This is a genomic window from Streptomyces endophyticus (assembly GCF_035798155.1).
Taxonomy (GTDB): Bacteria; Actinomycetota; Actinomycetes; order Streptomycetales; family Streptomycetaceae; genus Streptomyces; species Streptomyces endophyticus.
This window is the reverse complement of sequence record NZ_JAOZYC010000155.1, coordinates 1-57,671: the sequence shown is the minus strand read 5'-3', so window position 1 is coordinate 57,671 and position 57,671 is coordinate 1. Positions and strand designations below refer to the sequence as shown.

The following is a 57,671-nucleotide window of genomic DNA, read 5'->3' as shown; positions in this document are numbered from 1 at the left end:
CGGCGATGAAGCCGATGTAGATCAACCAGACGTTCCGGTTGAGGAGTTGGGTGCTGCGGCCGGTGCGCACGATGCCGCGGATCACGATCGTCACCATGACGAGGAACAGCACCGCGGAGCCGATCGCGGTCAGCCAGTCCGGCCAGCTGAACTCGTCGGCGAGCAGGAACAGGACGAGGATCGCGACCGCCGCGGGGATCGAGTACGCGATCAGCCGCAGCGCGGGCGGGCCGATCCGCAACGGCTTGTCGCCGCGCCCCCGGAAGAACCTCCACGTCGCCGCGGCCACCAGCAGCGACACGACGCCGAACACGTACAGCGGCATGCTCCACGCCCGGCCGCCCATGCCCAGCGTGCCGCCCCAGTCGATGAGGTGCGGGGTGGCGACGATGCCGATGGTCAGGCCGATGGACAGGCCGGACAGGACGACGCCGAGGCCGATGGTGCGGCGGGCCGCGGGCGTGTGACTGATGACCAGGACACGGTCGTTGGAGTAGAAGACACCCTCGCCGAGCCCGGTGAGCACGCGCGCCACGACGAAGCCGATGAGCCCGCCGGTCAGGCCAGACACGAGCGTGAGCAGGCCCGCCCACAGCAGGGAGACGACGAGCATCTCGCGGTGGCCGTAGCGGTCGCCGAGCCGGCCGCCCGCGTACTGCGTGAGCATGTAGCCGGTGAAGAACATCGAGCCGATGAGCCCGCCGAGCGTCGCCGGGTTCGAGGCGTCACCGATGAAGCCGGCCTTGTTCTCGATCATCCAGGCGACGACGGGGCCGGTGACGGTGCGGTCCGCGTAGCTGATCAGCCAGCCCGCGAGCAGGAAACCCCACAAGTGGGTGTGGTGCCCCGAGAAGAGCGCGCGGCCCTTGGACTCGGTGACGGTACGTGGTGGAGCGCCTGACTCGGACATGGGTCCCCCTGGACACTGGGCAGCGGGAAAGCGCTTGCCAAGATCGCAGAGGCTCGACGGCGGGTCAACGGGTCAACAGGACCCAGTTGCGTTGCAGTTGTGTTCACCCCCTCGCGGCCAGCACGGCCGCGAGGCCCTCCCGCAGGTCCTTGACGAAATACTCGGGAACCTCAAGGGCCGGGAAATGTCCGCCCTTTTCGGGCTCGTTCCACCGGACGATCTGCCGGTACCGCTCCTGCGCCCAGGGACGCGGGCACTTCTCGACGTCGCGGGGGTAGGCGGTGATGGCCGCCGGGACGTCGACCCGGAGTTCGGGGTCCAGCGCGTTGTGGCTCTCGTAGTAGATGCGGGCCGCCGACGCACCGGTCCGCGTCAGCCAGTACAGGGTGACGTCGTCGAGGATTCTGTCCATGGGAATCGTCTCGAAGGGACTGTCCTCGGTGTCCGTCCACTCGGCGAACTTGTCGAGAATCCAGGCGAGCAGCCCGACCGGTGAGTCGACGAGCGCGTAGCCGATGGTCTGCGGCCGGGTCGCCTGCTGCTTCGCGTACGCCGCGCGGTGGCGCGTCGCGGTGCCCAGCCAGAAATCGCGGGTCTCCTCGGCCCACTCGCGCTCGGCCGCTGTCAGCCCGTCCGTCGTCAAGCCGGGCACGCCCTCCGCGAACGTCGTGTGGATGCCGAGGACGTGCGCCGGGAACCTGCCGCCGAGAACCGTGGTGATGTTGCCGCCCCAGTCGCCGCCGTGGGCCAGGAACGTGCCGTAGCCGAGCCTGCCCATCAGCTCCACCCAGGCGGCCGCGATCTTCTCGGTTCCCCACCCGGTGGTGGCCGGCCTGTCGCTGTAGCCGAAGCCCGGCAGCGAGGGGGCCACGACGTGGAAGGCCGGCGCGTCCGCGTCCTTCGGGTCCGCCAGGTCGTCGATGACATCAGTGAACCGGGCGACACTGTCCGGCCAGCCGTGCGTCATGAGCAGCGGAGTGGCGTCCGCGCGCGGGGACCGGCGGTGCAGGAAGTGAATGCCCAGACCGTCGATGGTCGTGCGGAACTGGCCGATCGCGTCGAGGCGCGCTTCGAACGCCCGCCAGTCGTACCCGGTGCGCCAGTGGTTCACGACCTCGACGAGGTCGGCGAGCGGAACGCCCTGTTCCCATCGGCGCGGGCCGGGCCCGGCGCCCCGGACCGTCTCGGCCTCCGGCAGCCGCGCCGCGGCCAGACGCGCGCGCAGATCGTCGAGGTCGGCGTCGGTCGCGCGGGCTTCAAAAGCTTGTACGTCGCTGGTGTGGCGGGGCATGAGACCTCCTGGCCATCGTGGAACCGGCTAAGACGGTTCTAGCAGTGGTCCGAACCGCGCTGCAACCGCCTAAGGTGGTTCCATGCGTTCTGGATTCCCTGACTTCCGCCTCGGCAGCGTGCTGGCGACCAGCTTCACGGGGACCCTGTCGGAGCGTCGGGGCAGCCCTGTGGAGCGGATTCCCACGCCGCAGCGGCTCATCGACTGGCTGGCGGTGTACGGCCTCGCCGTGGACTCGTGCAGCCTCGACCAACTCGACCTCGCCCGGGAGTTGAGGGAGTCGATCCACGCCGCCGCGACGGCGGCCGCGACCCAGGGCGCCCTCCCCGGAGCTGCTGTCCAGGTCATCAACGACCGCAGCGTTCAGGGCCGGGCCGCGGCCGTCCTGACGCCCGAGGGCGAGCGGCGCTGGCGGCTCGGCCCGGATTCCCGAGTGGAGGACGCCCTCAGTGTGATCGCCGCCGACGCGATCGGCGTCATCGCGGGTGAGCGGGACGGAAAGCTGGCCCTGTGTGGGTCACCCACCTGCCGGGCCGCCTTCTTCGACACCAGCCAGAGCCGCACCCGCAAATGGTGCGACATGAACACGTGCGGGAATCGCCAGAAGAAGGCGCGCTTCCACGCCAACCAGCGCAAGAACCCCGGCTCGGCGGAGTGAGGTCACCTCGCTGAACCGGGCGGTTCACGCCTCCAGTTGGCGGGCCCGCCCGGCGCCCACGCCCGCGAGCCCCATCGGCACGCACAGCACCGCGAGCATCACCAGCGGCACCGTCCATCCGTCCGTCGCGTCATGCAGCGCGCCGAGCAGGAACGGGCCCGCGGCGGCGAGCAGATAGCCCACGCTCTGCGCCATGCCGGACATCTCCGCGGCACGCGCCGCGTCGGGGGAGCGCAGCACGATCACGGCGAGCGCCGTGCTGATCAGCAGGCCGCAGCCGAAGCCCTGCATCAGCATCCACGCGTACGCCCCGCCGACCGGCGCCACCAGCAGGCCGAGCACGGAGCCGAGGACGAGCACCGAGCCGGCGAGGGAGAGGGCGACCTGGTTCGAGGACCTGCCGACGAGCGCCGTGAACGCGAGCGAACCGGCGATGCCCGCGAGGCTCATCACGGACAGCATCCACCCCGCCTGCGTACCGTCCATGCCCTGACTGGTGAGCATCGCCGGGATCCACGCGGCGCACGCGTAGTACTGCAACGACTGCAGCCCCATGAGGAGCGTGATCTTCCAGGCCAGTGGTGAACGGCGCAGCGGAGTACGGGAGTCGGCGGCGCCCGGGGCCATCGAGGGCGGCGCGTCCGAGCGGCGCAGCTGGGGCACCCACAGTGCGAGCGCGAGCGCGGAGAGCACCGCCCAGACGCCGATCGCGCCGCGCCAGCCGAGCCCGAGCGCGTCCCCGAGCGGCACGGTCACCCCGGCCGCGAGCGCGGCGCCGCAGAACAGGGCCACCGAGTACAGGCCCATCATCAGCCCGGTGCGGTGCTCGAAGTTGCGCTTGATGACACTCGGTACGAGGACGTTCGAGAGGGATATCGCCGCGCCGATCAGGACCGTTCCCGCGAACAGTGCGGGCAGGCCGGGTGCGAGCCGGAGCGCGATGCCGGCCGTGAGCAGCGCCATCATCGCGCCGAGCGCCCGCGTCATGCCGATGCGCCGCGAGAGCTTCGCCGCGAACGGGGCGAGGAGGCCGAAACAGAGGATCGGCAGCGTGGTGAGCAGCCCCGCGAGCGAGCCGCTGAGCCCCGTGGAGTGGCGGATCGTGTCGAGCTCCGGCGAGACGGATACGACGCCGGGCCGCAGGTTCATGGCGATGAGGAGGATGCCGGCGGCGAGGAGGGGGCCAGCGGCTGCCCCTCTCAGTCCCTCCGGCGTTTGAGGAGCGGGGTCTGGGGCGGAGCCCCGGGGCGTCACGTCAGGTGCGGGTGTGGATGCGGGATCACGCTGCGGCATGCGAGCCAACGTAACATCCCATGTTTCCGCCACGACATTGCGAAATTGGTGTGCATACTCACGCATAAGCCCCAGATGGGGCTGGCCGACCGCCCCATACATGGGATATTTTGGCCCGCGTACCCCGAGCAACAAGAAAGGCCACCCCGTGCCCGCACCCACCCTCGTCCAGCGCACCATCGGCCGGATCGAGCGGCGCATCGAGAGCGGGGAGTGGGCCGTGGGCGACCGCATCCCGGCGGAGGGGCAGCTCGTGGAGGACCTCGGCGTGGGCCGCAACACCGTGCGGGAGGCCGTCCGTGCCCTGTGCCACACCGGCCTCCTGGAGGCCCGCCGCGGCGACGGCACGTACGTGCGCGCGGCCAGCGACCTCAACGCCGCGCTCCAACGCCGCCTGCGCCGCGCCGAGTTGAAGCACATCCTCCAGATCCGCCTCGCCATCGAACGGGAGGCCGCCCCCGCCGCCGCGACCCACCGCGGCGAGGCCGACCTCGCCCGCATCCTGACCGCCCTGCTCGCCCGGCGCCGTGCCGAGGAGAGCGGGGACCTGGTCGCGTACGTCGAGAGGGACGTGGAGTTCCACCGCGCCGTGGTCGCCGCGAGCGGCAACCCGCTGATGACGGAGCTGTACGAGAGCATCGTCGAGTCGGTCCGCGACAGCATCGCCTCGCTGCTCCCGAGCTGGACGCCGGAGCCGCTCGGCGCGAGCTCCCACGACGACCTGGCCGACGCGATCGCGCGCCGCGACCCGGAGGCGGCGGCCGAGGCGGCGTGGGCGCACACGCGGACGGTGGAGACGGCGGTGGAGCGGATGACGGACGATCAATAACCGCTTCCATACGGCCAATTGACCGCACTTCGCCCTCTGTCGGCACCACCGCCGCGCGCTCTACCCTGACGAGAGCCTCAACGGCCCTGAGGGGGAGTCGCATGAGCGATGACAGCGAGCGCATCCCGGGTGACGGGCGCCGCCCTGACCCCCCGGGTTCCGGTGAACGCCTCGCCGACTGGGCGGACGGCCGGCTCGGGCTCTATCAACTCGCCAAGTCCCAGATGCGGAAGGTCTTTCCGGACCACTGGTCCTTCATGCTCGGCGAGATCTGCCTCTACAGCTTCATCATCCTCATCCTGACCGGCGTCTATCTGACCTTCTTCTTCGACCCCAGCACCCAGGAAGTCATCTACGACGGCGCGTACGTACCGCTCAAGGGCATCAGGATGACCCAGGCGTACGAGTCGACGGTGCACATCAGCTTCGAAGTGCGCGGCGGGCTCCTCATCCGCCAGATCCACCACTGGGCGGCGCTCGTCTTCGTCGCCGGCATGACGGTGCACATGATGCGCGTCTTCTTCACCGGCGCGTTCCGCAAGCCGCGCGAGCTCAACTGGGTGTTCGGCTGGACCCTGTTGTTCCTCGGCATCGTCACCGGCCTGACCGGTTACTCGCTCCCCGACGACCTGCTGTCCGGCACCGGCCTGAAGTTCGCGCAGGGCGCCGTGCTCTCGGTGCCGATCGTGGGCACGTACCTGGCGATGTTCCTGTTCGGCGGCGAGTTCCCCGGCGACGACTTCATCGCCCGGCTCTATCCGATCCACATCCTGCTGTTGCCGGGCATCATGCTGGGCCTGGTGGCGCTCCATCTGATCCTGGTCTTCTACCACAAGCACACCCAGTTCGCGGGCCCGGGACGCAGCGAGAAGAAGGTCATAGGGGCGCCCTTCTTCCCCATCTACGTGGCGAAGGCCGGCGGCTTCTTCTTCCTCGTCTTCGGGGTGCTCGCGATCCTCGGCGCGGTGGCGACCATCAACCCGGTGTGGGCCTTCGGGCCCTACAGAACGGATCTCGTCACGACGGGCGCGCAGCCCGACTGGTACCTCGGCTTCTCCGAGGGCCTGATCCGCGTGATGCCCGCGTGGGAGATCAACGCCTGGGGCCACACGCTGCAACTGGGCGTCTTCATCCCGTTCACGCTGTTCCCGCTGATCCTGTCCTTCATGGCGGTGTACCCGTTCCTGGAGTCCTGGATCACGGGCGACAAGCGCGAGCACCACGTGGCGGACCGCCCGCGCAACAAGCCGGTCAGGACCGGCATCGGCGTGGCCTGGCTGTCGCTGTACGCGGTGCTGCTGATCGGCGGCGGCAATGACATCGTCGCGACGAAACTGCACCTGTCGATCAACGCCATCACCTGGTTCGTGCGCATCAGCTTCTTCGTGGCACCCGTCCTCGCGTTCGTCGTCACCAAGCGGATCTGTCAGGGCCTGCAGCACCGCGACCGCGACAAAGCGCTGCACGGCCGCGAGTCCGGCACGATCAGGCGGCTGCCGCACGGCGAGTTCATCGAGGTCCACGAGCCGCTCACGCGCGCCGAGCTGTACACCCTCAACCAGCACGAGCAGCCCGCCGCCTACGAGTTGGGGCCGCGGGTCGACGCGAACGGGGTGGAACGGAAGTTCACCGTCCGGCAGCGGATGCGGGCGCGCCTCGCCAAGGCGATGTTCGGCCCGGGAACCTACGTGCCGAAGGTGACGCCGGAGGAGTACCGGGCGCTGCACTCGGGGTGGCACGAGTCGGAGCGGGTGGACTGACGTAGACAGGAGGGGAGTCGGGGCGGCTCCCGGCCAGGGAGCCGCCCCGGGCCGGACTCAGCCGACGTGCTGCGCGGGGCCGACCTCCAGGAAGGTTGTGCGTTCGTCGGGGCGCCCCTTCGTCCGGCTCGCGGACTCCAGGAGCTCGCCCGACTTCGGTGCGATCACGAGCCGGATCGTGGTCCGCTTGCCGGTGAACTCCGAAGGCGCGGTGGTGTATTCCACCGCCGTTCCCGCGCGGCCCTGACTGTCCTCGACCTGGCCGATCAGCTCGACGCCGTCCTGCGCGGCGAGGATCTCGAACAGGGCGGCCCGTACCGCCGGACGCACCGGAGCGCCCTCCAGGAGCACCACAGCCTGGTCGAACGCGTCCGGGCCCAGGCGGGCGGCCAGTGCGTCCGGGTCGGCGGGCAGCGTGCCCAACTGTGGCCATGTCAGCTGCCGTTCGCCCACGCGCCAGCGCATCAGCTTCGGTCCGGGCCGCTGGACGGAGCCGCCGGGCCCCACCGACCAGATCCGTCCGGCGCGATCGACGTACGTGGTGTTCTTGCGCCGCCCGTCGTCCTGGTTGACCACCTCCATGCGGACCTTCCAATACGGGGCCGTGGACGTGGGCCCGTGCGCAGCGGCTTCGGCGACGTCCGAGAGGAACGACGCGGCCGAGGCGTCGGCGGCCGGATCGCCCCCGAGTACCGGGTACGCGGCCCCGCCCACCGCCAGGGCGAGCACCGCCGCGGCCGTGACGAGCAGCCTGCGCCGACGCCAACGCGGCGCGGCGGCCTCGGACTCAGGGCCTGTGGCGAGCTCACGCAGATCCGGCCGGTCCGCCAGGGCGGCCTGCGCCACGGCCAGGCGCGCCGCCCGTACCGCGTCCGCTCCGGGCGGCGTGACCCGGCCCGCGGCGACCAGCGCATCGGCGCCGGGAAAGTCCAGCGCGTCGGCCGTCTCTCGCTTGCTGTCGGGGACGTTGTTCATGCCTGTTCTCCTGTCGGGTGTTCAGAAGATGATCGACCGGTCGGGCTGGTCGGGCTGGTCGGGCTGGTCGGGCTGGTCGGGCTGGTCGGGACGGTGGGGCCGCTGAGTCCGGGGGCGCCTGCCGAGGCGAGCGCCGCGCTTTCCCGGAGCCGGGCCCGCGCCCGGTGCAGTCGCGAGCGTGCCGTGCCTGCGGGGATCCCCAGCGCGCCGGCGGCCTCTGTCGGTGAGAGCTGCTCCCACGCCACCAGGAGCAGCAACTCGCGCTCCACCTCCGGTAGTTCGCTCAGGACCCGCCGCAACGCGGGAGCCAGCGCCGAGGCGTCCAGACGGTTGTCCACCGCCTCCCACGGATCACCGTGCGCGCCCTCACCCGGAGCGCCGCGCGACTCCTGCGCGAGGCGCCGCCAGTGCGCCGACAGCACGTTCCTGGCGACCCCGAACAGCCACGCCCTGACCGGCCCGCGTGCCGGGTCGTAGGCGTGCCGGGCCGTGTACGCCTGGAGCCATACCTCGGCCAGCAGATCGTCGGCCGCACGAGGCGCGCGGCGTGCGAAATAGCCGTGCAGTGCCGCCGCGTGGCGTCCCACCAAAGCCTCGAACCCACCCGAACCCCGCGCTGCTGCGGTGAGCAGCGCGGCATCGTCCTGCCCGTTCTCCACTTCCGTGGCCACGGCACCTCCCTGGCGACCACCGCTCGGCGGTCTCACCCCGTACTTGTCGCCACGCAGGGAAGGCGTTCGCGCATGCCCTGTCTTTGAGGGGTGGGCAGGGCGACAGGAGGCACCCCGCCCACCCCTCAGGGACAGACTCTCAACCGAGCCGCAGCTCGAACGCGCGCGACGTCGACAGCGATGGCGTGCGCACTGTCGTCACCCCCGTCTTCTCGTCGTACGACCACGAGGTCGCGGACAGGGCGCGCCCGTCCAGTGTCACCCGATCCGGGGCCGCGGCCCCGTGCACCGTGAAGGTGTACGCGCGCTCACTCGCCTTGCCCGCGTAACTGCCCTTGCTCGCACCGACGTTGATGACCGAGCCATGCTTGCCGGTGTCGACGGTCACGCGCTGCGTGGCCGACGCGCCCTCCTTGAACTTGCGGGTCACCCCGTCGTCCTCGTAGAGGGTGTACGCGTTGTGGCCCGGCTCCGACGCGTAGACGTCATAACCGAGTTGGCCCTTGTCGCGGTTCTTCCACGACGTGGTGCCCTTGGGCCACATCGGCACGATGGCGCCGGACTTCACGAAGAGCGGGAGGGTGTCGATCGGCGCGTGGTAGCCGTCGATGGTGGTCGGGCCCTTGTACTGCTTGCCCGTCCAGTAGTCCGTCCACGTGCCCTTCGGCAGATAGATGCCGTCACGGGTGTCCGAGTCCTTGTAGACCGGGGCAACGAGGAAGTCGTCGCCCGCCAGGTACTCGTACTTGGCCTGCGCGTCAAGGGTGTTGGCGTCCTTCGGGTACTCCAGCCACAGCGGCCGTACGCCGCCGACGCCGGTGTCCGAGGCCTGCTTGGCGAGCGTGTAGAGGTACGGCATGAGGCGCTCGCGCAGTTGCAGGTACTTGCGGTTGATGGAGGTGTACGGCTCGCCGTCCACCCACGGCTGCTGGTTGATCTTCTTGCCGGTGGTGATGTCCTTCGCCCAGCCGTCCATCGTCATGACGGCCGGAAGGAACGTCTTGGCCTGCAGATCACGCGCGTACATCTTCGCGTCGTGCGAGTAGATCGAGCCGATGTCACCGGTGTTGTACGCGATGCCGGACATCGTGGCGCCCGCGTACGTCGGGATCTGCCAGCGGATGAAGTCCCAGGACAGTTTCTGGTCGCCCGACCACAGGACGGCGCAGCGCTGGGCGCCCGCCCAGGACACCGGCATCCAGACGAAGCCTCGGGCGTCGCTGTTGTCCTCGATGCCGGCCTTGGCCTTGTCGCAGGCGTCGAGGGCCATGCCGTAGCCGTTGCCGACCCAGGCGACGTCCAGCTTGGCGACGCGCTGGCCGGCCTTCACCTGTTCGGCGAGCTTGTCGATGCCGTCCTGCGTCCACAGGCCGAGTTCGGCGCCGTGGTCCTGGAGGCCCTTGGCGGTCTCGGCGAGGTTCTCGTACCCGCAGCCGTAGCCGTCGTTGACCAGCATCCAGCCGAGCGGCAGCTGGTTGTCGACGTAGCCGTCGGCGATCTTCAGGGAGTCGAGGGTGTGGCGCTCGCCCTGGTTCGCGTTGTGCAGATAGCAGTCGGCGTCGCCGGGTTCGAGGCCGTAGACCGGCGGCATGAACGGCTTGCCGACCAGGCCCGTGTACGCGCCGATGACCCGCTTGGCGTCGCCGACGAAGTAGTAGGCGTCCAGGCGGCGTTCCTGCTGGCCGGTGTGGACCGAGGGGCCGAAGTCGTAGACGCCGGGCGCGAACGTGTTCCGGTAGACGCCATAGCCGGCCGAAGAGAGGTAGAACGGCTGGGAGTTGGGGTAGCCGCCCTCGTTCCAGTCGGTGTTGTTGGCGACGTAGACGGTCTTGTCGCGGTGCGAGAAGCTGCCGTTCTGTTCGCCGCCGCCGAAGAACTGCTCGTCGGCTCCGCGCTCCAGGCTCTGCCGCATCCCGCCGGTGGACCAGCGCAGCGGACGGTCCTCCTGCCAGATCCGCGTCTTGTCGTCCGCCTTGTAGAGGCCGAAGCGCAGCGGCTTCTTGTAGACGCGCAGGACGGCGCCGGCGGACCGGATGCCGTAGTAGGCGCCCGCGTCGAACGACGTCGTACGCGTGTCGGCGGCGGGCTGCTTGCGCACGATCTGCGAGCCGGCCGGGTCGCTGAAGTCGCCCGACGGGTCGGCCTGAAGGCGGAGCCCGCCGCCCTTGAGGAAGTCGGCCTTCGCCTTCAGATCCCCGGCGGCGACCGTGTAGCTGCCGTCGTCGCCCTTGAAGGAGGTGAGGTTCCCGGCGTCCGTGGTCTCGGGCAGGTAGGCCTTGCCGACGAAGGAGTTGTCGTGCACGTCGTACGGGACGACCACCACGTGGTACGTGCCGTCCGCCCTCGGGATGACGGTCGCCTCGGGGTCGGCGGTGCCCGCGCTCGACGCCACCTGCTTGCCGGCGTCGTCGTAGACGTACATGTCGAAGTCGTCCTTGGGCTGCTTCGCCCACTCGATCGAGACCGGCACGCCGCCCTCGGGGTTGTCGCTCCAATACCCGTTGGGGACCGACACCTTGAGGTCGAAGCGGTCGCAGGTCTTCCCGTCCGGGTCGTCGGCGGGCGCCGGGCACTTCTTCGGGTCGTCGACGGTGCCGGACGGATAGGTGGGGCTCTGCCAGGTGACGCTCTTGTGGTCGGCGTCGAGCACGCCGCTGCCCGGGGTGGCCGCGCCCGCCTGGTGCGCGGGGGCGGCGAGGAGCGCCGCCGCGAGGGCCGCGGTGGTCCAGGCGGCCAGGGCGCGGGCTCTTCGGTGGGGTTGCCTACGGTGCAGTCTTCGCATGAGGTACGTCTCCGCTCAGAACGACCAGCCGTTGTTTACTTGTGCTTGAAACTCCTTGCGCACGTGCAGGATTGCGCACAGAGTCAGGGTTGAAGATCCCGCTCGCACAGGTTCATGTCAACAGGAGACGCCGCCCCGTGACCGCCCACCGGCCCCCACACCGCCCCACCCGCACCGCCCTCGCCGCCCTCCTGCTCGTCGGCGGCGCGAGCCTCGCCGCGCCGCCCGCCTCGGCCGTGCCGCGCACCGCCACCGACTACGCCGACGTGCTCGACCTGCACGGCACCCCGAAGGCCGCGCTGCCGGGGGACGACGAGGACAACAACCCCATCAGCACCTTCTCGGACCGCGGGGCCTGGCACTCCTACGCCCTGCCGAAGGCCGGGGACCGTGCCGCGTACGGCGGGTTCAGCGGGCCGCTGCACATCGCGCAGGAGTACCCGTGGTGGCTGAGCAAGTCCTTCAGTCGGATGCGGCTCACCGAGGGCGGCCGCACCCTCGACCTCGCCGCCGGTGGCACGCCCCGCTTCACCTCGCAGCCGGGGCGCCTGGTCCAGTCGTACGACCTCGGGCGCGGCCTCAGCCTCACCCTCGAACTGCGGTTCGCCACCAACCGGACGGCCCTGGTGCGCGCGGAGGTGCGCAACACCGGCTCGGCCGCCCGCACGCTCGGCGCCGGCTGGAGCGGCAGTCTGCTGCGGCCCGAGAAGGCGCCCATGCGCGACGCGCCCTCCCTGAAGTCCACCGAAGCCGGCGTCGGCGTCGACTTCGCCAAGGTGCGCGAGAAGTGGGACTACCTCACCGACGGCACCGAGCGCTTCGAGGTCACGCACAAGGAGCCCGTGCGGACGACCGTCGACGGTGACGGCTACCGGACCGAGGCCGCCTCCCCGGTCACCCTCGCGCCCGGCGCCGCGCACCACTTCGACTGGACCGAGTCCTACACGTTCACCGCCGCCGAGCGCGGCCGCGAGGCCCGCCGGGCGCGTGCCGTGCTGGCCGCCCCGCAGGCGTACGCCACCGCCGGCGACGCCCGTTGGCGCGGCTACGTCGCCGGGGTCACGCGCGGGGTGCCCGCCGAGCGGCGCCGCACCGCCGTGAAGTCCCTGGAGACCCTCGTCACCAACTGGCGCTCCGCGGCCGGGCAGATCAAGCACGACGGCGTGACGCCCTCCATCTCGTACAAGTGGTTCACCGGCGGGCTGTGGGCATGGGACAGCTGGAAGCAGGCCGTGGGCACCGCCCGCTTCGCCCCGGAGCTCGCCGAGTCGCAGATCCGGGCCATGTTCGACTGGCAGATCACCGCCGCGTCGAAGACCCGCCCGCAGGACGCGGGCATGGTTCCCGACGCCGTCTTCTACAACGACCCCGCGCGCGGCGGCGGCAACTGGAACGAACGCAACTCCAAGCCCTCGATGGCCAGTTGGTCCGTGTGGGAGGTGTACCGCAAGAGCGGCGACCGGTCCTTCCTGCGCGAGCTGTATCCGAAGCTCGCCGCCTACCAGGCCTGGTGGTACCGCAACCGGGACCACGACCACGACGGCCTCGCCGAGTACGGCGCCACCGTCGACCCCGCCAACGACTCGACCGAGGAGCGCCGCCTCGCCGCCGCCTGGGAGAGCGGCCTGGACAACGCGCCGCGCTTCGACGCCAAGCTCGGCACCTCCGTCGTCGCCAACCGCGCCGCCGACGGGGCGCTCCTCGGCTACTCGCTCGACCAGGAGTCCGTCGACCTCAACGCCTATCTCGCCCAGGACCAGGCCTACTTGGCGCGCATCGCCGACGCGATCGGCCGCCCGGACGAGGCCGCGAAGTGGCGCGAGAAGTCCGGGGCCACGAACGCCGCCGTGCGCTCGAAGATGTACGACCCGGCCGACGGCTGGTTCCACGACATCGCCCTGAAGAACGGGGCGCCGCTCACCGACCGCGGCCGCGGCATCGAGGGCGCCGTCCCGCTGTGGACCGGCGCGGCCACCAAGGAGCAGGCCGCGCACGTGCGCCAACGCCTCACCGACCCGGGTGAGTTCGCCACCCACGTGCCGTTCCCGACCGTGTCGAAGGCGTCCCCGTACTTCGACTCGAAGGCCTACTGGCGCGGGCCCGTCTGGTTCGACCACGCCTACGTCGCGCTGAGCGGACTGCGCCGCTACGGCTACAACAAGGACGCCGACGAGCTCACCGGCAAGCTCCTCGCGGGCGCCAAGGGGCTCACCGGTGACCGCCCGATCCAGGAGAACTACGACCCGCTGACCGGCGACCCGCTCAACTCGCCGAACTTCAGCTGGTCGGCCTCGCTGCTGCTGCCGATCCTGTCCGGAGAGCAGTGAACCGGAAGGCGCTCAGGACGCCGCGTACGTCCAGAAGTCCCGCATGATCTGCGGCGGTGTCGGCCCGCCCATCCCGAGCTGGGTCATCAGGACCGACACCGTCCCGGTCGCCGGGGTGAGGTGGGCGGACGTCCCCGTGCCACCCACCCAGCCGTAGCGGCCCGGCACGTTGTAGGGGTGGGTGCGGGTGACGTCGACGGAGCCGCCGAAGCCCCAGCCCTCGCCCTCCGTGAACAGGCCGCTCGCGGCGCGCTGTTCGGCGCTCAGATGGTCCGTGGTCATCAGCCGCACCGAGTCGGTGGAGAGCACGGACCCGCCGCCGGCGAGCAGCATCCGCGCGAACGCCAGCCAGTCGTCGGCCGTGGAGGCGAGTCCGCCCGCGCCGGAGGGGAACGCGGGCAGACCGCTCCACTGGCCGTCCGGAGTGTCGACGAGTTCGGCGCCGCCGTCGGCCGTGGGCACGTAGGAGCTGGTGAAGCGGTCGCGCTTGGCGGCGGGGACCTCGAAGGCGGTGTCCACCATGCCGAGCGGCTCGAAGATCCGCTCGGCGAGGAAGTCCGGCAGCGAGTCGCTCGTCATCCGTGAGATCAGCACGCCCTGGATGTCCGAGCACGCGTTGTAGAGCCAGAACTCGCCGGGCTGGTGCAGCAGCGGCACCCCGGCGAGCGAGGCCAGCCAGGTGTCCGGCTCGGGCACCCGCTGCGGGTGGTGCGGGTCCATCAGCGCGAACAGCGGCTGCACGGCCGGGAGCGAGAAGTCCGAAGGGAACCCCCAGCCCGCCCGGAAGGTCAGCAGGTCCTCCACCGTGATCGGGCGGGCCGCCGGGACCACGTCCTCTATCGGGCCCGCCGGATCGCGCACCACGTTCGGCGCGGCGAGCTCGGGAAGCCAGTGCGAGATCGGCGAGTCCAGGGCGATGCGGCCCTCCTCGACGAGCGTCATGAGGGCCGCCGCCACGATCGGCTTGGTGATCGACGCGATCCGGAAGATCGAGTCGCGGGCCATCGGCGTCCCGCCCTCGGTGTCGGTGTGGCCGACGGCGGCCACCTCGACCCGGTCGCCGCGGGCCACGAGCCCGACGGCCCCCGGCACGGGCCCCTTCGACACGTGTGGCGTCAGGACGTCGGTCAGGCCGGTGCTCTCGGTCATCGGGCGGTCCTCCCATGCATACGGGTGCGGTGGCGTCGTCCGCGTGAGCGTACAGAGGAAGACCGCCCGGACCGGCTCAACTCATCGGCTCCCCGTCCCAGAGCGTGTCGTGCGCGCGGTGCGCGTCGGTGAGCCCGTTCGCGAAGAAGCGCTCGTAGTACTCGCCCTCCACGTGGTGCGCCTGCAGCCAGACCCCCGGCACATGGATGGCGTCCGTGTGCGCGGGGAAGCGGCGGTGCGTGGCCAGGATGTACGTGCAGATGTCGCGGGCGCACTCGATGACGCGCTCGTCGTACTCGCTGGCCTCGGCGAGATAGCGCTGGCCGTAGTCCTCCTTGTAGATGCGCGCGAAGACGTCCTTGTCGCCGTACGTGCCGCCGGTGCCGAACTTGGCGTCGACGATGGCGTCGACCGCGTCCGACATCGAGGCGTGCGCGGGCGGGCAGGCGGCGGCGATCAGCGGTTCACCGGTCGCCGGGTCGGCCAGGCCCACCGGGTGCGAGCGCAGGTTGGCGTACTTGGGCAGCGGGACGTGCCAGCGCCACAGGTCGGCGAGGCGCCAGCGCGGCGTGACGAACGTGAAGCCGAGCATCCTCCCGTACGTCTTCGTGAACTTGGGGTCGCCGAGGGCGATCGGTGGATTGAGTGACGCGTGGATCCACGCGCCGAGCCCCATCGCCTCCGCCGTCAGCATCACCGTCTGCAGGAGCAGGTCCGCCTCGATCTGCGTGCGCATCGGGCCGAGCGCGCCCAGTGGCAGCTTCAGGTCCTTGTTGAGGAACCCGTTGTCCAGCCACTTCTTCACGCCTGCCGGCCGGTACAGATTGCGGTCGTCAACGAGCGTCGGGCGTGCCCCGTCCGGCTGCGTGAGCAGGTACATCAGGGCGTTGATGTACTGGTGCGAGAGGTCGACGACCGGGAACAGGACGGTCGTCCCCGGCAGGTTCGACAGGAAGCGGTTCGAGTCCAGATACGCCGGGAAGTCGCGCAGCCCCTCGGCGACGTCCAGGCGGTGGTCGAGGACCTTCACCTTCGACTGCCGGGCCCGTTCGACCAGCGCCTCAGCCGTGAACGGCTCGTGCGGCGCCGGCGGCAGCTTGCGCAGGAAGTACGTACCGCTGTCGTTGATCAGGAAGAAGTACGTGCCCTGCGCGTTGTCGGGACTGCCGGCCGTGCGGCCCGTCATGGTCAGGTTCGGCTTGGACATGATGGGCTTGCCGTCGCGCGGGTCCTCGAAGGGGCGGTCCGGCATCGTCAGACCCGTCGAGCCGGTGACGGCGATGAGCAGTGCCTCCTCCAGCTCGCTCAGCGGCTGCGGCTCGTGCTTCGAGCTGTAGCTCATGGACCCGGCCGGCACCGACGCGCCGCGGGATACCCGGTGGGTGCGGCGGCGCCAGATCGTCTTCAGGAGCGGGCGCGCGAGCAGGTCGTCGAGACCCTGGTGACCCGATGAGGTGTCAGCCATGCTCGCCGCCGTTCTCGGCCGGCGGCACCGGACGCCACGGCGCGAACGCGCTCGCGTCGCGCGGCAGCAGGCTCGCGAGGTCCGGGCAGTGCCGCAGGATCACGGACTTCATGCCGCCCTTCTCCACCCAGTCCATGCCGAGCGGCGTGTAGATCTCCGGGCGGTAGTCGACGGTGAGGAAGCGGTCGCTCTGCAACCGCCGCGTCGCCATCAGGATGAAGATGCGGAACGCGGTGTCGGAGAAGCCGAAGCCGGTGGGCGGGTTCTCCGCGAACAGGCCGACGACCGTGTCGATCTCGTCGACGTCCCGGTACACCTCCTTGAGGCGTGCCAGCGTCTCCGGCTCCTGCGTGAGGTCCTCGAAGCGGCGGATGCGCTCCTTGTGCAGGCCCGCACGGAAGTCGTTGTAGCGCGGCACGCCGCGCCTGCGGGTGCGCACCAGGTCGACCACCGACAGGTCGATGATCTCGCCCTCGCGCTGGAAGTGCGTCAGCGACTTCGGGTAGTTGTGCAGCGTGATCGCGCCGGGATGCGCGATGCCGAACGAGTAGAGGGTGTCCGCCAGACCCGTCTTGCGGATCTGGCTCTCGGCGGCCGCGCCCTGGATGTCGTTGAAGCCGAGCGTTTCGAGGCGCTGCCCGAAACGGTGCTCGCGCAGCTCGTAGTCGTCGGGGATCAGCGGGTGCATCCGGTAGACCGTGACGAAGTCCTCGGTCAGCGAGTACGGGGCGCCGTGGTGGTCCGGCATCGTCTTCGGGATGCCGGTCAGGGAGTGCGATTCCAGCAGCCACAGGCCCAGCTGGTTCAGCCAATTCCTGGGCGGGCCCTCCCAGTTGGTGCGAAGCCCGATGTCGATCGCCTTCGTCGCGAGGATCGCCGGTGTCCACTCCACCGTATGGATCTTCGCGATGAGCGCGGAGACCACGAGCCGTGCCGTGTGGTAGATCCGCTCCTCGCCCATCGACGGGTACTCGGCGCGCAGCGCGTCGCACACCGCGTTGTGCTCGCGCGCGAACAGGGTGTGCATCGAGCTGAGCCCCATCCACCAGTTGTCCTTGAACCCGGTGATCGGGATGCCGGTCCGGTCGATCGGGATGTGCCCGCCGTCCAGCAACAGCCGCGCCCCGCCCTCGGGTTCGCGCAGCTGCTTCGCGGTCTGCTCGTCGCCGCCGTATACCTCGGAGCCGTCCCACCAGTGCGAGGCGGTGTTGCCGAACAGGATCGGCGGCTTGTCGCCGGGCAGCTCGATCCCCTCGTTCTCGGCGAACCGCATCACGCTCTCTTCGGGCCCGCCGGGCGTGTTGACCCACGTCCCGCCGCCCGGCGGCAGCGGCACCTCGACCGCCCTGTCGCCCGCCTTGTAGCGGCGGTGGTTGACCCAGTCGTGCACCTGGAACTGGATCCAGGCCGCCGCCAGGATGTTCAGCGAGGTCGCCGGGACGAAGCTCTCGCGCGCCAGCAGACTGCGGCTGACCGTCACCGGGTTCGGGGTGTCGAACAGGTCGGGCCGGAACACCGGCTTGAGGTTGCGGCCGAACGCGGCGCCCACCGCGCCCATCTTCGGCTCGGACAGGTCGTTGTACGTGCCGTCGTAGGAGCGCTCCGTACGCAGCCGCTCGTCGACCGGGACCGGCACCGGCTCGGCCTTCGGCGGGGCCTCCTGCACATCGGTGTCGATCAGATTCAGCCTGCGCAGCACCTTCCGCAGGAACACCAGGTTGAGCAGGCTGAGGTCCACCGGCAGCCGGTGCCACGGCACATACCGGTTCAGGACGCGGAAGGCGAAGCCGACGGGCGCGCCCAGGATCCGGTTCCTGAGCGGCTCGTGCGGGGTGAAGCGGGTGCCGTGCCGCTGCGCGCTGCTCGCCCGGTACGCGGCCTTGCGGGCCCGGTTGAGATTGCCCAGCGGGCGGAACCCGTCCGTGGTGTACCACGGGTTGAAGGAGAGCTCCTCGATCCGCCGGGCCGCCGAGCGGGCCTCGGCCGTCGTGATGTCCTGGCTCGGCACGGTCAGCCGGGCCACGGGGATCGGCGGGGTGATCGCCTCCTTCCACTCCACGGAGCCGTCCTCGACGGGGGTGCGCCGCTCGTCCACGTAGCGCTGCACGCACAGGTCGAAGGCGACGTCGCCGCGGGAGAGCCGGCGCGCGAGCTCCCGGTGCAGGAAGTTCGGGTCGTGGCGGTCGGGCCGCGGCTCGGGGCCGCCGCCCACGGCGGGCCGCAGCAGGAAGCGGACCGGGCCCGCCTCGCTCCACAGCATCGCGCCGCGGCTCCAATAGGTCTCGCGGGCAAGGCTGTTGACGGTGTGCCGGGTGGCGGCCTGGACGTTGCGGCGCATCCGGTTCGCGGTGCCGAGGCCGACGGCGAGCGGCAACTTCACGAACAGGCCGAACGCCTTCTGTAGCGGATTGCGGGCCCCGGCCATCGCCTTGGCGAACGCCACGAACTCGCGGGCGTCGCGGGCGTGCGACACCGGGAATCCGGTGGCGAGCAGGTCGTGGCTCTGCTCGGCGGACACCTTCACGCGCACGGCGATCCCGTGCAGGTCCGGCGCCCCGTCGGGACCGCGCATGCCGCTCGCGTTGGAGAGTCGCACGGTCGCCGGGTACTCGGCGCCGGGCTGCGCGAAGCCGCCGCGCAGCGCGGCCGGAAGGTCGTCGTTGAACCGCAGGCGGGCGTTCTCCACGCCGAGCGCGGCCTTCGCGTGGAAGGCGCGCTCGAAGCCCTGGGCGCCACTGGCCCGCCGGTTCGCGACCTGAACCTTCATGATCTCTCGCGCGAGGCGTTCGAACACGAGGCGCTCGGCCTCGGGACTGCCGCCCTCGTACCGCTCGTACTGCGCAGGCTTGTAAGAAGCCTGACGTTCGTTCTCGGCCATCGGTTGCCGTCCCTGTCGGAGATACGTGGGTCGGAGATATGTGGAGAAAGTTCCTGTAGCGAGGTCGTAGCGGGGCACAGAGGGGGAAGGCAGCGACCGTATCGGCGCCGTCGGACGTGCCGCAGCGCCCGTTCCCGCCATGTACGCGCGTGCGAACTCCCGTACGCCCAGGGGTATTTGCGCCTGTCAGGGCCCGGTCGGTGCGGGGTGGACCCACCCCGCGCGTCGCCCGCCCCTCTCCCGCCTCACCCGCGGGTCCCGCTCATGGCCGATCGACGACGCCTTGACGCTGCCGGGCGCCGATGGTGTGCTGCACAGCCTCGCTTCGGGAGGTGCCATGCGCCACACGATCGTGCACGGACCCGCCTTCGCCGACCTGCGCCCCCTCAAGGAGGCCACGTTCGTCGAGCCGGGCAGGACCACCTTCCCCGTCCACCCCGAACTGCCGCGCCTGCTCCGGGAGGACAAGGAACATCCGGATCCGGCGGGCGTGCTTCCGCACACCATGGCGACGCTGGCCGCGTACGCGTACGCCGGCTACGAGCAGGGCGGCGACGCGGACACCGTCGCGACGATGGCGACACGGCTCGGCCTGGAACGCAACCGGGTCCACGTCTTCGAACAGCGCGTGGACGCGCTCTACATCGCCTCCGCCGCCTACCTGATCCAGGACGAGGACCGCCGGATCGCGATCCTCTGCTACCGGGGCACACAGCCCGAGGACATCATCAGCATCCTCACCGACGCCGACGTCCGCCCGGAGACCCTCGCCGTCGACCTGGACGGCGTCGAGTACGCGGTGCACGCCGGCTTCTACCGCAACATGCGCGCCACCCGCTACCTCATCCTCCAGGCCCTGGAACGCGCCGTGCGCGGCGAGTCCATCGACCCCGAGGAGAAGGGCACCCACGGCCCCGGCCTCGAAGCCCTCTACATCACGGGGCACAGCCTGGGCGCGGCCATGGCGGCCCTGATGGCGGTCACCCTCGTCCACGAGCCCCGCTACGCCCACATCGCCCGCCGGCTGCGCGCCGTCTACACCTTCGGGCAGCCCATGCTCGGCGGCCCCGACCTGGCGCGCGCCTGCGCGGACACCGTCGACAGCAACGGCACCCACATCCTCCGCGACCGCCTCCTGCGCTACATCTACGACCGCGACGTGGTGCCCGCCCTGCCGCCGCGCCCCGTCGGCCCCTACGCCCCCTTCGGCCGCGAGTTCCACTTCCGCAGGCCGCGCCGCGCGGTCGACGCGGTGTTCACGGCGGCGGCCGACGCGGCGGCCGAGGCGGCCGCCTTCCCCGGCGACCTCCTCACCGGCACGAACCCGCTGCGGCGGCTGCGCCGCATGGGCGCGATCCCGGGCCGCGCCCGCGAGGACGGCTGGGTCGAGCGGGTGGAACCCGCCCTGCCCTACGCCCAGATGGACAGCCTCGCCGGCCTGGCGGTCGTGGCCCCCCTCGCCTTCTTCGCGGCGCGCCTGGCACTGACGCGGACGCTCCCGTTCAAGTACTCCTTCGACGACCACGGTCCTGCGCACTACGTCAACGCGCTTGCTCCGCCCGGGGTGTTGAGCGAGTACGGGGACGTACGGTAGGCGCGATCGTCAGGCGCCCACCGGCCACAGGTCCCGCCACGGCGCCGCCTCCTCGTAGGCAGCGCACACGTCCAGGAGCGCGCCGTCCGCGAGGTGCCGGCCGATCAGGTGCACGCCGACCGGCCGCCCGTCGCGCGTGCGGCCCGCCGGGAGCGAGGCGGCGGGCAGGCCCGTGAGGTTGGCGATCGGGGTGAACGACGTCCAGTGGTCCGTGGGCACCATCCGTCCCTCGATCAGCTCCGGGCCCTGCACCCCGACGGGGAACGCCGCGACGGAGGTGGTCGGGGTGAGGATCAAGTCGTACGTCGACATCAGCCGGGCCACCCGGTTCACGACCGCCTTGCGCACCAGGTTGGCGTCGGTGAACTGCTCGGCCGTCCACGGGGCGCGCACGAGCGCCGCCAGGTGCGGCGACATGTCGGGCCCGAGCCGGTCCGCCATGGCCCGCATGCCCGTCAGATCGGTCTCCGCGGCGATGATCGCACCGAACGCCGCGCTGAAATCGGGGAGTTCGAGGTCGATCAGGTCGACCTCGGCGCCCAGGTCCTTCTCGAAGATCCGCGCCGCGTCCTCCGTCACCCGGCGCACCTCGGGGTCGACGGCGACCCGGCCCAGGTCCGGGCTGTAGGCGATGCGCAGCGCGCCGGCCGGGCGGCGCCGGGTCCAGTCCACGTCCGCGCACGGGATGGAGTGCCGGTCGCGCGGGTCGGGCCCGGCGAGCACCGAGAGCATCAGCGCGGCGTCGGCGACGGTGCGGGTCAGCGGGCCGATGTGCTCGACCGACTCCCAGCCCGACACCCCCGGGTAGCGCTCGTCGCGGCACCCCGGATACACCGGCACCCGCCCCATCGACGCCTTGAACCCGAAGATCCCGCACAGCGCCGCCGGGATGCGGACCGAGCCGCCGCCGTCGCTGCCCAGCGCCACAGGACCGAGCCCCGCCGCGACGGCCGTCGCCGAACCGGCGCTGGAGCCACCCGGGGTCAGGGCGAGGTCCCAGGGGTTGCGGGTCACCGGAAACAGCGGGTTGTGCCCGGTCGCGCTGTAGCCGAACTCGGTGGCGTTGGTCTTGCCGAGGACGACGGCGCCCGCCGCCACCGACCGCTCCACCACGATGTCGTCCTCGTCCGGCACGAAGTCCGCGTACGCGTGCGAGCCCGAGGTCGTACGGATGCCCTTGGTGGAGATCAGGTCCTTGACGCCGAGGGGGACGCCGGCCAGCGGGCCCGTGTCGCGGCCCGCGGCGATGTCGTCCGCGATCCGCCGGGCCGCCGCACGGGCGAGCTCGGGCGTGGGGGTGCAGAACGCGCCGAGCCTCCCGTCCACGGCGTCGATCCGGTCGAGCACCGCGTCCGTGACCTCGACGGGGGACAACTCGCGCGACCGGATCAGCGCCGCGCTCTCGGTGGCGGACAGGCGGCAGATCTCGGCGGCATCGGTGGGGTTCACGCGGGTGGGCCCTTCTGTGGGATTCCTGTCGGAGACACCGTTGGCGCATCCGGCTGCCCCGGCCCGTGGCGAGTGGTGTGCCCAGAAAAATGTCGCAGTCGTACGTATAACTGCGACACTTTTCCGGGCTGCCATGTCGCGGCGGGGCTGGCCGGGGCGCGCCGACGGTGCCGCTCAGACGGTGGAGGCGGTCGTGGCGTCGATGGCCGGCTCGGCCGTCGCCCGTGGCGGGCGGCGCCGCTCGGCCACCGCGTACACCACCGCGGCGACCACGATGCCGAACAGCGGGTCGACGGAGCCGGGCAGGAAGTAGTGCGCGAGACCCGCGACCAGGGCTCCGGCCGCCCACGCCCCGAGCGCGCTCCAGCGGTAGTCGCGGGCATCGGCCGCCCGGCCCTTGCGGCGCAGGTACTGGTCGGTGATGAGCACGGCGCCGATCGGCGGCACGAACACGCCCAGCAGGTTCAGCCAGTCCACGAAGTGACCCCACACGCCGCTCAGCGCGAAGAGCAGTCCCAGGACGCCGAGTCCGAGCGCGAGCGGGCGCATCTTGGCGGGGGTGAGCGCGGCCCAGCCGACGGCACCGTTGTAGAGGCAGTGCGAGGCGACGGAGCCGAGGTTGACGAAGACGAACAGCACGGCGAGCGCCGTCAGCAGCGGGCCGTGTCCGGTGAGCAGCGGCAGGAAGCCGCCGCCGTCGGCCGCGGGGTCGGCGGATCCGCCGATCGCCACGACGACGCCTCCGAGCGCGTAGGCGACGAAGTTGGCGAACGGGAAGGCGAACGCGGTGGCGACCACCGCGCTGCGCCCGCTCCTGGACCAGCGGGTGAAGTCGGCCGTCATGGTGCCGGAGTCGGCGAACCCGGCGATGACGATGGCGACGGCCCCGCCGAACCCGAGGGCGCCGCCCGTCCCCTGGTAGGTGAGGGCGTCGGAGGCGGAGGTGTGGCCCGCGCCGTAGCCGATGGCGACCGCGCCGAGGACGACGAACAGGGGTGTCGCGACGGCGCCGACGAGGGCGAGGGCGCGGATCCCGGCGACGGTCAGCAAGGTGTAGATCGCGCAGCCCAGCAGCGCGCCCCACATCGGGGCCCAGCCGAGCGTGTCCTGAAGGGTCGTGCCGGTGAGGCCGATCTGGAAGCTGAACCAGCCGATCACGACCGTGGCGAGGAGACCGGCCGCGGCGATCCGGCCGCGGCGCCCGAAGGTGTCGGCGGCCTGGAGCGCGAAGTTCTCGCCGGTGCGGCCCGCGTAGTGGCTGAGGGCGCCGACGTAGCCGAACAGGACGAGGTTGCCGGCGAGGATCGCGAGCAGGCCCTCCACGAGGCCCAGGTTGTAGACGATCACGCCGCCGAAGACGGCGTTGCCGAGGTTCATCGGGAACCCGAACCACACGGCGGCCACCGGCAGGAGGCTCTTGCGTGCGGTGGGCGGAACAGGTGCGTGTTCGTACTCTTCGGCGCTGGCCATGTGCCCCTCCGGGAGGGTGGGAGGACCGGTTGGTATACCGCAGACGCGAGTGAAGGTAGAAGCCGCGTGTTACACGGGAGGGCGCCCCGCGTTTCCTCTGGAGCGCCCACGATTGCCGCCGTGTAAACGATCAGCGCATGTCGGCCGGGCGCTCGGTGCCCTCGAACGGGAAGCGGCGCCGGAAGCCGTCGGCCGCGTCCTCCAGGGTCACGAACGACACGCCCTCGTGGCCGGAGACGTACTCGATGAAGCGCTCCAGCATCAGCAGGACGTTGGGGCGGCCCGAGACGTCCGGGTGCAACGTGATCGGCAGGACGGCGTAGTCCAACTCCCGGTACACCCAGTCGAATTGGTCGCGCCAGTCCTGTTCGAGGGCGCGCGGCGAGACGTAGCCGTGGCTGTTGTGGGCGTGCTTGTTGAACATCATGGGCGGCAGGTCGTCGACGTACCAGTTGCCGCAGAACTCGACGAGGTCCACCTCGTGGCCGTGCACGAGCGGCTTCATCCAGTCCTTCGCGTCGCCCGCATAGTCGATCTTCGTCCAGGAGTCGCCGACGCGGGCGTAGAACGGAGTGAAGTCCCGGTAGTTCTGCGAATGGTCGTAGGAGAAGCCGTATTTGTGGAGCAGGGCCGCCGTCGACTCCGACATCTCCCACCAGGGCGCGACGTAGCCCTTGGGGCCGCGCCCCGTGAACTGCTCGATCAGCTCGACGGACTTGGCGAGGACGTCCTCCTCCTGCTGCGGCGTCATCTCGATGGGGTTCTCGTGCGAGTAGCCGTGCGCGCCGATCTCGTGGCCCGCGTCCACGACCATCCGGGTCTGCTCGGGGAACGTCTCGATGGAGTGGCCGGGTATGAACCACGACGTGCGGATGCCGTAGCGCTCGAAGAGCTTGAGCAGGCGCGGCGTGCCGATCTCCCCGGCGAAGACACCGCGCTGGATGTCGTTGGGGGAGTCCTGGCCTCCGTAGGAACCGAGCCAGCCGGCGACCGCGTCGACGTCGACCCCGAGGGCGATCTGGATGTCCTTGGGCATGGGTGAACTGCTCCTTCTGTTACGGGAGTTGAGCGGTCAGTTGGGGGCCATCGGGGCAGTCAGTTGGGCGGTCGCCGCCTCGATGGCCTGCCGGTCCGCGTCCGTCCAGGCCCGCTCGCGTGTGCTGTGCACGGAGATCCAGCCGGTGAGCGCGCCGCCGGTCTCGACGGGCGAGAGCATCTGGGCGCGCACGCCGTACACGTCCTTCAGCGCCTCCGGCGGGTGCGGGGCCTCGCGGAAGTGCGGCTGCACCAGCGTGCGGCGCTCGGCCTCCAGCCACTCGACCGTGTTGAGGCGGCGCTGGTCGAGCGAGGCGTCGCGGCGGATGGAGCGGACGCCGGGGCCCAGCGCCTCGCCCGCGGTGAGATCGACGTGCAGTCCGTGCTCGGGCAGGTCGACGCGGAACGTGGTGCGGTCGGCGCCGGTCGCCGCGAGCAGCGTCCCGAGGACGCACTGGATCCCGGCGCGCAGGCTGCCGTCGCGCAGCAGCTGCCCGTGCCCGGTCCACGACGGGCGGGCCCCGGCCAGGTCGAGCGCCCGCCACAGGGTGGCGCTCACCGAGTCGAACACCGGGAGATCCAGGGCGTGTTCGAGCCGGTCGGCCTCGAAGGCGCCGTACACGTTCGTGCAGACGACGGCGACGGCCTGCGCGCCGTCGGTGGCCGCGCGCTCGATCTGGCGGGCCACGTCGGCGGGCGGTATCCGGGCGAAGGCCTCGTTGTCGTGCTCGCCGAAGGGCTCCGCGAGCACGCACTCCAGCCCCTCCTTCGCGTACGTCGACACGATCGCGTCGGCCACGTCGCGGGTGTAGGGCAGGGCGAGGCCGAGCCTGCTCACCCCGTAGGCGGCGCAGGCGTCGAGCAGCGCGAGCGTCGACGTGGTCGCCGGGATGCCGGTCTCCGCGGTGAGCGCGTCGGCCAGGGCGCGGTCCCGCTCGATGCCCAGCCAGGACCCCGACGTCCCGTTCCACACCAGGACGTCGACCTTGGCGTCGGCGAGCTGCCGGGCCGCCGCGAGCATCGGCTCGGGGGCGAACTGGGCGTCGCTGCCGGTGTCGAGGGCGATCCGGGTGACCGGCACCCGCGCGAAGTGCGCGGTGGCGAGCCCCGGCGCGCCCTGGAGCAGCCCGTACGTCACGGGTTCCAGGCAGGTGTTGGAGGACGGCGTGAGCATGCCCACGCGCAGCGGACGGTGACGGTTCTCGTTCATCGGACGACGAGCCTCCTCGAGTAGTCGATGACCAGGGACGCGGCGGTGAACAGCAGCGCCGCGCCGACGAAGTACAGCAGGGCCCAGGTGTAGGAGCCGGTGCCGCCGACGATGAAGCCGACGGCGATGGGCGTGACGATCCCCGCGATGTTGCCGGACAGGTTCATGGCGGCGCCGACCACGCCCGCGTTGGCGCGCCCGCCGAGGGTGGAGGGGAGCGCCCAGTACAGGCCGGCCCAGCGCAGGAAGAACAGCACGACGGAGAGCAGCGCGACCGCCGTCATCGCGTCCGGCACCAGGAGGACACCGAGCAGGCCCGCCGTCACGGCCGTGCCCGCGATTCCCATCAGGGTGCGCAGGACGGTGTTGGCGGCGGTGCCGCGCGAGCGCCAGTGGTCGGCGAGCCAGCCGCCGATCAGCTCGCCGACGAACCCGGCGCCGAAGATGACGAGCGTGGACCAGCCGATGGACTTGATGTCGAAGCCCTTGGTCTCCGACAGGTACAGCGGGCCCCAGGTGAGCAGCCCGTAGAAGACGCCGTTGAAGCCCATCCAGCCCAGGCACATGCCCCAGAACGAGCGGTGCTTGACGTAGTCGCGCAGCTTCGCGGGCCGGTCCTCGCCGGGCGCGGCGGCGTCCTCGGCGGCGTGTGCCCGCTCGATGTAGGTCGCCTCCGCCTCGTTCACGCCCGCGTGCTCGCGCGGGGTGTCGCGCAGGTACCGCAGGGCCAGGAAGCCGACCGCCACGGTCACCGCGCCCGCGACGACGAAGCTGATCCGCCAGCTGCCCGTCCAGGCGATGAGGCCGGAGATGGCGATGCCGCCGAGCGCCGAGCCGAGCGGGGCGCCGCCGTCCATGAGGACCGCGCCGCGCCCGCGTTCCTTCGCGGGCAGCCAGTGCGCGTTGAGCTTGCCGCCGGCCGGCATCACCGGGGCCTCGACCGCGCCGAGCGCGAGCCGGGCGGCGAGCAGTGAGCCGACCCCGGTGGCGGCCGCCGTGGCGGCGGTCGCGACGCCCCAGCCGACGCACGCGCCGCCTGCCATCCGGCGCGGACCGAACTGGTCGATCAGCCGGCCGCCGGGGATCTGCATCAGCGCGTACGTCCAGAAGAACGCGCTCAGCACGAAGCCGGTGACCTCCTTCGACAGATGCAGGTCACGGGTGATGAGGGGCAGCGCCACGGACACGGAGCCGCGGTCGATGTAGTTGAGCGTGACGATGCCGAGCAGGAGCAGGAAGACCTTCCAACGGGTGCGGCTGGGAGGGGACTTGGTGGTTCCCGCGTCGTGGTCGGTCGCGGCGGCGACCTGCGGCGGAGTGGCTGACGGCATGGCAAACCCTCTGTTGACGGGACCTCGAAGGTCCACGGTCCGGACAGGTGGGCACGCTTGTGACGTGCAGTGCACGAGCTATGGCATACCAAAGGATGCGGATCGGACCCTCGCCCGTCAAGGCGTTGGTATACCGTGAGCGGCAATTGACGGGGAGGAAACACGGGGAGGGAACATGGCACAGGCGGGGGCCGGCGAGGCGGGCTGGCTGCGTGACCAGGTCTGCGAGGGCATCAGGGACCGGATCATCTCCGGCCAACTGCGGCCGGGGGACCGGCTGTTGGAGCGGGAGGTCGCCGAGGAGTTCGGGGTGTCCCGGATCCCGGTGCGCGAGGCCATCAGGGTGCTGCTCAGTGAGGGCTTCCTGGAGGCGGCATCGGCCCGCAAGATCATCGTCAAGCAGCTCTCGTTCCAGGACGTGCTCGACCTCTTCGACCTGCGCGAGGCCTTGGAGGTGCTCGCCGTGCGGCGCGCCACCGAGCGGGCGCAGAAGCCGCAGATCGCCGCCCTGGGACGGCTGTTGACCAGCGCCGAGCGGGCCACCCGGACCGGGAAGCCCGCCCGCATCTCCCGCGCGAACACGGACTTCCACCACCACATCGTGGAGATCGCGGGCAACACGCTGCTCGCCTCCACCCTGGAGCCGCTGGAGGGCCGGATGCGCTGGCTGTTCCAGCAGGTCGACGATCCGCACGCGGTGTGGGAGGAGCACCAGGGCCTGTACGAGGCGATCGTGGCGCGCGACGCGGACCTCGCGGCCGACCGGGCCCTGAGCCACGTACGCCACTATCGCGAGGTGGCGATGCGCGTGCTGTTCGGCGCGGGCAGCTCAAGCCCCGCCGGCGCTTGAGGCGCGGGGCCAGGGGCAGAGCCCTGCGACCTCACGTCATCTGCCGCCGCACCAACTCGTGCAACCGCCCACCCGTGTCCGCCAACAGCTCCGCGGGCGACCCCTGCTGAACGACCCGCCCCGCCGACATCACGACAACCCGATCCGCGTCCATCACCGTCGACAACCGGTGCGCGATCACCACCCGCGACGCCCGGAGGGCCTTCGTGCTGTCGATGACGATGCGCTGGGTCTCGTTGTCGAGCGCGCTCGTCGCCTCGTCGAAGAAGAGGATGCGCGGGCGCCGGATGAGGGCCTGCGCGATCATCAGGCGCTGGCGCTGGCCGCCGGAGACCGCGCCGCCGCCCGAGATCATCGTGTGCAGGCCCATCGGCATCCGCTTGATGTCCTCGGCGAGGCCCGCCATCTCGGCCGCCGCCATCGCCTCCTCCTGCGTGAAGGACTCGGCGCCGCAGATGCACTCGTAGATCGACCCGCTCAGCGGCTGGGCGTTCTGAAGGACGACGCCGCACTGGCGCCGCACCGCCGCCTGGTCGAGCGCCGAGAGGTCCTGACCGTCGTACAGGACGCTGCCGGAGGCTGGGGCGTCGAAGCCGATCAGCAGGCGCAGGAGCGTGGACTTGCCGCAGCCGCTCTCGCCGACCACCGCCACGAACTCGCCCGGCCGGATGGACACGTTCACGTCGTCGAGGACCAGCGGGCCGTCGTCCGTGTAGCGGAAGGAGACGCCCCGCGCCTCCAGCGCGCCGGTCAGCTCGCCCGGCTGCGTCGCCGCCTCGCGGACCTCGGGCTTCTCGTCGAGCACCGGCTTGATCTGCTCGAACATGGGCAGGACCGCGGCCGCCGAGATCAGCGCGCCGGTCAGCTGCGTCACCGATGTGAGGAGCATCGTCACCGACGTGTTGAAGGTGAGGAAGGACGCCGCCGACATGCTGCCGCGGGCCGGCCCCGCGAGCAGCATGAACATCACGAGCGAGCACAGCGGGAGATAGACGGAGTTGAGGACCGTCGTCGCGTTCTTGATACGGCCGGCCCTGCGCTGCAGCTCCCTGGTGCGCGCGAACTCCTTCGCCCACGCCGCGTACGCGAAGCTCTCCGCGCCCGCCACCCGCAGCTTCGGCAGCCCGCGCAGCGTCTGGAAGGCCTGGTTGTTGAGCTTGTTGCCGAGCTTCACCAGGCGGCGCTGCCAGCGCAGTTCGAGCAGGCCGAGGGTGAGGAAGACGGCCGCGACCAGGACCAGCATGCCGAGCGCCGCCATCGCCAGCGGGACGCTGTAGAGGAGGAGCAGGACCAGGTTCATCGCGCCGACCGTCGTCGACTGGACGACGATCGGGCCGACACCGGACAGCAGGCGTCTGATCGAGCTGATGCCCATCGCCGCGCTCGCCAGCTCGCCCGTCGAGCGGGAGGCGAAGAACCGGGTCGGCAGCCGCAGCAGCCGGTCCCAGACGGCCGGTTGCAGGACGCTCTCCACACGGCCCTCGATGCGCAGCACTGTGAGGTTCTGCAGCAGCATGAACGCCGCCGTCACGACACTGGTGACCACGACCGCGAGGGAGACCTGCGTGATGAGGCTGGTCTGCGCGTTGGGCACGTACGTGCCCAGGACCTGGCCGGTCGCGACGGGCACGAGCGCGCCGAGGCCCACCGTGACCAGACCCGCCAGCAGCAGCCTGCGGACGTCCGTCGTCATCGCCTGCATGCTGAAGCGCATCAACTTGAACGGGGTCAGATCGCCGTCGGGGAGCGGACGGTAGAGCATGATCGCCCGCTCTTCGAAGTCGTCCGCGCTGTCCTCGTCGACGCGGGTGCGGCGGTCGCCCGCCGCGTTCACCGTCTCGTAGCCGCCGCGCCGCCACAGCAGCGCGACCGGGGCTCCGGAGGAGGCGCGGTAGCCGACCAGCGGGCCCGCGTCGCGGCGCCACCAGCCCCCGGCGAGGCGGACGGGGCGGGTGCGCAGCCGGGAGGCCGTGGCGAGTTGTTCGACCGGGTCGAGGCGGTCGCTGACCGCGCCCACGTGGTCGGGGTCGACGAGCCGGATGCCCGCCGCGTCCGCGACGACCTTGCAGGCCGCGTACGTGGCGTCGGCGCCCGCGTCGGCGGAGCTCCGGCGGCCGCGCTTGGTGCCCATGGACGCGAGCAGCGTGCGGTCGGCCTGCTCGCGGACGGCCTCGCCCGCCCGGATACCGGCGGCGGCACGGTCCTCGTGGGCGCTCTCCAGGCGCTCGATCCAGCGGTCCAGGGTGGACAGGAGGCGCCACTGCTGGTTGACCATGCGTTGCCACAGGCCGGTGTCGACCAGCAGATCGGACGCCGCGTCCGCCGCGTAGGCGGACCCGTACTGCACGCTGCCGGGCGCCAGTTGAGGCCACAGCACGTCGTCGTCGCCGACGAGGGAGTCCTCCTGCGCGTCCACGGTGCGCCCGCCCAGCGGCGCCTCGAACAGGATCCGCTGCCCGCGGCCCACGCCGAGCGCGAAGGCCTCCTCCAGCAGACTCCAGCCGTACGAGCCGTCGTAGGCGGGCGGCGCGTACGGCAGCTCGCGCAGCGGGATGCGGCGCACCGTACAGCCGTTCAACGGCCGGCCCACGAGCGTGTGCTGGGTGCCCTCGACCGGGCCGAGCAGCAGCGTGCCCGGCTCCAGACGGCCCAGGAAGTGCCAGTGCCCCTGGCTCTGCGCGTCGACCGCGAACAGGTCGAGCGCGCCGCCCGCGACGAGCCACAGCACGTGCGGGCCCTCCAGCGGCAGATTCCGCAGGTCCGTGCAGTCGACGGGGGCGCCGAGGCCGCCGAAGGCCGCCACGACTTGGTCGGAGGACGTGAACTCGGTTTGCAGGTCGGTCATGTTCAGTGCTCCTTGACCAGGTCGGCGTACGGCCCGCCGGCCCGCACCAGGTGCTCGTGGCGGCCGCGCTCGACGACCTGCCCGTGGTCGAGTACCACGATCTCGTCGCTGTCCCGCACCGTGCTGAGGCGGTGCGCGATGACGACGCAGGCGCAGCCGCGCCGCCGGATGTTGTCCATGACGGTCTGCTCGGTCTCCGCGTCGAGCGCGCTGGTCACCTCGTCGAGCACGAGGATGCTGGGGCGGCGCACCAGCGCACGCGCGATCTCCAGGCGCTGGCGCTGCCCGCCGGAGAAGTTCCGGCCGTCCTGCTCGACCCTGCCGCGCACGCCGCCGGGACGGCGCGCCACCACGTCGTACAGGCACGCGTCGCGCAGCGCCTCCTCCACCGCCTCGTCGGAGATCGACGGGTCCCACAGCGCGACGTTGTCGCGGACCGTGCCCTCGAAGAGGAAGACGTCCTGGTCGACGAAGGAGACGGAGGCGGCGAGCGCGCCGCGCGGGATGTCGTCCAGGCGCCGGTCGTCGATCCGGATGACGCCCTCCCACGGTGCGTAGAGGCCGGAGATCAGGCGGGAGACCGTGGACTTGCCACTGCCCGAGCCGCCCACCAGAGCGACCTGCTGCCCGGGCCCCACCGTCAGGGAGAAGCCGGACAGGAGCGGCTTGTCGAGCGGGCTGTAGCCGAACGTGATGCCGTCCAGTTCGATGTGGCCGCGCAGCCGGCGTGTGCTCTGTACCTGCTCCGGGCGCGCGTACAGCTGGTCGACGGGGAAGTTCTCCACGTCCTTCAGGCGCGCCACGTCGGCGGCGAAGTCCTGGATGCGGCCCGCGACGCCGTTCAGCCGGGTGAGCGGCGCGGTGAAGCGGGCCACGAGCGCCTGAAAGGCGACAAGGAGACCCACCGACAAATGGCCCTCGACCGCCCGCATGCCGCCGATCCACAGGATCAGCGCGCTGTTGAGCGTCGCGAGGGTCGGCGCGACGACGCCGAGCCACGCGCTCGGCACCCCGAGCTTCTGCTGCTCCTCAAGGGTCGTCGCGTGCTGGCCCGCCCACCGCCGGAAGTAGCCGCTCTCGCCGCCGGTCGCCTTCATCGTCTCGATGAGCTGCAGGCCGGTGTACGAGGTGTTGGTCAGCCGCGCCGTGTCCGCGCGCAGCTTCTGCGTGCCCGTCGCCCGCATCCGCACGACCACCCGCATCGCCACCACGTTGAGCAGCGCGATCCCGACGCCGACCGCGGTGAGCTGCGGGTCGTAGGAGTACAGCAGCGCCGCGTACAGCAGCACCACGATCCCGTCGACGCCCGCCGCCGTCAGGTCGCGGGCCAGGGTCTCGGCGACCGCGTCGTTCGACTGGAGGCGCTGCACCAGGTCGGCCGGGCTGCGCTGCGAGAAGAACGTGACGGGCAGGCGCAGCAGATGCCCGAAGAAGCGGGCGCTGCTCAGCGTCGAGGAGATGATGCGGCCGCGCAGCAGGTTCATCTGCTGCAACCACGTCAGCACGGCGGTCAGCGCCACCATCGCGCCCATCGACGCGAACAGCGCGCCCAGCAGGGAGGTCTGGTCGCCGATGAGGAACAGGTCGATGTACGTCTTGCTGAGTGCGGGCACCACCGCGCCCACGCCGACCAGCAGCAGGCTCGCCACCATCGCGGCGAGCATCGTGCCGGTCGTGCCGCGCAGCCGTGCGGGCAGCGCCGTCATGATGCCCGGCTTGCGCCCGCCCGTACGGAAGTCGTCGCCCGGCTCCAGGACGAGGACGACACCCGTGAAGCTCGTGTCGAAGTCCTCCATCGGCACGAAGCGGCGGCCCTTGTCGGGGTCGTTGATGTGCACGCCGCGGCGCCCGAAGCGACGGCCCATGCCGTCGTAGACGACGTAGTGGTTGAACTCCCAGAACAGGATCGCCGGGCCCTGCACCTCGGCGAGCGCGGTCGGCTCCATCTGCATGCCCTTGGCGGTCATGCCGTAACTGCGGGCCGCCTTGAGCAGGTTCGAGGCGCGCGAGCCGTCCCGCGAGACGCCGCACGCGATGCGCAGCTCTTCCAGCGGGATGTGCCGGCCGTGGTACGCGAGGACCATCGCGAGCGCCGCGGCGCCGCACTCGACGGCCTCCATCTGGAGCACCGTGGGCGTGCGCACCTTGCGGCGGCGCTTGGCCGGCGGGGGAGCGGGGCGCGCGCGGCGGCGGTCGGGGCGGTGGCCGGCGGGCGGGAGGGAGGTCGTGGTCACGGCTTCAGCCAATCCATCGGGCGCTGATCGGCGAGGTGTACGGAGCCGGAGGCGAGGGTCATGGAGGCGAGCGGATAGGGCGGCCCGCCCTCGGACGACCAGGCGTACCCGGACTTGGTGTCCGCCTTGGTGAGCTCGACGAGGACCGGGACCCGGGCCCCGCCCTTCGTGAACTCGCCCGCCAGCGAGCTGTCCCCGATGAAGTCGGTGACCTGTCGCTTCGTCTCGGCGGCGCGGCCGACGGCCTTGACCTTCCCACGCAGCACGCCGTACTGCTGCGCCTGTGGCACGTTCAGGTCGACGTCGGAGCCCGCGTCCACGTTCCCGGCGCCGGTGGCGGGCACGTACAGCATCGCGAGCAGCGGATCACGCGTCGAACCGGTCTTCTCGACCGTCGCCACGTCGGAGCCCGTCGTGACGACCGAGCCCATCCGTGCGACGAGCGCCGTGACCCGGCCGGCGTCGATGGCCCGCACGGCCCGGTTGCCCTGCGCGGTCTGCACCTTGAGGAGCGGCGCGCCCGCGCGCACCCGCTGGCCCTCCTTCACGTACAGGCCGGTGACCTGCCCGGTGACGGGGGTCTGAAGGACGTAACTGCCCTGCGCGTACGTGAGGATTCCGGTTGCCTTGAGCGTCGAGGACACCGAACCGGTGACAGCCCAGACGCCGGCGGCGACCATGACGACGATGGTGACGGCGAGTACGAGCAGTCCCTGCGGCCGTGCGAGGCGCACCGGCAGATCGAGCTCCTCCGGCGACTGCAGTTTGGACAGGGCCTGTTGGCGGAACTGCACGGAGTCTTTCCCTTACCTAGCTTCCTTGCCGGGCCGGGCCGAAAGGGCCCGGTGCCCGAATGCCCCGAAAGGGTCCGGACGCCCCGAAAGCCCCGGGACACAGGGTCCCGAGGCTTGGGGTGCGCCACCCGTCAGGAGGCGGCGCGGTGATCCATGGGTATGGATCAGAGACCGGAGGTGAGGCCGGTGGCCAGGCCGGTGACGGCGCCGGCGTTGACGCCGGTCAGGCCCTCGACCGTGTTGGTCACGGAGGAAACCGTGCCGGCGACCGGGGCGATGCCCTCGACCGTGCCGGAGACCTGGCCGACGAGGCCGCCGACGAGACCGCCGGAGACGTTGTCGAGGTCCGCGTCCGAGATCTCAACGGTCTCAATGTGGTTGCTCATGATGAGCCGCCTTTCTCATGGGTATGTCCGGGTATTTCAAATTCGCGGGGCGCGCTGGAAATCGGTGGGTGCGAATCCCTGCGGCCGTCATGCGATGCCGAGGATCAAAGCATGTTGACGCGTCGCACAGCTAATCGGATCGGGTCCATTCGTAGGGGATCAGCGGGCTCAATTGCCGTCATGTGCCGGGGTGTTCACAGTCGGGTGGCACGTCCTTCACATTCTTCACGGAGAGGATTGTGAACACCCTGTGTCCCAGGACAGCAAAGGGGGACAGTCACGCATCAATGGCGTGCGGTGCTTGTATGAGGCAATGGTTACTTGCGAAGCTCCGTGACCGCCCTGCGCATTCGGTGTGCAGGTTTCTGGCACGCGACCGCGGCGGCGGCCAGGACGGCCGGCGCCGCGAATCCCCACGGCGCGGCGGCCTCCCGTACCGCAACGGCGCAGGCAGCGCCGCCGACCACGGCCAACAATCGACCGGTTACCCACAGTTGCTCCCGGCCCCGCCCCGACCCGTCGACCACCCCGGTCACATGTGTCGTCAGCGTCCCCGTGAAATAGGTGGTGGGCGCGGCGCCGGCCCCCGCCGCGATCATCGCCGCGGACTGCCCGCCCATCGCGAGCGCGGCCACGACGAGCAGCACGGTCCGCCACACCCCGGCCGGGTTCCCGCCGAGCAGACCGCCCGCCACGGCGAGGAAGCCGAGCAGCACGCACTGCGCGGCGAGACAGGCGACGACGCGGCCCGGCCACCCTGTCGCCCGCGGCTCGCGAACGCCCCGGCACACGAGAGCGGTCGCCGCCGCCCCCACCGCGTACCCGCCGAGCGCGTACAGCGGCCCCGCCACGTCGTGCCCCGAGCCCTGTCCCGCCGAGATGCCGAGCAGTACGAGGTTGCCGGTCATGACGCCCGCGAACACGGTGCCGAGGGCCGTGAACGCGAGGGCGTCCACGGCCCCGGAGGCGCCGGCGAGCAGGACGAGCGACATTTGGGCGCGTTTGTTCATGCTTGAGAAGGTAGGCCCAGCGGCGCGAAGTCGAAGCCTTCCCACAGCAGCCGCGAGGCCTCCTCCGGGTACGGAGCCGTGCGCGAGGGGGCATCGAAGACCCGGGTCGTCCGCTCGTCGGCGGTGAACGGCGCCCACCCCGGATCCCCGTCCTTCGCGAATGCGGTCCACGCCGCGCCCATCTCCTCGGACAGGGCCACGGCCTCGGCCGGGAGCGCGCCGCCCAGGAAGAGGCCGCCGAAGTCGGAGTCGAGCGTCCCGAAGACGAGCGGCACGTCCAGCGCGTGGCAGGCACCCATCGCGCCGCCCGCGCCGGGCGCCTCCCAGCACAGCTCGTACGCGTACGCGGTCCCGCCGCCCGCCGCGTGCGCCTCGGCCAGCCGCAGCGACGGCATCCGGAACAGCCAGTCGGACATGACGAGTTCATGCAGCCGGGTCGGGTCCGCGGACGGGTACGCGGCCCGGTAGCGGGCCTCGGTGTCGGGCCCGGGACCGAACCGGAGCAGCGCCTCGGCCGCCTCCTCCTCGGTCGTCTTCCCGTACCGGCCCGCCATGATGGTGAACAGCCGGAACTCGTCCCGGTTGTGCCCGACCAGCAGCTCGACGTCGCGCGCGGCGCCGCCCGCGAGCGCCTCCCACGGGGTGACGGGCAGCACTTCCCCGTCGACCACCGGCGAGAACGGGGTGGCCGTGTGGGCGACGCGGCCCCAGCGGTCCGCGTACGAGGGCAGCGCACGGATCAGGTCGTCGGTGGCATCACGCAACGCCTTCGGCGCGCACGCCGCGAGTTCGGCGGCCCCCGCGCCCGGAACCCCGAGCCGCTCCGCGATCCGCGCGCCGATGTCCCGCGCGAGGTCGAGCGTGAAGAACGTGCCCGGCACGCTCTGCGCCACCGCACGGCGCACCAGGCCCGCCGCCGACGGCATCGCGAGCAGCGCCGCCACCGAGCCCGCGCCCGCCGACTCCCCGAACACGGTGACCTGGTCCGGGTCGCCGCCGAACGCCGCGACGTTCTCCCGCACCCAGCGCAGCGCCGCCACCTGGTCGAGCAGCCCCCGGTTGGCGGGCGCGCCGTCGAAGACGCCGAAACCCTCCGCGCCGACCCGGTAGTTGAGGGTCACGACGACCGTCCCGCGGGCGGCGAGTGCGGAACCGTCGTAGTGCGGCCCGTCCGTGGATCCGGTGACGTACGCCCCTCCGTAGATGTAGACCAGCACCGGAAGGCCCGCGGCGCCGAGGTCCGGCGACCACACGTTGACCGTCAGCCAGTCCTCGCCCTCGGGGAGCTGGTGGCCCGTGAGACCGCCCACGAGGGACTGCGGAGGCGGCGGCCCGAAGGCGAACGCGTCCCGCACCGCGTCCCAGGGCAGCACCGGCTCCGGGGCCGCCAAGTGCAGCGCGTCGACCGGTGGTTGGGCGTAGGGGATGCCGCGGAAGACGCTCAGCGCTCCCTGCGTGAGTCCGCGGATCCGGCCCGATGCGGTGCGTATGGCCGCGGTGGGGGTGGCGTCGGTCATGCGTGTCCTCCCTGGTGGCTCGCCGGTGCCCGGACAGGGCGTCGAAGCGCTTCGACGGACTTCTGGACAGGCACCCTGCGCAAATCATAGGGTCGGCATGCCGAACGACGGGCGGCTCCCCGCCGACCCGCCCGCTGGGCGACCCGTCCCCCCTCGGACCCGGCTTCAGGAGAACGACATGGTCACCCTCGCAGAGGTCGCCAGGCACGCCGGAGTCTCCGCGAGCACCGTGAGCTACGTCCTCAGCGGCAAGCGGTCCATCTCGGCGGCCACCCGCGAGCGCGTCGAGACGAGCGTGCGCCGGCTCGGCTACCACCCCAACGCCGGGGCCCGCGCCCTCGCCAGCAGCAAGTCCAACATCATCGCCCTGATGGTGCCGCTGCGCACCGACATGTACGTACCCGTGATCATGGAGATCGCGACGGCGGTCGCCACCGCGGCCCGTACCCACGGCTACGACATCCTGCTGCTCACCGGCGAGGAGGGCGCCCAGGCCGTGCGGCGCATCGAGGGCAGCGCCCTGGCGGACGCGGTGATCGTCATGGACGTCGAGCTGGACGACGAGCGGCTTCCGCTGCTGCGCACCGCCAGCCGCCCCGCCGTCCTCATCGGCCTGCCGGACGACACCACCGGACTCGACTGCGTGGACCTGGACTTCGCCGCCGCGGGCGCGCTGTGCGCCGAGCACCTGGCGGGCCTCGGGCACCGCGAGATCGCTGTCATCGGCGAGGCCGCCGCCGTCTACGAACGCCGCACCGGCTTCGCCGAGCGCACCCTTACCGGCCTGCGCGAGCGCAGCGCCGAACTCGGCCTGCGACTCCTGCACCGGCCCTGCGAGGGCAGTTACGCCTCCGTGTCGGCGACGCTGTCGCGGATCTACGACGAGCGCCCCGGCACCAGCGCGTTCATCGTGCAGAACGAGGCCGCCACCGACCCGCTGCTCGCCCTGCTGCGCCAGTCGGGACGGGCGGTCCCCGAGGACGTGTCGGTCGTCGCGGTCTGCCCCGAGCAGGTCGCCCGGCACGCGTCGGTGCCGCTCACCTCGGTCGCCGTGCCCGCGCAGGAGATGGGGCGGCGCGCGGTGGAGCAGGTCGTCGCGCAGATCGAGGGCCGCGGCGCGGCCGAGGAAGTCGTGCTGCTCGCGCCCGAGTTGACCATCAGGGAGAGCGCGGCACAGGCGCCGCCCGCCGCATAGGATCACCACATCCGGTCCTGAAGCGTCAGAAAGCGAGCGTGCCTGTGCACCCGACGTACGTCCTCGTCCATGGAGCGTTCGCCAACTCCTTCTCCTTCGCGCCGCTCCAGGCGGAGCTCGGCCTGCTCGGTCACCGCTCGGCCGCCGTCGACCTGCCGGGCCACGGATTCGCGGCCACCTACCCGGCCGCGTACCAGGCCCCGCAGGACCCGGAGGGCCTCGCCTCGACTCCGGGCGCCATCAAGGGAGTCACCCTCGACGACAACGTCGCGCACCTGATCGGCGTCCTGGAACGGGCCAAGGCCAACGGGCCCGTCGTCCTCGTCTCGCACAGCCGCGGCGGCTTCACCGCCACGGTCACCGCCAACCGGCGCCCCGACCTGATCGACCACATCGTCTACGTGGCGTCCTGGTGCCCCGTCGACCTCACCGCGAGTGGCTACTACGCCGAGCCGGAGATGGCCTCGGTCGACGTCGCCGCGCTCGGTCTCGCGATGGCGGGCGACCCGGCCGAACTCGGGCTGCTCCGCGTCAACTTCCGCACCGCCGACGAGAAGGCGCTCGACGCGTTCAGGTCGGCCTTCCTCGCCGACGGAACCGAGGACGAGTTCCGCACCTTCCTCAACACCTTCCAGCCCGACGAGAACCTCGACGTCGGCACCGAGGACGACCGCGCGCAGGCCGATACATGGGGCCGCATCCCGAAGACGTACGTACGCCTCGCGCGCGACGCCAGCGTGCCGCCCGCCGTCCAGGACCGGATGATCCGCGAGGGCGACGCGCTGACTCCGGACAACCCCTTCCGCGTCCGCACCCTCGACAGCTCGCACCTGAAGTGGCTGGTCGACCCGGCGCCGGCGGCGCGGGTGCTGGCGGAGCTGGCGGAGCTTGTCTGACCGGAGAAAAGTGTCGCAGTTCTACGTATGACTGCGACACTTTTCTGAGCAGGCACCCGTCTCCCCGGGCACGAACTACCAGGCGCTGACGGTGAGGTCGCGCACGTCCCCCGTGCCGAGGCGCAGCCGTCCTCCGTCGCCCGCAGGGGTCTGAAGGTCCACGTCCGCGTCCCGGTCCGCGCGGACCACGGCCGTGCACCTGCCGCCGCCCCAGCGCAGATCCACCCGCGCACCGAACCGCGTGCGCAGGCCCCGGACCGCTCCCCGCCGCCAGTCGGCGGGGAGCGCGGGCAGCAGCACCAGGCGCTCGGGCGTGGACTGCAGGAGCGCCTCCGTGACCAGCGCGGGCAGGGCGTGCGCGGCATCGGCGTTGTAGACGTCGCGGCGCGGATAGTGCGAACTCATCAGCGACGTGTGGAAGTGGTCGCCAGCCAGGACGTGCCGCAGGCAGTCGGCGACGCGCGGCGCGTCGCGCAGCCGGGCCGCGATCAGGGCGTGGTGCAGATGGCCGTGCGCGGAATCGTTCTCGGCGCCGCGCAGTTCGAGCGCCCGCCGCGCCGCCTTCGCCAGGTCCGGGGTGTCGTACGGGGTGATGTCGTGGTGCGGCCACACCGGGTACAGATGGCTGAGGTGCCGGTGGTCGTAGCTGTCGTCGAGGCCCGGCCACGCCCACTCGGCCAGCGCCCCGTCCCCGTTGAGCCGGTAGTCGGGGAGTCGGTCGGCCAGCGCGGCCCAGCGGTCGCCGTCGGGGCCCGGGTGCCAGGCGGCGGCGGTGCGCAGCGCGTGCCGGGCCGCCGCGATGTCCATGGTGGCGTTGACGGTGCCCCAGCTCGCGTTCGCGGGCCGGTTCTCCGGGGAGTAGGAGGGCACGATCGCGATCCGCCCGTCGGGGCCCGTCCGCGTGAGGAAGTCCTCGTAGAACACGGCGAGTTCGGTGACGGCGGCCGCGAGCCAGGCGGGCCGCTCGCCGGTGGCCTCGGCCTGTTCGAGCAGCGGCGTGAGCAGCCAGTCGGCGCCCGCCGTCCACAGATGCATCGGATAGGCGCGCTGGTAGTGGTACGCGTGTCCCGACTCGCCGTCGGTGTGTGCGGGCGCGACGATGCCACGGGCGCCGAAGACGAGCCGTGCGTTGTCCCGCCAATGCGCCAACTGGCCCTGGATGAGCGCCCCTTGGGCCTCGATCGTCTCGGGCAGGTCGCAGGCGACCGCCGACGCAGTCTGGAGGTTCAGGTTCGCGTCCGTGGTGAACGCGCCCGACCATGCCGTGTCCCACTCGCCGGTCCACAGCCCGGTCAGCCGGGGCGGCAGGGCGCCCGACGAGCTGAGCAGGTGGTAGCGGCCGGCCGCGAACAGCCGCTCAAGGAGGGCCGGGCTCGACGGGTGGTCGAGCAACTCGCTGCCGGACAGGCCGCGTTGGTGGCGTGGGGCGTCGAGGTCGAAGGTGACGCGTTCGTAGGCGGGGCGGTGCAGGGCCTCGTGACGGGCGAGGAGGGTGTCGTACGTCGCGTCGGTGGAGCCGCTCGGATCGATCAGGTCCGCGAGCGCCCCCGCCTCGCGCGCCGTGTCCAGCTCCCCGGCATGCCTGCGCACCCGGGTCAGGAGCAGCAGTCCGCTCGCGCCCTCGACGCGCAGCCCCGTGCCGCCCACCGAGGTGCGCCCGCCCCGCACCAGCGCGAGCGTCACCCCCGTGAAGGCGAGGTCGCTGTCCGGGTAGTGGCAGCGCAGCGTGAGCCGGGCGCCGTACGGGGTCAGGACGACGCCGCGGCCGACGCCGAGGCCGGCGGGGACGCCGCTCAGGTGCGGGTCGAGTGCCACCTCGCCGTCGAGCCCGGCGCCGGTCACGTGCTGCACGACCACGTCGTCCGCCCGCGACACGAACACCCGCGAGCCCCATCCGCCGCACCGAGCCTGTGCCACCCCCGTCGCGAAGCCGACCGCCCGCCGGTAGCCGCGCCCCGCCCCGTCGCCGCGCACGAAGCGCACCTGGAACGCCGGATGGAACGCGCGCACCCACCGCAGCGGCCGCCCATCCGTGAACCGCTCGGCCGCCGTCACGTCACCGGCGAGCAACTGGTCCTGAAGCAACGGAAGTTCATGGGCGAGCGCGGGCGGCCCCGGCTGCGGGTCACCGTCCGGGCGGACCAGACTGTGATGGGTGACGACGACCCGGTCGTCACGCGGATCACCGAAGACCAGGGCACCGTGCCGACCGTTCCCGCTGAGGTACGCGTCCTCCCAGCGTCCGGCGGGCACGGTCTCCCAGGTGCCGTGGGGATGCTCGGGGATCACCGGGCCGCCGCGCTGCCCGACACCACGCCGGACCCGACACCCGGTGCCGCGTCCGGCCCGGCGTCCGGTGCCGCGTCCGGTCCGGAGCCTGGTGCGGTGTCTGGTGCTGCGTCCGGCCCGGCGCCCCGTGTCGCGTCTGGTGTCGAGTCTGGTCCGGCGTCTGGTGCCGCGCCCAGTCCGGCGTCCCGTGTCGCCTCTGGTCCGGCGTCCGGTGCCGCGCCCAGTCCGGCGCCCGGTCCGGCGTCCCGTGTCGCGTCCGGTCCGGCCACCGGTTCGGCCTCCAGTACCGCGACGCCGAACCGGCCGAGCGTCACCGGTCCCTCGACCCGCGCCCCGGTCAACAGGTCCCGACCGCCCTCCGCGACGGCGACCGTCACCGACTCCTTCCCGTGGTTCAGCAGGAACAGCAGTTCCCCGCGACGTACGGCCTCCACCCCTGCGGGGAGGCCGGTCGGTGGAGGCCGTACGCCCGCTTCGGCGGCGGCGTCCGCGAGCAGTGCGCGCAGGGCCTCCGGTCGCGGGAGCGTGGACAGATAGCGGGCGCGGCCGCGGCGCAGGGCGGCCGGCAGGCCGTCGAGCTCGCCGCCGCGGTACGCCGCGGTGACCTCGGCGTCGGGCGCCGCCGTCAGCTCCTCCGACCACAGCGTGCCGGTGAACGCGCCGCAGTCGACCGATTCGCCGGGCGCCAGCGGCCACCACTCGTGCAGGGTGCGGATGCCGAGCAGCTCGCGCAGCCGGGCGTCCATGCCGCCGGGCCGCACCCGGTCGTCCGCGTCGGCGACCCCCGTGAAGAACCCGCACACGAGCGCCCCGCCCTCGCGCACGTACGCCACGAGGTTGTCGATCGCCGCGTCCGTCAGCAGATACAGCTGCGGGACGACCACCAACGTGTAGGCGGACAGGTCGTGTTCGGGGTGTGCGAAGTCGGCCGTGAGGTGTGCCTCCCACAGCGCCCGGTGCCAGGCCCGCACCACCTCCTCGTACGCGAGGTGTGCCGACGGTCTGGCGTCCTGGCCGCCGGCCCACCAGGAGTGCCAGTCGTGCAGCACGGCGATGTCGGCGGTGAGGCGCGTGCCGGCGACCGCGGGACCCAACCGGGCGAGGTCCGCCCCGATCTGCTTGATCTCCTCGAACGACCGGCCGTCCGCGCCCGCGTGGCCGAGCATCGCCGAGTGGAACTTCTCCGCGCCCTGCCGGGACTGGCGCCACTGGAAGTAGCAGACGGCGTCGGCGCCGCGCGCCACGGACTGGAGGGAGAGGAGGCGGTTGAGGCCGCGTGGCTTGGGCGAGTTGACCGGGCGGAAGTTCACGGCGCCCGCCGCCTGCTCCATCAACATCCAGGGGCGGCCGCCCGCCTGACCGCGCGTCATGTCGGCGAGCATCGCGTTGTACTGCCCGGCCAGCGGGTCGCGCGGATCCGGGTACACGTCGACGGACACGACGTCCTCGTGCCGCGCCCACTCCCACGCGTCCTGCCCGGTCCACAGGGGCATGAAGTTGGTCGTCACCGGGATGTGCGCGGGCGTGTGGCGGCGGACCAGATCGCGCTCGGCGACGTAGCACGCGAGGAGCGCGTCCGAGGTGAAGCGGCGGAAGTCGAGGAGCTGCGTCGGGCCGCGCAGGTACTGCGCGTGGCGCGGCGGGATCACGTCGCCCCACGTCTCGATGTGCTGGCCCCAAAAGGCCGTGCCCCAGGCCGTGTTGAGCGCGCCGAGGGTCTCGTACTTCGCGCGCAGCCAGTCGCGGAAGGCGCGCGCCGCCTCGTCGCCGTAGTCGAAGGTGCAGTACTCGTTGTTGATGTGCCACATGCGCAGGGCCGGGTGGTGGCCGTAGCGCTTGGCGAGGTCCTCGGTGATCGCGGCGGCGTGGTGGCGGTACGCGGCGGAGGAGTGGGCGAAGTGCTGGCGCGAGCCCCACCACACGGTGTGCCCGTGCTCGTCGCGCGGCAGTGTGTCCGGGTGCAGGCGGCCCAGCCAGGGCGGCGGGGAGGCTGTCGGGGTGGCGAGGACGACGCCGATGCCGTGCGCGTGCAGCAGGTCGAGCAGGCGGTCGAGCCAGCCGAACTCCCGCGCCCCCGGCCGGGGTTCGAGCCTCGCCCACGCGAACACGCCCACGGTGACCGAGGTGACCCCGGCCTCCTTCATCAGCCGGACGTCCTCTGCCCACACCTCCTCGGGCCACTGCTCGGGGTTGTAGTCACCGCCGAACAACAGACGGCCCTCCGGCGCGATGCTCACCCCTTCACCGCCCCGATGAGCATCCCCTTCTTGAAGTGCCGCTGGACGAACGGGGACGCGACCGCGACCGGCGCGAGAGCCAGCACCATCATCGCCATCTGCAGCCCGAGCGCGGAGAGTTCACCCGCGTTGACCGCCTGGCTCAGCCCCGTCGGCAGCGCCGTGTTCTTCTGCACGAGCTGCATCAGCACGTTCTGCAGCGGCAGTTTCGTCGGGTCGTCGATATAGATCATCGCGTTGAACCACGCGCTCCAGTACGCCACCGCGTAGAACAGCGAGATGACGGCGATCACCGCGCGGGACAGCGGCAGCACGATCGTCCACAGGATCCTGAGGTCGCCGGCCCCGTCGATGCGGGCGCTGTCCGTCAGCTCCTGCGAGATGTTCATGAAGAACCCGCGCAGCACCAGGATGTTGAAGACGCTCACGGCGCTCGGCAGGATCAGCGCCAGATAGGTGTCGGTCAGGCCGAGCGTCTGCACCAGCAGATACGTCGGGATGAGCCCGGCGCTGAAGAACATCGTCGTCAGCAGCGCCATCAGCAGCGCCCGGTGCGCGAACGAGCCCGGCCGGGACAGACCGTAGGCGGCGAGGACCGACACCCCCATCGAGAACACCGTGCCGACGCCCGTCACCCCCAGGGAGACCAGCATCGCCCGGCTGACCTGGCCGCCGCCGAGCAGTTCCTGGTAGTTGACGAAGGTGATGGCCTCGGGCCACAGCACCAGACCGCCCGCCGAGTCGATGACGTGCCGCGGCGACAGGCTCGTGACGATCACCACCCACAGCGGTCCGAGCACCGCGACACAGCACACCGCGAGGATCAGGCCCTTGGCGCCGAGGCCCGCCCTGGTCGGCGGCTCCTCCCACACCGGGCGCTCGGGCGCCTGCCACTGCGCGCGCGGGCGCGGGCGTTCGACGGTGACGCTCATTTCGGGTCCACCCTCACTTCTTGTACACGCTCACTTCTTGTACACGCCCTGCTCGCCGAGCAGATGGGCGAACTTGTTGGCCGCCAGGACCAGACAGATCCCGACCACGCCCTTCACCAGACCGACGGCCGCCGCATAGCTGAAGTCGCCGTGCTGGATGCCGGTACTCCACACGTACGTGTCGAGTACTTCGGAGGCGCCCGCGCCCACCGCCCTGCGTTGCAGCAGGATCTGCTCGAAGCCCACGGTGAGCGCGTCGCCGACGCGCAGGACGAGCAGCAGCGCGATCACCGGGCGCAGCGCGGGCAGCGTGACGTGCCACATGCGGCGCCACCGGTTCGCGCCGTCCATGGCCGCCGCCTCGTACAGCTCGGGGCTGACGGAGGCGAGGGCCGCGAGGAAGACGATGATGCCCCAGCCGGCGTCCTTCCAGACCATCTGCGCGGTGAGCAGGTACTTGAAGATCCCGGCGTCCGTCATCAGGTCGAAGCCGTCGACGCCGTGGTCCCGGAGCAGCTGCGCGATCAGCCCGGCGCCGCCGAACATCTGCTGGAAGACGGTGACGACGAGCACCCAGGAGAAGAAGTGCGGCAGGTAGAGGATCGCCTGTGACAGGGCCCGCACCCGCGGCCTGATCACGCTGTTGATGAGCAGCGCGAGCGCGATCGGCACCGGGAAGAACAGCAGCAGCTGGATGAGGAAGAGGACGAGGGTGTTCTGGAGCGCGTTCCAGAAGTCGGAGTCCTCGGCCATCTTCTGGAACTGTTCGAGGCCCACCATCGGCGAGTGCAGGATCGCGGTGATGCCATTGGTGGAGACGTACGGGTTGTAGTCCTGGAACGCGACGACGTTGCCGAGCAGCGGCAGGTAGTTGAAGACGAGGAGCAGGACGATGACGGGCACGGTCATCAGGATGAGCGCCCGGTCGCGCCGCAGCCGGATCCGCCAGGTGACGCGGTCGTCCCTGCCGGAACCGGCGGAATCAGCGGAGTCGGCGGAATCGGCGGAGCCGGTGGCCCGGGGCGGGCGCTGGGTGTGCAGCGCCATCAGGAGGCGCCGCCGCTCTCGTCGAGGAGCTTCTTGTACCAGTCGCGCAGCTTGTCGCCGCCGCGCGACTTCCAGTCGCTGACCGCCTGCTGCACGTCGCCGAGCGACTTGTTGCCGCGGACGTAGTCGTCCTCCAGCTGCTCGAACTTGTCCTCCAGGGTGGCGTAGCGCGAGGGCTCGACGATCGTCATGCCGTAGAACGGCGACTTGGTGACGAACTCGCCCATCCGCTGCTGCCACTCGCACATCGCCCTGGTGATCTCGGGCAGGTCGGGATAGGCGAAGAAGGGGGCCGGGCCCGCCAGCATCTGCCAGGCGCTGACCGTCTGCGCGTTGCCCTTCTTGGTCTTGGTCGGAACGCCGTCCTTCAGGGTGAAGTGGGTGCCCTCCTCGCCGTAATAGGTGAGCATGTGCTCTTTGGTGCCGACGGGCGCGGCGGCGTAGTTGGCGGCGGCGAGCGCGTTCTTCACGGTCTCCTTGGACGCGTTCTTGCGGACGAACGCCCAGACGTTGGCCGGGGTGCCCGCGTACAGCTTCGGGTCGCCGCCGTCGTGCCCGAAGATGTCCATCGCGGCCATCTCGAAGTCGGGGAACGCCTTGCTGCCCTGCATCTCCGCGCTCTTGCCGTACCAGTAGGCGATGTCGGCGTTGCACATCATGACCTTGCCGCTGGTGAAGCGGAGCAGGCCGTCACCGGTCTGCGCCTTGGCCTCGGGGTGCACGACCCCGGCGGCGTACAGCTTGCGGGTCCACTCCAGGGCTTCCAGGTACTCGTCGCTCTCCAGGCGCTTGACGAGCTTCTTGCCCTCCAGCTTCCAGCCGAGCGCCTTCTCGCTGCCGCCGAGCGAACCGAAGAAGTTGAAGGCCGACCACTTCATGTCGTCGCAGCCGTACACCCCCGCCTTCTTGCTGGTCATCTCCTTGGCGAGGTCGAAGAACTCCTGTGCCGACTTCGGCGGCTCCCAGCCCTCCTTCTCGAAGAGGTCCTTGCGGTAGAAGGGCGCGATGTTCGGGAGGTACGAGTACGGGTACGGGATGCCGCGCAGCTTGCCGCCGAAGATGCCGCGCCGCCAGGCGTCCGCCGGGATCGCCGCGAGGTTCGGGTAGTCGCGCACCTTGCTGCCGGCCAGGTACGGGCCGAGGTCCATCATCTTCGCGACGAGCGCGGCGGGTATCTTGCCCGAAAGCTCCCAGCCGGGCACGATCAGCACGTCGGGCAGCGAGCTGGAGGCGAGCACCGCGCCGATCTTCTCGCCGTAGGTGTTGCCGTCCTGGTTCTGCCAGCCGACCTGCACACCGGATGCCTCGTTGAGCGCGGTGTAGTACTCGCAGTCGGCCTTCGGCGGCGGTCCCCAGAACGGGGCCATGACCTTCACCTTGGCCCCGGTGCCGAGCTTCTTCGGCACCGACGTCTCCAGCTTCGACAGCTCCACCTTGCTGGTGAAGCCGACGCAGGACCCGTTCTTCGACGCGATGTCGGGCGTGCCGATGGAGCGTGCCGCGTACGTCGGAAGGAGCTTCTTCGCCGACTTCCCTGAGGTCGTCCCCTCGCCCGTCTCGGCAGCGCTCCCGCACGCGGTGAGCAGGGGCACGCCGCCGGCCACGGCCGCGGCGGCGACCGCGGTGGAGGCGAGGAAGCTTCTCCGGCCGGGGCCGGTGGAGGGGGAGTTCGGCGTCATGGGAGCAACCCTTCGGGGGATTACGCGTCGCGCAGATGTCGAAGCGCTTCGATGTTGCCGCGAGATTAAGGGAGCGCTCCCACGGCCACAAGACGCGTGCGTCACATTCCTGAACGCGCTTTTCTTTCCCCGTACTTGACACCTGGTCACCGCAGTACCGAGCATCGAAGCGCTTCGAAACGGTTCCGCTCTCTCCGACTTCTCCTCCGGCCAAGGGACGCGCACGTGACCGAAAGACCGCCACTCCACCCCGGCTCCACCGCCCCTGACGGCAAGCGCGTCGACGAGCTGCTCGACCGGCTCTCGCTCGACGAACGCATCGCGCTCCTGCACCAGTTCACGCCCGGCGTCCCGCGCCTCGGCCTCGCCGCGTTCCGCACCGGGCAGGAGGCGCTGCACGGCGTCGCGTGGATGGGCGAGGCCACCGTCTTCCCGCAGGCGGTCGGCCTCGGCGCCACCTGGAACGACGAGCTGCTCCGCCGCATCGGCGACGCCGTCTCCGCCGAGGCCCGCGCCATGCGGCAGCGCGACGACCGCGTCGGCCTCAACGTATGGGCGCCCGTGGTGAACCTGCTGCGCAACCCGCTGTGGGGCAGGAACGAGGAGGGCTACGCCGAGGACCCCCACCTCACCGCCGCGATCGCCACGGCGTACACCCGCGGCCTGCGCGGCGACCACCCCGAGTACTGGCGCACGGCCCCCGTCCTGAAGCACTGGCTCGCCCACAACAACGAGACGGACCGGGACACCTCCAACGCTTCCGTGCGCCCACGGGTGCTGCACGAGTACGACCTCCGGGCGTTCAAGCGGCCCGTGGAGGCGGGCGCGGTGGCCGGTGTCATGCCCGCCTACAACCTCGTCAACGGCCGCCCCAACCACGTATCGCCCTATCTGCGCGAGCAGTTGCGGACCTGGACCGACCAGGAGCTCCTCGTCTGCTCCGACGCGGGCGCGCCCAGCAACCTCGTCGACTCCGAGCGCTACTTCGCCACCCACGAGGAGGCGGTCGCTGCCGCCCTGCGCGCGGGCGTCGACAGCTTCACCGACCACGGCACCGACTCCTCGACGATCGTCGGGCGGCTGCGGCGCGCGTACGACCAGGGGCTGATCGGTGAGGCCGACATCGACGCGGCCGTGCGCAGACAGCTGGAAGTACGGGCCCGGCTCGGCGAGTTCGCCGACGCCGACCCCTTCGACCGTGCCTGGGAATTCGACACCGACGCCCATCGCGCGCTCGCCCAGGAGGCCGCCGAGCAGGCGATCGTGCTGCTCAAGAACGACGACCTGCTGCCGCTCGACGCGCACACCCGGATCGCGGTCGTCGGCCTGCTCGCCGACGAGTCCAAGACGGACTGGTACAGCGGCACCCCCATCCGCCGCTCGACACCCCTCGACGGGCTGCGGGAACGGTTCGGCGCGGAGCGCGTCACGTACGCGGAGGGCGTGGACCGGGTGCGGCTGCGGTGCGCGGAAGGGTGGGTGTGTGTTCCCGACGTTCGCGACGAGGCGGCGCCCGAAGCCTCCGGTGCGGCCCTCGACCCCGCGCTGATCGCGGGCCGCACCGACCTGCCCCCGCTGCACGTCTCGCCCTCCGCCGACGGCACCGAACTCGCCCTGGCCGACTGGGGATCCGGCGTCCTCACGCTCCGCGCGCCCGACGGCCGCTACCTCTCGGTCGCCGACGACGGCTACGTGCGGGCCTCCGCCGAGCGGCCGGGCGGCTGGGTCGTCCAGGAGACGTACACGCTCGAACCGCACGGGAACGGTCACCTCCTGAAGCACGCCGGGACGGGTCGGTACGTGTCGGTCGCCGCCGACGGCCTGAAGGTTGCCGACCAGGGCACGGTTTTCGAGGTCGATGTCGTGGAGCGCGGCACCGACGCCGTAGCGAGGACGGCCGCCGACGCGGATGTCGTGCTCGTCCTCGCGGGCAACGACCCGCACATCAACGGCCGCGAGACCGAGGACCGCACCACCCTCGAACTCCCGCCGCAACAGGCGGAGTTGTGGCACACGGCCCGCGCCGCCAACCCGTGCACGGCCCTCGCCCTCGTCTCCTCGTACCCGTACGCCGTCCCCGACGCGCACGCCGAACTGCCCGCCCTGCTGTGGACCGCGCACGGCGGCCAGGACGCGGGCCGCGCGCTCGCCCGCGTCCTCGCCGGGGACGTCAGCCCGGCGGGCCGGCTTCCGCAGACCTGGTACGCGGCCGACACCGACCTGCCCGGCCTGCTCGACTACGACATCATCGGCTCACGCCAGACGTACCTCTACTTCGAGGGCGCCCCGCTCTACCCGTTCGGGCACGGCCTGTCCTACGCGCGGTTCACCTACGACGCGCTGTTCGTGGCCCGCCCGGACGACACGACGGTGGAGGTCACCTTCACCGTCACGAACACGGGCCCGCGCCCGGCCGACGAGGTGCCGCAGCTGTATCTGCGCCCGGTGGACGCCGCCGTGCCACGCCCACGCCGCCAACTCGTGGGCCACCGCCGCATCACTCTCGGCGCGGGGGCTTCGGAGCGGGTCACCTTCCGCGTCCCGGTCGCCGAGTTCGGCCACTGGGACGTCGCGCGCGGCCGCTGGAGCGTCGCCGGCGGCCCCTACGAACTGCTCGTCGGTGCCTCCAGCGCGGACATCCGCCTCGCCGAGACCCTGCGCGTGGACGGCGAAGGTCCCGCCCCGCGCCCCGTCCTCGCCGACGGCCTGGACGCGGCGACGTACGACGAGCAGTGCGGCGGCATCGAGATCGTCGACCGCACCAGGGCGCATGGCGACGCCGTGTCCGGGACGGGTGATGGTGAACTCCTCTACAGGGACTGCGACTTCGGAACGGAAGGTGTCTCGGCCGTGCGCCTCGATGTCGCGGGCGAGGGGATCGTGGACGTGGCCGACGGCTGCCGGGTCGAGGTGCCCGCGACCGGCGGACCGTACGACTACGTCACTGTCGAGGCCCCCTTCAGGGCCTCCGGTGTGCGCGATCTGCGCGTCCGGCTGGGCGGTGGTGTCCGCTTGGCCCGCATCACTTTCGCCCCGCGGGGGACCGGTGCGTGACGGCATGGGGGGGGCAGGGGTGACACCACATCCTTCACGTGAGTAAGGTGAGCCTTACCTAAGTTTGGAGTGGAGATGGTCAACCCAGTGGCGCACCAGGAGCTCACCCCCGCCGAGCGGGCGCGGACGATCCTCGCCGCGGCCGACACCTTGACCCTGACCCTGACCACGACCGGGTCCCGGCTGCGGCTCGACTGCGTGGGGCTCTACGCCGTGGACGCCGCGTCCCGGCTCATCCTGCTCGACCCCGCCGACCCGCGGCTGACCGCGGCGCTCGCCACGGCGCCGCACTCGGGTCTCGCCGCGTACGCGGAGTTCACCGACGTGGCCCCCGTCGTCGTACGCGACCGGGTGCGGGCCCGCCTCGCCTTCAGCGGACGCCTCGCGGGCGCGGGCCCCGACACCCTGGTGTTCCGCCCGGCGCGGGCCGCCTTCGCCGAGGACGACTCCGTGCGCGTCCTGGACGTGACGGAACTCGCCGCGGCGGCGCCCGACCCGCTGGCGGGGGTCGAGGCGGAACTGCTCTCGCACCTGGACACGGGCCACGCGGACCTGCTCGTCCAACTCGCCGAATCCGTCGGTGGGTTGAACCTGTCCGACGTGGCGGACATCCGGCCCGTACGCCTCGACCGCAGGGGCCTCGTCCTGCGCCTCGAACGCGCCGCCGAGGAGTACGAGGACGTCCGCATCGCCTTCCACACCCATGCGATCGGCCCCCACGAAGTGGGCCACCGCATCCAGGAACTCCTCGACGTCGCGGCCGCCCGCGCGCACCGCTGAACGGAGACGCCATGCAGCGCGGCAACATCACCGCCACCCGCGTCAAGCCCGAGTCGGCGCGGCCCCTGCGCCTGCACGTCCTGCGCAGTGAACGCCTCTCGCCGCACTTCGCCCGGGTCACTCTCGGCGGCGGCGACCTCGCGCACTTCCGGCCGATGGGCTACGACCAGTGGTTCCGCCTCTTCCTCCCGTCCGGGCCCGACGCGGACGCCTCGCTCGGCCGGGTCCCGGACCGGCTGACCACGGTGAGCTACCTGAAACTCCTCGGCGGCCCCAAGGAGACCCGCCCCGTCCTGCGCAACTACACGGTCCGCGCCCATCGCGCCGAAGGCCCCCAAGGCCCGGAACTGGACGTCGACTTCGTGCTCCACGGACACGACGACGAAGCCGCGGCCGGCCCCGCCGCGACCTGGGCGCAGAACTGCGGGCCCGGCGACCCGGTCGTCCTCGTCGACGAGGGCACCGGCTTCAACCCGCCCGAGGGAACCCGCCAAGTCGCCCTCGCCGCCGACGAGTCGGGCCTGCCCGCGCTCGCCGGTGTCCTCGCCTCGCTGCCCGCCGACACCACGGGCTGGGCCGTCGTGGAAGTGCCGACTCCCGAGGACCGCCAGAAACTCACCGCGCCGCCCGGCGTCGAGGTCGTGTGGGTCGACCGGGGCGACACGGCCCCGCCCGTGCCCGGCGCGGCCGCCCTGGCCCGTGCCGGTCAACTGCCGCTCCCCGACGGCCCGTTGTACGGCTGGGCGGTCGGGGAGTCGGGCCTCGCCACCGGACTGCGCCGGCACTGGGTGGCTCAGGGGGTACCGAAGGACCGCATCATGTTCTGCGGGTACTGGAAACACTGAGCGCCTGTGCCTGCTCGGCGCGCCGCGGCTCTTCCAGGACCGTCGCGACCGGAGCGGGTCTTCGGCCGGAGGCGATGAGGCGCCGGTACCGGTCGCGCAGCGCCAGGTACGCGGCGGCGGGGAACACCCGGCGCAGCACGCGGACCGCCACCTTCGCGACGCCGTGCCGTGGCTGGTGGGATGCGGTCCGGGGCCGCTCGGCCACCGCGGGCTTCTCGGCGCTCGGCACGGAGAGTTTCACCCCGGACAGGCGCGGCGCGCTGAGCCAGCCGCCCACGTTCAGGCGCAGGCACACATGCCAGGCGCCGGGTTCCAGCGGCCCGGAGATCTCGTCGACGCCGGCGGGGTCGACGGTGCACTCCGTCGTCCAGTGCATCTCCCACAGGTCGGGGTCCGCCTCGTGCGAAGTGGGCCGCAACGTGGAGGTGCCGGTGGTCACCACGAGCTGGGTGCCGCCCGCCTTGTGGTGCACGAGGCCCTGCGCCTTGGCGTGCTTGAGCGGCTCGGTGAAGTCGAGCGCGGGGGTGAGGCCGGGCAGCTCATCGAGGGGAGCGGGGGGCTGCCAGGTCCACCGCACCCGCTTCTTGCCCGACGGCGTCGCGTGCGTCGTGCGGCGGAACAGCAGCGGGGTGCTCTCGCCCGTCTTCGGGTCGGTCCGCACCAGCGATGTGCGCGTGCGGACGCGGAGCGCCTCGTCCCGCCAGGCCGCCTCCTCGACCTTCGGGAGGTGCCGCACCTCGCTCTCGAACAAGGCGTAGGCGTGGATGGCCTCGTGGTCGCCGGAGCGGCACAGGCGGGAGAGCACGCGAAGGCGCTCCGGCAGGTGCCGGTCGACGGCGTCGGGCAGATCGGCGGCGAGCTCGATGACCTGCTGCCGCCAGGCCGCGCGGCGCTCCTCGTCCTGGCCGAGGAACCCCTTCCCGGTGAGCCGCTTCAGCGCCTTGCCGCCGTACCAGTTGGCGGTGAACCGGTGCCGCAGCTCGTCGTCCGACACCTGGGTGTCCGGTGCGTGCAGCAGGGCGATGATGCGCCGCACCGAGCCGATGTAGGGGGCGGGCTCGATGGGGGTGTAGCTGATGTTGTGCTTGCCGTTGCGGTGCCGCACCCAGTGGTAGGTCGTGTAGTCCGGCACGGTGCTGACCTGCTTGGCCAGCAGGTAGGCCCGCAGCGTGAACAGATGGTCCTCGAGCCGTACCCGGCCCTCCTCGAAGCGCAGTTCGTGGTCGAGCAGGAACTGCCGGCGGAACAGTTTGTGCACCGTCATGCTGCCCAGCAGCACGGGGTTCTCGCGCACGGACCCCCGCTCCAGCGGCTTGGCGAACGGGGCCCGCGGGGCGCCGCGCCCGTGCCCCGCCATGCGCCCGATCACGATGTCGGCGTCGGTGTCCTTGGCGCGCGCGTAGAGCCGCTCCAGCGCTTGCGGGGCCAGCCAGTCGTCATCGTCGACGAAGTGCACGTACTCGCCCCGCGCGCGGGCGACGCCGGTGTTGCGTGGGCGGCCGGGCCAGCCCGAGTTGGTCATGGGGACGACGTGCATGGTGTCCTCGTCGGCCAATTCCCTTTCGAGGAATGCGACCGTGTCGTCCGTGGATCCGTCGTCGACGTAGAGAACTTCGAAGTCCGTGCGGGGCATGGACTGTTTCCGCAGTGCGGTGAGGCCCACCATGACGTCTTCGCCAGTGTTGTGGGTCGGAATGATAACCGTGACTTTTACGGGGGTCATATAGGTGTGTCAATCCGTGCGCTCGGACCAGTTCCGAGGAGAGGGCTCGTAACCTAGCAGCGGTTACATCCTTCACAGAAAAGGCACTTCCATGGTCACCCCGCAATATGAATATCGCACGGGATATGAAGGGTCACCGTTTCGAGTGATGTGGGACGGGCCCCACCATGGGCGCGGGCCATGTCTGCGACGGTGTCGGCCATGGCTTCTCTGTGCCGGACACTCCTGAACGGCCTCAGTACGGAAAGCGTCTCAGGCAGTTCGGATACAAAGGCCGGATTGTATCCTTCGAACCCGTTCCGCATTTCCTGGGGAAACTGCAGAAGCGCGCCGAGGGTGACCCGGACCGACCGGCACATTTTCCCCTGCGGGATCGGCCGTTCGGACGAGCTGAGTCCCATGTACGTCGAGTGGAACTCCATGAACTCGCTGATTTCCCCGAGCGACTACGGGAAAGCGACGTACAAGTGGTTCACGAAGGGCCGACGCGGCCCCCGTGCCCGCTCCGGGGGAGCGGAAGCACGAGGCCGCGGGCTGAGGGGCTCTCAGCGGTCGAGCTCGCCGTGCGCGCTCTCCGGCAGCCGCAGATAGACGACCGAGGACACGAGGCACAGCACGGCGACGTACCACGGGAAGAGCCCGCTGTGCCCGAGGTCCTTGAACAGCGTGCCCATGTACGGCGCCGTGCCGCCGAACAGCGCCACCGTCAGCGAGTAGGGGAACCCGATCCCGGCCGCCCGCACCCGCGCAGGGAACACCTCCGCGTTGACCGCCGCCGAGATCGACGTGAAGCCGGTGAGCAGCACCATGCCGGCGCACTGCGTGAACAGCAGCGAGGCGAAGGAGCCCGTCAGCGAGTGCAGCAACGGGACGCTCAGCAGCGCGAATCCGAGCCCGAAGAACAACAGCAGCGGCTTGCGGCCGAAGCGGTCGGAGAGCATCCCGCCGATCGGCTGCAGCAGCGCGAAGAACGCCAGCGAGATCGTTCCCACGGTCAGCGCCTGCGACTTGTCGATGTCCGTGTTCAGCTCCGCGTACGTCGGCAGGTACGAGGTCCACGTGTAGTACGCGAGAGTGCCACCGGCCGTGATGCCGCAGATCAGCAGCGACTGCCGCGGGTACTGGCGCAGCGCGTCGAAAAGCCCCGGCCGCTCGTGCACCTCGCTCCGCGTCTCCTGCGCCCCCTGCCGGATCCAGAACCCGACCAGGCTGAGCACCGCCCCCGCCAGGAACGGCACCCGCCAGCCCCAGCCGTCCATCTGCCCCTCGGCGAGCGTGGCCACGAGCACCGCGGCGACGCCCGACGCGATCAACTGCCCGATGGACGTGGACACATACTGGAACGACGAGAACAGCCCGCGCCGCCCCGGCCCCGCCGACTCCACGAGAAACGTCGTCGACGCCGCGAACTCCCCGCCCACGGACAGCCCTTGGAGCAGCCGGGCGAGCACCAGGATGACGGGCGCGAGCACCCCCACGGACGCGTACGTCGGGGTGAGGCCGACCAGCAGGCTGCTGCCGCCCATCAGCAGAATGGTCACCGTCAGCGCGGCCCGCCGCCCGCGCCGGTCGGCGACGGCCCCCATCAGCAACCCGCCCACCGGCCGCATGAAGAAGCCGACCGCGAACACCGCGAAGGTGGCGAGCAGCGGAACGAGCGAGTTGTCGGCGCCCTTCGGAAAGACCTGGTCGGCGATGTACGTCGCCAGGAACGTGTACGCGTACCAGTCGTACCACTCGACGGCGTTGCCGACGGAGGCGGCGAGGAGTTGGCGGACCGGGTGAGCGGGTGGGGCCTCGGTCTTGATCGTCTCTGTCATGATCCCGACGCTAACCGCGAGAACTCCCAGCTCACACGTGGTTTGACGGAGTCGAAACATTCCGGTCAACCCCAAGCAGCCCGCCCGCGGCATGGGCACCTTCGCCAAGCCGTGCAGCTGCAGCCAGCCCACCCGTTGCCCGCACCCGTACTTCATCCGCTACCGCGACGCGGCCGGCAAGCAGCGGGAGGAGTCCGGCTTCCGCACGCAGGACGCCGCCAAGGAGCGGCTCGTCGAGCTGTACGTGCGGAAGTCCAACACACCCGCGTCCAAGGCCGAACTCATACGCCACTACGGCCAGATGCGGTTCGAGGAGTTCGTCGGCGACTATATGGGCCGACAGCGGCGACTCGCGTACGGAACCGCGTACGAGTACGAGCACCTGGCGCGCAACCACCTGATCCCGGAACTCGGATCACGGCGTGTGGAGACCTTCAGCCCGATGGTGGTCGAGAACTTCCTCACGACGATGGACCGCCTGGGAACACCCGACCCCACCCAATTCAAGGTCTACGTCCTTCTGAAGACGCTGCTGCTCGACGCCTACCGCAAGGGTGCGATCAACGAGCATCCTCTGCAGGACGTCGACGCGCCACAGTACGAGGCCGAGAGGGCCATCGTGCCCACCAAGGAACAGGTGGCCGGGATCAAGACGGCTGCGAAGCACGACCGCTTCTCGATGTTCGTGGACATGATGGCCGGCTGTGGTCTGCGCAACGGAGAGGCGCTGGCCTTGAACGTGAACAACATCGTGGCTGACGACGTATATCGCGTCACGGAGCAGGTCCACTACCGAACGAAGCGGCTTGAGAAGCTCAAGCACCGGAAGCCTGGTGAGTTCCGTGAAGTTCCGCTGCCTCGGAGCATCCGGGAGGGGATCGAGCGCTTCGTAGAGGAGTACGGGACCACCGAGGACGGTTACGTCCTCCGAGGAGCCCGTGCGAAGCACATGAACCACAGCACGATCAATTACATCTGGTACCGGAAGCTGCCCGGCAAGGACGTGGACATCCCTGACGGCATGTCCATCTATGGGTACCGGCACTTCTTCGCGGCGAACTGCCTGGCACACAACATCCCCATCACGGATGTCGCCGAGTGGATGGGGCACAAGAACATCGACGTGACGTTCCGGATCTACCGGCACTTGATGCCGGCTTCGATCGGGCGAGCGGCGAGGCTCCTCGACCGAGGGCTTCATGATTTCGCCGCCTGAAGAGATCTCGGGAGTCGGTCGCGGCCTGGGTTGGGTGGGCGGCGGCCGGTATCGAGGGCCACCAGGGTTCTGTCGTGTTCCCGCAATGGGCGCTCCCGGTACCCGCGTGCTCGGCCATCAGCCGAGGAGGGGCCACTCAGAGTCGAGCGTTTCGCATTTGGCGCGTGATACGCCGGACGCCCCGCAGGCCAGTGCTTCGGGAGCCTCGCCGTATCAGCCGAGACGCTGCTGTCGAGCCCACGCGTCCACGTCGCGGACCTTGAACTGCAGCTTTGCGTTACGTCCGGCCCCGAACTTGTAGGCGGGCAGGCCCAGTCGAGGCGCGTCCCGATAGACCCACGTGATGGACATGTTGAGGTACTCGGCGGTCTGCTTGGCATCCATGAACTGCGAGGGCATCGGACCTCCAGGTTGGGCGTGGGAGATCAGTGTGAGTTCGATGTGCCACTTGGCTGTGCCGTAATGGGCCTGGTAGGAGAGCGTGGATGGTTGGGCTCGGGAACTACCGAGTGAGGCTGCCCCTCTGAAGTGGACAGGTTGATACTGGGACGGAAGGGGGAGGCCCCTGATGCGGGTGCGATCGCACCGATCAACCGGTCATGTGAGCCCTGACCACCTACGACCATCAAATCCCTTGGAATCGATCACCTAAGCTTGGCGTTTATCCCCGGCGGGCCTGGTGTTCCTTGATTGACTCGGCGCGTTTGGCCGTCTTCCCGACGTCGTGGTGCTTGGCCTGGCGTTTGTTCTTCGCACCGGGAGGCCGTCCCGGTCCTGGCCGGGACGGTTCCGGTGCGGCCGTGCGACAGCCTCCGCTCGTACCTGCAGAGGCTCCGAAACCCCCGCCGGGCCCGGGCCCGGGCCGGGGAGACGGGCGGACCGGTGGGCTGCTCCCATGGGCGGTGGAGGTCAGCTGCCGCGTCACGGGTGAGCCTCAGCTGGGCATGGGGGGCGATCACGAGCCAGGTCCACCGGTCCGGCCCCCAGTGTGCAGCCCAGCCGCGCTGAACGGCAGCGTGGGATTCGCGGCGCCGAGGCTACACAGCGGCGCCAGCCTGAGAGGACGAGCGGCTGAGGGCGGGGCCACCCGCACCCACTCCGCGGCCAAGGTCGAGTATCTCTCCACCCAACGCTCGGAAATCTGTAGTGGCTGGAGTAGACATTGGGTGGTGGTGTGGTTATGGTTTCTCTTGTAGCCGAGATCGAGCAAGCCCGGCAGAGATGAACTGCAGGGCAGCAGTACCG

At 71.1% G+C, this 57,671-nt stretch carries 40 protein-coding genes (1 of these 40 running past the window's edge); 12 read left to right on the top strand and 28 right to left on the bottom strand.

What is annotated here, in order from left to right:
• Both OKJ99_RS31610 and OKJ99_RS31605 read right to left on the bottom strand, forming a co-directional pair.
• Window positions 1-910, bottom strand: partial view of an MFS transporter gene (locus OKJ99_RS31610; protein ID WP_326021384.1) — the 5' portion only. The gene continues 557 nt to the left of window position 1, outside the view; only the first 910 of its 1,467 coding nucleotides appear in the window; the start codon lies at window positions 908-910; its stop codon lies beyond the left edge, outside the window.
• 103 nt (window positions 911-1,013) lie between these two features.
• Window positions 1,014-2,201 carry an epoxide hydrolase family protein gene (locus tag OKJ99_RS31605; RefSeq protein WP_326021383.1) on the bottom strand — a complete coding sequence of 396 codons (1,188 nt, stop codon included), beginning with the start codon at window positions 2,199-2,201 and terminating at the stop codon, window positions 1,014-1,016.
• A gap of 82 nt (window positions 2,202-2,283) precedes the next feature.
• Here OKJ99_RS31605 and OKJ99_RS31600 point away from each other — a divergent pair, with 82 nt between their 5' ends.
• Window positions 2,284-2,859 (top strand): CGNR zinc finger domain-containing protein, encoded by a 576-nt coding sequence (locus OKJ99_RS31600; RefSeq protein WP_326021382.1) that lies wholly within the window; start codon window positions 2,284-2,286, stop codon window positions 2,857-2,859.
• A 24-nt stretch (window positions 2,860-2,883) separates the two neighbouring features.
• On the opposite strand, the gene OKJ99_RS31595 is transcribed toward OKJ99_RS31600, so the two are convergent.
• Complete coding sequence (locus OKJ99_RS31595; protein ID WP_326021381.1) at window positions 2,884-4,008, bottom strand: CynX/NimT family MFS transporter; 1,125 nt, start codon at window positions 4,006-4,008, stop codon at window positions 2,884-2,886.
• Between the two features lie 292 nt (window positions 4,009-4,300).
• Here OKJ99_RS31595 and OKJ99_RS31590 point away from each other — a divergent pair, with 292 nt between their 5' ends.
• On the top strand, window positions 4,301-4,981 hold the full coding sequence (locus tag OKJ99_RS31590) for a FadR/GntR family transcriptional regulator (RefSeq protein WP_326021380.1): 681 nt from the start codon (window positions 4,301-4,303) through the stop codon (window positions 4,979-4,981).
• Between the two features lie 101 nt (window positions 4,982-5,082).
• Entirely contained in the window at window positions 5,083-6,741 is a 1,659-nt protein-coding gene (qcrB, locus tag OKJ99_RS31585) for a cytochrome bc1 complex cytochrome b subunit (protein ID WP_326021379.1), read from the top strand.
• Between the two features lie 57 nt (window positions 6,742-6,798).
• Here the strand turns inward: qcrB and OKJ99_RS31580 are convergent, their stop codons facing one another.
• The 3 genes from OKJ99_RS31580 to OKJ99_RS31570 all read right to left on the bottom strand — a co-directional run bounded on the left by OKJ99_RS31580 (window position 6,799) and on the right by OKJ99_RS31570 (window position 11,169).
• The gene (locus OKJ99_RS31580) at window positions 6,799-7,716 is read right to left on the bottom strand and encodes a hypothetical protein (RefSeq protein ID WP_326021378.1); all 918 of its coding nucleotides are present in this window, start codon (window positions 7,714-7,716) and stop codon (window positions 6,799-6,801) included.
• On the bottom strand, window positions 7,713-8,387 hold the full coding sequence (locus OKJ99_RS31575; protein ID WP_326021377.1) for an RNA polymerase sigma factor: 675 nt from the start codon (window positions 8,385-8,387) through the stop codon (window positions 7,713-7,715). Before OKJ99_RS31575 ends, OKJ99_RS31580 begins: the two co-directional genes overlap by 4 nt.
• Before the next feature lie 139 nt (window positions 8,388-8,526).
• Window positions 8,527-11,169 carry a glycoside hydrolase family 31 protein gene (locus tag OKJ99_RS31570; RefSeq protein WP_326021376.1) on the bottom strand — a complete coding sequence of 881 codons (2,643 nt, stop codon included), beginning with the start codon at window positions 11,167-11,169 and terminating at the stop codon, window positions 8,527-8,529.
• Window positions 11,170-11,306: 137 nt separating this feature from the next.
• Here OKJ99_RS31570 and OKJ99_RS31565 point away from each other — a divergent pair, with 137 nt between their 5' ends.
• Window positions 11,307-13,496 carry an MGH1-like glycoside hydrolase domain-containing protein gene (locus tag OKJ99_RS31565; RefSeq protein ID WP_326021374.1) on the top strand — a complete coding sequence of 730 codons (2,190 nt, stop codon included), beginning with the start codon at window positions 11,307-11,309 and terminating at the stop codon, window positions 13,494-13,496.
• 12 nt (window positions 13,497-13,508) lie between these two features.
• Here OKJ99_RS31565 and OKJ99_RS31560 read toward each other — a convergent pair whose 3' ends face one another.
• The 3 genes from OKJ99_RS31560 to OKJ99_RS31550 all read right to left on the bottom strand — a co-directional run bounded on the left by OKJ99_RS31560 (window position 13,509) and on the right by OKJ99_RS31550 (window position 18,988).
• The gene (locus tag OKJ99_RS31560; RefSeq protein WP_326021373.1) at window positions 13,509-14,645 is read right to left on the bottom strand and encodes a serine hydrolase domain-containing protein; all 1,137 of its coding nucleotides are present in this window, start codon (window positions 14,643-14,645) and stop codon (window positions 13,509-13,511) included.
• A 76-nt stretch (window positions 14,646-14,721) separates the two neighbouring features.
• Window positions 14,722-16,110 (bottom strand): hypothetical protein, encoded by a 1,389-nt coding sequence (locus OKJ99_RS31555; RefSeq protein WP_326021372.1) that lies wholly within the window; start codon window positions 16,108-16,110, stop codon window positions 14,722-14,724.
• Entirely contained in the window at window positions 16,103-18,988 is a 2,886-nt protein-coding gene (locus OKJ99_RS31550) for a peroxidase family protein (protein ID WP_326021371.1), read from the bottom strand. The genes OKJ99_RS31555 and OKJ99_RS31550 overlap by 8 nt, the downstream gene beginning before the upstream one ends.
• 337 nt (window positions 18,989-19,325) lie before the next feature.
• On the opposite strand from OKJ99_RS31550, the gene OKJ99_RS31545 reads away from it, so the two are divergent.
• Window positions 19,326-20,582, top strand: a complete 1,257-nt coding sequence (locus OKJ99_RS31545; protein WP_326021370.1) for a lipase family protein — start codon at window positions 19,326-19,328, stop codon at window positions 20,580-20,582.
• Between the two features lie 9 nt (window positions 20,583-20,591).
• Here OKJ99_RS31545 and OKJ99_RS31540 read toward each other — a convergent pair whose 3' ends face one another.
• The 5 genes from OKJ99_RS31540 to OKJ99_RS31520 form a co-directional block, all read right to left on the bottom strand.
• Window positions 20,592-22,031: an amidase gene (locus OKJ99_RS31540; RefSeq protein WP_326021369.1), complete on the bottom strand. Its 1,440-nt coding sequence runs from the start codon at window positions 22,029-22,031 to the stop codon at window positions 20,592-20,594.
• A 174-nt stretch (window positions 22,032-22,205) separates the two neighbouring features.
• Entirely contained in the window at window positions 22,206-23,501 is a 1,296-nt protein-coding gene (locus OKJ99_RS31535; RefSeq protein WP_326021368.1) for a purine-cytosine permease family protein, read from the bottom strand.
• Window positions 23,502-23,631: 130 nt separating this feature from the next.
• On the bottom strand, window positions 23,632-24,537 hold the full coding sequence (locus OKJ99_RS31530) for a polysaccharide deacetylase family protein (RefSeq protein ID WP_326021367.1): 906 nt from the start codon (window positions 24,535-24,537) through the stop codon (window positions 23,632-23,634).
• Window positions 24,538-24,573: 36 nt separating this feature from the next.
• A complete protein-coding gene (locus tag OKJ99_RS31525; protein WP_326021366.1) occupies window positions 24,574-25,746 on the bottom strand; it encodes a maleate cis-trans isomerase family protein in 1,173 nt (390 codons plus the stop codon).
• Window positions 25,743-27,077, bottom strand: a complete 1,335-nt coding sequence (locus OKJ99_RS31520; protein ID WP_326021365.1) for an MFS transporter — start codon at window positions 27,075-27,077, stop codon at window positions 25,743-25,745. The genes OKJ99_RS31525 and OKJ99_RS31520 overlap by 4 nt, the downstream gene beginning before the upstream one ends.
• A 175-nt stretch (window positions 27,078-27,252) precedes the next feature.
• Here OKJ99_RS31520 and OKJ99_RS31515 point away from each other — a divergent pair, with 175 nt between their 5' ends.
• Window positions 27,253-27,927 carry a GntR family transcriptional regulator gene (locus OKJ99_RS31515; protein ID WP_326021364.1) on the top strand — a complete coding sequence of 225 codons (675 nt, stop codon included), beginning with the start codon at window positions 27,253-27,255 and terminating at the stop codon, window positions 27,925-27,927.
• Between the two features lie 31 nt (window positions 27,928-27,958).
• Here OKJ99_RS31515 and OKJ99_RS31510 read toward each other — a convergent pair whose 3' ends face one another.
• The 6 genes from OKJ99_RS31510 to OKJ99_RS31485 form a co-directional block, all read right to left on the bottom strand.
• A complete protein-coding gene (locus OKJ99_RS31510; RefSeq protein WP_326021363.1) occupies window positions 27,959-30,772 on the bottom strand; it encodes an NHLP bacteriocin export ABC transporter permease/ATPase subunit in 2,814 nt (937 codons plus the stop codon).
• A 2-nt stretch (window positions 30,773-30,774) separates the two neighbouring features.
• Window positions 30,775-33,006 (bottom strand): NHLP family bacteriocin export ABC transporter peptidase/permease/ATPase subunit, encoded by a 2,232-nt coding sequence (locus OKJ99_RS31505; RefSeq protein WP_326021362.1) that lies wholly within the window; start codon window positions 33,004-33,006, stop codon window positions 30,775-30,777.
• Window positions 33,003-33,800 (bottom strand): DUF2118 domain-containing protein, encoded by a 798-nt coding sequence (locus tag OKJ99_RS31500; RefSeq protein WP_326021361.1) that lies wholly within the window; start codon window positions 33,798-33,800, stop codon window positions 33,003-33,005. Before OKJ99_RS31500 ends, OKJ99_RS31505 begins: the two co-directional genes overlap by 4 nt.
• Window positions 33,801-33,964: 164 nt before the next feature.
• Window positions 33,965-34,186, bottom strand: a complete 222-nt coding sequence (locus tag OKJ99_RS31495) for a type A2 lantipeptide (RefSeq protein ID WP_326021360.1) — start codon at window positions 34,184-34,186, stop codon at window positions 33,965-33,967.
• A 317-nt stretch (window positions 34,187-34,503) separates the two neighbouring features.
• A complete protein-coding gene (locus OKJ99_RS31490; RefSeq protein WP_326021359.1) occupies window positions 34,504-35,196 on the bottom strand; it encodes a YoaK family protein in 693 nt (230 codons plus the stop codon).
• A complete protein-coding gene (locus OKJ99_RS31485) occupies window positions 35,193-36,713 on the bottom strand; it encodes a carboxylesterase/lipase family protein (protein WP_326021358.1) in 1,521 nt (506 codons plus the stop codon). Before OKJ99_RS31485 ends, OKJ99_RS31490 begins: the two co-directional genes overlap by 4 nt.
• 178 nt (window positions 36,714-36,891) lie before the next feature.
• Here OKJ99_RS31485 and OKJ99_RS31480 point away from each other — a divergent pair, with 178 nt between their 5' ends.
• Window positions 36,892-37,908 carry a LacI family DNA-binding transcriptional regulator gene (locus OKJ99_RS31480; RefSeq protein WP_326021357.1) on the top strand — a complete coding sequence of 339 codons (1,017 nt, stop codon included), beginning with the start codon at window positions 36,892-36,894 and terminating at the stop codon, window positions 37,906-37,908.
• Window positions 37,909-37,952: 44 nt separating this feature from the next.
• Window positions 37,953-38,804 (top strand): alpha/beta fold hydrolase, encoded by an 852-nt coding sequence (locus OKJ99_RS31475; RefSeq protein WP_326021389.1) that lies wholly within the window; start codon window positions 37,953-37,955, stop codon window positions 38,802-38,804.
• 75 nt (window positions 38,805-38,879) lie between these two features.
• Here the strand turns inward: OKJ99_RS31475 and OKJ99_RS31470 are convergent, their stop codons facing one another.
• The 5 genes from OKJ99_RS31470 to OKJ99_RS31450 are packed head-to-tail and all read right to left on the bottom strand — an operon-like array spanning window position 38,880 to window position 46,988.
• The gene (locus OKJ99_RS31470) at window positions 38,880-41,093 is read right to left on the bottom strand and encodes a glycosyl hydrolase family 95 catalytic domain-containing protein (protein WP_407700805.1); all 2,214 of its coding nucleotides are present in this window, start codon (window positions 41,091-41,093) and stop codon (window positions 38,880-38,882) included.
• A complete protein-coding gene (locus OKJ99_RS31465; protein WP_326021356.1) occupies window positions 41,090-43,330 on the bottom strand; it encodes a beta-galactosidase in 2,241 nt (746 codons plus the stop codon). The genes OKJ99_RS31470 and OKJ99_RS31465 overlap by 4 nt, the downstream gene beginning before the upstream one ends.
• A complete protein-coding gene (locus OKJ99_RS31460; protein ID WP_326021355.1) occupies window positions 43,327-44,262 on the bottom strand; it encodes a carbohydrate ABC transporter permease in 936 nt (311 codons plus the stop codon). The genes OKJ99_RS31465 and OKJ99_RS31460 overlap by 4 nt, the downstream gene beginning before the upstream one ends.
• 30 nt (window positions 44,263-44,292) lie before the next feature.
• Window positions 44,293-45,309, bottom strand: a complete 1,017-nt coding sequence (locus OKJ99_RS31455; RefSeq protein ID WP_326021354.1) for an ABC transporter permease — start codon at window positions 45,307-45,309, stop codon at window positions 44,293-44,295.
• Window positions 45,309-46,988 (bottom strand): extracellular solute-binding protein, encoded by a 1,680-nt coding sequence (locus OKJ99_RS31450; protein ID WP_326021353.1) that lies wholly within the window; start codon window positions 46,986-46,988, stop codon window positions 45,309-45,311. The genes OKJ99_RS31455 and OKJ99_RS31450 overlap by 1 nt, the downstream gene beginning before the upstream one ends.
• A 225-nt stretch (window positions 46,989-47,213) precedes the next feature.
• Here OKJ99_RS31450 and OKJ99_RS31445 point away from each other — a divergent pair, with 225 nt between their 5' ends.
• The 3 genes from OKJ99_RS31445 (at window position 47,214) to OKJ99_RS31435 (ending at window position 51,667) form a co-directional block, all read left to right on the top strand.
• A complete protein-coding gene (locus OKJ99_RS31445; protein ID WP_326021352.1) occupies window positions 47,214-50,042 on the top strand; it encodes a glycoside hydrolase family 3 C-terminal domain-containing protein in 2,829 nt (942 codons plus the stop codon).
• Between the two features lie 75 nt (window positions 50,043-50,117).
• Window positions 50,118-50,822 (top strand): DUF2470 domain-containing protein, encoded by a 705-nt coding sequence (locus tag OKJ99_RS31440; protein WP_326021351.1) that lies wholly within the window; start codon window positions 50,118-50,120, stop codon window positions 50,820-50,822.
• Window positions 50,823-50,833: 11 nt separating this feature from the next.
• The gene (locus OKJ99_RS31435) at window positions 50,834-51,667 is read left to right on the top strand and encodes a siderophore-interacting protein (RefSeq protein ID WP_326021350.1); all 834 of its coding nucleotides are present in this window, start codon (window positions 50,834-50,836) and stop codon (window positions 51,665-51,667) included.
• Here the strand turns inward: OKJ99_RS31435 and OKJ99_RS31430 are convergent.
• Complete coding sequence (locus tag OKJ99_RS31430) at window positions 51,639-53,390, bottom strand: glycosyltransferase family 2 protein (RefSeq protein ID WP_326021349.1); 1,752 nt, start codon at window positions 53,388-53,390, stop codon at window positions 51,639-51,641. The genes OKJ99_RS31435 and OKJ99_RS31430 overlap by 29 nt on opposite strands.
• Before the next feature lie 545 nt (window positions 53,391-53,935).
• A complete protein-coding gene (locus tag OKJ99_RS31425) occupies window positions 53,936-55,210 on the bottom strand; it encodes an MFS transporter (protein WP_326021348.1) in 1,275 nt (424 codons plus the stop codon).
• Between the two features lie 91 nt (window positions 55,211-55,301).
• Between OKJ99_RS31425 and OKJ99_RS31420 the strand changes: the two genes are divergently transcribed.
• Window positions 55,302-56,426, top strand: coding sequence for a tyrosine-type recombinase/integrase (locus OKJ99_RS31420; RefSeq protein ID WP_326021347.1), 1,125 nt, complete (start codon window positions 55,302-55,304; stop codon window positions 56,424-56,426).
• A gap of 213 nt (window positions 56,427-56,639) precedes the next feature.
• Here the strand turns inward: OKJ99_RS31420 and OKJ99_RS31415 are convergent, their stop codons facing one another.
• The gene (locus OKJ99_RS31415; protein ID WP_326021346.1) at window positions 56,640-56,825 is read right to left on the bottom strand and encodes a helix-turn-helix domain-containing protein; all 186 of its coding nucleotides are present in this window, start codon (window positions 56,823-56,825) and stop codon (window positions 56,640-56,642) included.
• Window positions 56,826-57,671 lie beyond the last annotated feature (846 nt).

Coding starts and splice junctions, on each gene's coding strand:
- OKJ99_RS31425 (WP_326021348.1), bottom strand. CDS start 55,210: ATGACAGAGACGATCAAGACCGAGGCCCCACCCGCTCACCCGGTCCGC.
- OKJ99_RS31605 (WP_326021383.1), bottom strand. CDS start 2,201: ATGCCCCGCCACACCAGCGACGTACAAGCTTTTGAAGCCCGCGCGACC.
- OKJ99_RS31485 (WP_326021358.1), bottom strand. CDS start 36,713: ATGACCGACGCCACCCCCACCGCGGCCATACGCACCGCATCGGGCCGG.
- OKJ99_RS31560 (WP_326021373.1), bottom strand. CDS start 14,645: ATGACCGAGAGCACCGGCCTGACCGACGTCCTGACGCCACACGTGTCG.
- OKJ99_RS31515 (WP_326021364.1), top strand. CDS start 27,253: ATGGCACAGGCGGGGGCCGGCGAGGCGGGCTGGCTGCGTGACCAGGTC.
- OKJ99_RS31535 (WP_326021368.1), bottom strand. CDS start 23,501: ATGGCCAGCGCCGAAGAGTACGAACACGCACCTGTTCCGCCCACCGCA.
- OKJ99_RS31520 (WP_326021365.1), bottom strand. CDS start 27,077: ATGCCGTCAGCCACTCCGCCGCAGGTCGCCGCCGCGACCGACCACGAC.
- OKJ99_RS31495 (WP_326021360.1), bottom strand. CDS start 34,186: ATGAGCAACCACATTGAGACCGTTGAGATCTCGGACGCGGACCTCGAC.
- OKJ99_RS31600 (WP_326021382.1), top strand. CDS start 2,284: ATGCGTTCTGGATTCCCTGACTTCCGCCTCGGCAGCGTGCTGGCGACC.
- qcrB (WP_326021379.1), top strand. CDS start 5,083: ATGAGCGATGACAGCGAGCGCATCCCGGGTGACGGGCGCCGCCCTGAC.
- OKJ99_RS31415 (WP_326021346.1), bottom strand. CDS start 56,825: ATGCCCTCGCAGTTCATGGATGCCAAGCAGACCGCCGAGTACCTCAAC.
- OKJ99_RS31545 (WP_326021370.1), top strand. CDS start 19,326: ATGCGCCACACGATCGTGCACGGACCCGCCTTCGCCGACCTGCGCCCC.
- OKJ99_RS31420 (WP_326021347.1), top strand. CDS start 55,302: ATGGGCACCTTCGCCAAGCCGTGCAGCTGCAGCCAGCCCACCCGTTGC.
- OKJ99_RS31525 (WP_326021366.1), bottom strand. CDS start 25,746: ATGAACGAGAACCGTCACCGTCCGCTGCGCGTGGGCATGCTCACGCCG.
- OKJ99_RS31435 (WP_326021350.1), top strand. CDS start 50,834: ATGCAGCGCGGCAACATCACCGCCACCCGCGTCAAGCCCGAGTCGGCG.
- OKJ99_RS31490 (WP_326021359.1), bottom strand. CDS start 35,196: ATGAACAAACGCGCCCAAATGTCGCTCGTCCTGCTCGCCGGCGCCTCC.
- OKJ99_RS31480 (WP_326021357.1), top strand. CDS start 36,892: ATGGTCACCCTCGCAGAGGTCGCCAGGCACGCCGGAGTCTCCGCGAGC.
- OKJ99_RS31570 (WP_326021376.1), bottom strand. CDS start 11,169: ATGCGAAGACTGCACCGTAGGCAACCCCACCGAAGAGCCCGCGCCCTG.
- OKJ99_RS31430 (WP_326021349.1), bottom strand. CDS start 53,390: ATGACCCCCGTAAAAGTCACGGTTATCATTCCGACCCACAACACTGGC.
- OKJ99_RS31455 (WP_326021354.1), bottom strand. CDS start 45,309: ATGGCGCTGCACACCCAGCGCCCGCCCCGGGCCACCGGCTCCGCCGAT.
- OKJ99_RS31440 (WP_326021351.1), top strand. CDS start 50,118: ATGGTCAACCCAGTGGCGCACCAGGAGCTCACCCCCGCCGAGCGGGCG.
- OKJ99_RS31580 (WP_326021378.1), bottom strand. CDS start 7,716: ATGAACAACGTCCCCGACAGCAAGCGAGAGACGGCCGACGCGCTGGAC.
- OKJ99_RS31550 (WP_326021371.1), bottom strand. CDS start 18,988: ATGGCCGAGAACGAACGTCAGGCTTCTTACAAGCCTGCGCAGTACGAG.
- OKJ99_RS31460 (WP_326021355.1), bottom strand. CDS start 44,262: ATGAGCGTCACCGTCGAACGCCCGCGCCCGCGCGCGCAGTGGCAGGCG.
- OKJ99_RS31595 (WP_326021381.1), bottom strand. CDS start 4,008: ATGAACCTGCGGCCCGGCGTCGTATCCGTCTCGCCGGAGCTCGACACG.
- OKJ99_RS31510 (WP_326021363.1), bottom strand. CDS start 30,772: ATGACCGACCTGCAAACCGAGTTCACGTCCTCCGACCAAGTCGTGGCG.
- OKJ99_RS31450 (WP_326021353.1), bottom strand. CDS start 46,988: ATGACGCCGAACTCCCCCTCCACCGGCCCCGGCCGGAGAAGCTTCCTC.
- OKJ99_RS31530 (WP_326021367.1), bottom strand. CDS start 24,537: ATGCCCAAGGACATCCAGATCGCCCTCGGGGTCGACGTCGACGCGGTC.
- OKJ99_RS31555 (WP_326021372.1), bottom strand. CDS start 16,110: ATGGCTGACACCTCATCGGGTCACCAGGGTCTCGACGACCTGCTCGCG.